The sequence below is a fragment of the Methylobacterium sp. 10 genome, assembly GCF_000519085.1.
Classification (GTDB): Bacteria; Pseudomonadota; Alphaproteobacteria; order Rhizobiales; family Beijerinckiaceae; genus Methylobacterium.
The window spans coordinates 3,050,929-3,093,059 of record NZ_KI912577.1 but is presented as its reverse complement, the minus strand read 5'-3'; the positions used below and the strand labels follow the sequence as shown (position 1 = coordinate 3,093,059).

Annotated in this window: 42 protein-coding genes and 2 pseudogenes (1 of these 44 running past the window's edge); 28 read left to right on the top strand and 16 right to left on the bottom strand. The window is 66.6% G+C overall.

Features of this window, described 5'->3' with window-relative positions:
- Window positions 1-276: 276 nt before the first annotated feature.
- From K368_RS0114370 to K368_RS0114350, 5 genes are all read right to left on the bottom strand, one after another.
- Window positions 277-882, bottom strand: a complete 606-nt coding sequence (locus tag K368_RS0114370) for a hypothetical protein (RefSeq protein WP_027172958.1) — start codon at window positions 880-882, stop codon at window positions 277-279.
- A gap of 153 nt (window positions 883-1,035) precedes the next feature.
- Entirely contained in the window at window positions 1,036-1,719 is a 684-nt protein-coding gene (locus tag K368_RS0114365; protein WP_027172957.1) for a class I SAM-dependent methyltransferase, read from the bottom strand.
- On the bottom strand, window positions 1,716-2,714 hold the full coding sequence (locus K368_RS0114360) for a glycosyltransferase family 2 protein (RefSeq protein ID WP_027172956.1): 999 nt from the start codon (window positions 2,712-2,714) through the stop codon (window positions 1,716-1,718). The genes K368_RS0114365 and K368_RS0114360 overlap by 4 nt, the downstream gene beginning before the upstream one ends.
- A gap of 97 nt (window positions 2,715-2,811) precedes the next feature.
- Complete coding sequence (locus K368_RS0114355; RefSeq protein ID WP_027172955.1) at window positions 2,812-3,504, bottom strand: NrsF family protein; 693 nt, start codon at window positions 3,502-3,504, stop codon at window positions 2,812-2,814.
- A complete protein-coding gene (locus tag K368_RS0114350; RefSeq protein ID WP_027172954.1) occupies window positions 3,497-4,072 on the bottom strand; it encodes a sigma-70 family RNA polymerase sigma factor in 576 nt (191 codons plus the stop codon). The genes K368_RS0114355 and K368_RS0114350 overlap by 8 nt, the downstream gene beginning before the upstream one ends.
- Window positions 4,073-4,725: 653 nt before the next feature.
- Here K368_RS0114350 and K368_RS0114345 point away from each other — a divergent pair.
- The 11 genes and pseudogenes from K368_RS0114345 to K368_RS26690 form a co-directional block, all read left to right on the top strand.
- The gene (locus K368_RS0114345) at window positions 4,726-6,183 is read left to right on the top strand and encodes a helix-turn-helix transcriptional regulator (RefSeq protein WP_027172953.1); all 1,458 of its coding nucleotides are present in this window, start codon (window positions 4,726-4,728) and stop codon (window positions 6,181-6,183) included.
- Window positions 6,184-6,297: 114 nt separating this feature from the next.
- Window positions 6,298-6,459 (top strand): CsbD family protein, encoded by a 162-nt coding sequence (locus tag K368_RS26695; RefSeq protein ID WP_155935146.1) that lies wholly within the window; start codon window positions 6,298-6,300, stop codon window positions 6,457-6,459.
- Window positions 6,460-6,521: 62 nt separating this feature from the next.
- The gene (locus tag K368_RS0114340; RefSeq protein ID WP_027172952.1) at window positions 6,522-7,031 is read left to right on the top strand and encodes a CsbD family protein; all 510 of its coding nucleotides are present in this window, start codon (window positions 6,522-6,524) and stop codon (window positions 7,029-7,031) included.
- Between the two features lie 90 nt (window positions 7,032-7,121).
- Window positions 7,122-8,039 (top strand): hypothetical protein, encoded by a 918-nt coding sequence (locus K368_RS0114335; protein WP_027172951.1) that lies wholly within the window; start codon window positions 7,122-7,124, stop codon window positions 8,037-8,039.
- 63 nt (window positions 8,040-8,102) lie between these two features.
- Entirely contained in the window at window positions 8,103-8,306 is a 204-nt protein-coding gene (locus tag K368_RS0114330) for a CsbD family protein (protein WP_027172950.1), read from the top strand.
- A gap of 59 nt (window positions 8,307-8,365) precedes the next feature.
- On the top strand, window positions 8,366-8,749 hold the full coding sequence (locus K368_RS0114325; RefSeq protein WP_027172949.1) for a CsbD family protein: 384 nt from the start codon (window positions 8,366-8,368) through the stop codon (window positions 8,747-8,749).
- A 300-nt stretch (window positions 8,750-9,049) separates the two neighbouring features.
- Window positions 9,050-10,459 carry a TAXI family TRAP transporter solute-binding subunit gene (locus K368_RS0114310; protein WP_027172948.1) on the top strand — a complete coding sequence of 470 codons (1,410 nt, stop codon included), beginning with the start codon at window positions 9,050-9,052 and terminating at the stop codon, window positions 10,457-10,459.
- 649 nt (window positions 10,460-11,108) lie between these two features.
- Window positions 11,109-13,073 (top strand): CTQ-dependent glycine oxidase GoxA, encoded by a 1,965-nt coding sequence (gene goxA / locus K368_RS0114305; RefSeq protein WP_027172947.1) that lies wholly within the window; start codon window positions 11,109-11,111, stop codon window positions 13,071-13,073.
- Window positions 13,074-13,084: 11 nt separating this feature from the next.
- Window positions 13,085-14,155, top strand: coding sequence for a lycopene cyclase family protein (locus tag K368_RS0114300; RefSeq protein ID WP_027172946.1), 1,071 nt, complete (start codon window positions 13,085-13,087; stop codon window positions 14,153-14,155).
- 16 nt (window positions 14,156-14,171) lie between these two features.
- Window positions 14,172-14,648 carry a RidA family protein gene (locus tag K368_RS0114295; RefSeq protein ID WP_027172945.1) on the top strand — a complete coding sequence of 159 codons (477 nt, stop codon included), beginning with the start codon at window positions 14,172-14,174 and terminating at the stop codon, window positions 14,646-14,648.
- A gap of 199 nt (window positions 14,649-14,847) precedes the next feature.
- Window positions 14,848-15,039: pseudogene (locus K368_RS26690) on the top strand (IS3 family transposase); the annotation flags it as partial.
- Window positions 15,040-15,192: 153 nt separating this feature from the next.
- On the opposite strand, the pseudogene K368_RS27350 reads toward K368_RS26690, so the two are convergent.
- Window positions 15,193-15,348, bottom strand: a pseudogene (locus tag K368_RS27350) (cadherin-like domain-containing protein); the annotation flags it as partial.
- 264 nt (window positions 15,349-15,612) lie between these two features.
- On the opposite strand from K368_RS27350, the gene K368_RS0114290 reads away from it, so the two are divergent.
- Complete coding sequence (locus tag K368_RS0114290; RefSeq protein ID WP_018044269.1) at window positions 15,613-17,181, top strand: integrase arm-type DNA-binding domain-containing protein; 1,569 nt, start codon at window positions 15,613-15,615, stop codon at window positions 17,179-17,181.
- On the opposite strand, the gene K368_RS0114285 is transcribed toward K368_RS0114290, so the two are convergent.
- Window positions 17,163-17,384 carry a hypothetical protein gene (locus K368_RS0114285; RefSeq protein ID WP_238206022.1) on the bottom strand — a complete coding sequence of 74 codons (222 nt, stop codon included), beginning with the start codon at window positions 17,382-17,384 and terminating at the stop codon, window positions 17,163-17,165. The two genes, K368_RS0114290 and K368_RS0114285, sit on opposite strands and share 19 nt — an antisense overlap.
- Before the next feature lie 234 nt (window positions 17,385-17,618).
- Between K368_RS0114285 and K368_RS0114280 the strand changes: the two genes are divergently transcribed.
- On the top strand, window positions 17,619-18,161 hold the full coding sequence (locus tag K368_RS0114280; RefSeq protein ID WP_018044271.1) for a metallophosphoesterase family protein: 543 nt from the start codon (window positions 17,619-17,621) through the stop codon (window positions 18,159-18,161).
- Window positions 18,162-18,164: 3 nt separating this feature from the next.
- Here the strand turns inward: K368_RS0114280 and K368_RS0114275 are convergent, their stop codons facing one another.
- From K368_RS0114275 to K368_RS27085, 4 genes are all read right to left on the bottom strand, one after another.
- Window positions 18,165-18,629, bottom strand: coding sequence for a hypothetical protein (locus tag K368_RS0114275; RefSeq protein ID WP_018044272.1), 465 nt, complete (start codon window positions 18,627-18,629; stop codon window positions 18,165-18,167).
- Between the two features lie 562 nt (window positions 18,630-19,191).
- On the bottom strand, window positions 19,192-19,821 hold the full coding sequence (locus K368_RS0114270; protein ID WP_018044273.1) for a hypothetical protein: 630 nt from the start codon (window positions 19,819-19,821) through the stop codon (window positions 19,192-19,194).
- 76 nt (window positions 19,822-19,897) lie between these two features.
- Window positions 19,898-20,311, bottom strand: coding sequence for a hypothetical protein (locus K368_RS0114265; RefSeq protein ID WP_018044274.1), 414 nt, complete (start codon window positions 20,309-20,311; stop codon window positions 19,898-19,900).
- Window positions 20,311-20,466 carry a hypothetical protein gene (locus tag K368_RS27085; protein WP_192216327.1) on the bottom strand — a complete coding sequence of 52 codons (156 nt, stop codon included), beginning with the start codon at window positions 20,464-20,466 and terminating at the stop codon, window positions 20,311-20,313. Before K368_RS27085 ends, K368_RS0114265 begins: the two co-directional genes overlap by 1 nt.
- 794 nt (window positions 20,467-21,260) lie before the next feature.
- Between K368_RS27085 and K368_RS0114250 the strand changes: the two genes are divergently transcribed.
- Both K368_RS0114250 and K368_RS0114245 read left to right on the top strand, forming a co-directional pair.
- Window positions 21,261-22,064, top strand: coding sequence for a hypothetical protein (locus K368_RS0114250; protein ID WP_019904512.1), 804 nt, complete (start codon window positions 21,261-21,263; stop codon window positions 22,062-22,064).
- A gap of 64 nt (window positions 22,065-22,128) precedes the next feature.
- On the top strand, window positions 22,129-22,728 hold the full coding sequence (locus K368_RS0114245) for a hypothetical protein (protein WP_019904513.1): 600 nt from the start codon (window positions 22,129-22,131) through the stop codon (window positions 22,726-22,728).
- 132 nt (window positions 22,729-22,860) lie between these two features.
- Here K368_RS0114245 and K368_RS0114240 read toward each other — a convergent pair whose 3' ends face one another.
- Window positions 22,861-23,115, bottom strand: coding sequence for a hypothetical protein (locus K368_RS0114240; protein WP_238254267.1), 255 nt, complete (start codon window positions 23,113-23,115; stop codon window positions 22,861-22,863).
- Between the two features lie 247 nt (window positions 23,116-23,362).
- Between K368_RS0114240 and K368_RS0114235 the strand changes: the two genes are divergently transcribed.
- Entirely contained in the window at window positions 23,363-23,959 is a 597-nt protein-coding gene (locus tag K368_RS0114235) for a hypothetical protein (protein ID WP_155911982.1), read from the top strand.
- Here the strand turns inward: K368_RS0114235 and K368_RS0114230 are convergent.
- From K368_RS0114230 to K368_RS0114215, 3 genes are all read right to left on the bottom strand, one after another.
- The gene (locus K368_RS0114230; protein WP_155911983.1) at window positions 23,956-24,357 is read right to left on the bottom strand and encodes a hypothetical protein; all 402 of its coding nucleotides are present in this window, start codon (window positions 24,355-24,357) and stop codon (window positions 23,956-23,958) included. The genes K368_RS0114235 and K368_RS0114230 overlap by 4 nt on opposite strands.
- Before the next feature lie 1,098 nt (window positions 24,358-25,455).
- Window positions 25,456-27,030 carry a hypothetical protein gene (locus K368_RS0114220; protein ID WP_238206020.1) on the bottom strand — a complete coding sequence of 525 codons (1,575 nt, stop codon included), beginning with the start codon at window positions 27,028-27,030 and terminating at the stop codon, window positions 25,456-25,458.
- A gap of 687 nt (window positions 27,031-27,717) precedes the next feature.
- Window positions 27,718-27,939: a hypothetical protein gene (locus K368_RS0114215; RefSeq protein ID WP_018044277.1), complete on the bottom strand. Its 222-nt coding sequence runs from the start codon at window positions 27,937-27,939 to the stop codon at window positions 27,718-27,720.
- 1,142 nt (window positions 27,940-29,081) lie between these two features.
- On the opposite strand from K368_RS0114215, the gene K368_RS27080 reads away from it, so the two are divergent.
- From K368_RS27080 to K368_RS0114165, 10 genes are all read left to right on the top strand, one after another.
- Window positions 29,082-29,255, top strand: coding sequence for a hypothetical protein (locus K368_RS27080; protein ID WP_018044278.1), 174 nt, complete (start codon window positions 29,082-29,084; stop codon window positions 29,253-29,255).
- Between the two features lie 46 nt (window positions 29,256-29,301).
- Window positions 29,302-30,270 carry a cation diffusion facilitator family transporter gene (locus K368_RS0114205; protein WP_018044279.1) on the top strand — a complete coding sequence of 323 codons (969 nt, stop codon included), beginning with the start codon at window positions 29,302-29,304 and terminating at the stop codon, window positions 30,268-30,270.
- A gap of 67 nt (window positions 30,271-30,337) precedes the next feature.
- A complete protein-coding gene (locus tag K368_RS0114200; protein ID WP_018044280.1) occupies window positions 30,338-31,087 on the top strand; it encodes a response regulator transcription factor in 750 nt (249 codons plus the stop codon).
- Window positions 31,084-32,412, top strand: coding sequence for an ATP-binding protein (locus K368_RS0114195; RefSeq protein ID WP_027172944.1), 1,329 nt, complete (start codon window positions 31,084-31,086; stop codon window positions 32,410-32,412). The genes K368_RS0114200 and K368_RS0114195 overlap by 4 nt, the downstream gene beginning before the upstream one ends.
- A gap of 99 nt (window positions 32,413-32,511) precedes the next feature.
- Complete coding sequence (locus K368_RS0114190; RefSeq protein ID WP_018044282.1) at window positions 32,512-32,769, top strand: hypothetical protein; 258 nt, start codon at window positions 32,512-32,514, stop codon at window positions 32,767-32,769.
- 429 nt (window positions 32,770-33,198) lie between these two features.
- Window positions 33,199-33,456: a hypothetical protein gene (locus K368_RS0114185; protein ID WP_018044283.1), complete on the top strand. Its 258-nt coding sequence runs from the start codon at window positions 33,199-33,201 to the stop codon at window positions 33,454-33,456.
- 138 nt (window positions 33,457-33,594) lie between these two features.
- Complete coding sequence (locus K368_RS27075; protein ID WP_192216543.1) at window positions 33,595-33,846, top strand: hypothetical protein; 252 nt, start codon at window positions 33,595-33,597, stop codon at window positions 33,844-33,846.
- A gap of 65 nt (window positions 33,847-33,911) precedes the next feature.
- The gene (locus K368_RS0114175; protein WP_238254234.1) at window positions 33,912-34,274 is read left to right on the top strand and encodes a hypothetical protein; all 363 of its coding nucleotides are present in this window, start codon (window positions 33,912-33,914) and stop codon (window positions 34,272-34,274) included.
- Window positions 34,275-34,418: 144 nt separating this feature from the next.
- Window positions 34,419-35,822: an efflux RND transporter periplasmic adaptor subunit gene (locus K368_RS0114170; RefSeq protein WP_018044286.1), complete on the top strand. Its 1,404-nt coding sequence runs from the start codon at window positions 34,419-34,421 to the stop codon at window positions 35,820-35,822.
- An 11-nt stretch (window positions 35,823-35,833) separates the two neighbouring features.
- The gene (locus K368_RS0114165; protein ID WP_018044287.1) at window positions 35,834-39,076 is read left to right on the top strand and encodes a CusA/CzcA family heavy metal efflux RND transporter; all 3,243 of its coding nucleotides are present in this window, start codon (window positions 35,834-35,836) and stop codon (window positions 39,074-39,076) included.
- Window positions 39,077-39,297: 221 nt separating this feature from the next.
- Here the strand turns inward: K368_RS0114165 and K368_RS0114160 are convergent, their stop codons facing one another.
- Window positions 39,298-39,699, bottom strand: coding sequence for a helix-turn-helix domain-containing protein (locus K368_RS0114160; protein ID WP_026176009.1), 402 nt, complete (start codon window positions 39,697-39,699; stop codon window positions 39,298-39,300).
- A 117-nt stretch (window positions 39,700-39,816) separates the two neighbouring features.
- Between K368_RS0114160 and K368_RS0114155 the strand changes: the two genes are divergently transcribed.
- Both K368_RS0114155 and lspA read left to right on the top strand, forming a co-directional pair.
- Window positions 39,817-41,982, top strand: a complete 2,166-nt coding sequence (locus K368_RS0114155; protein ID WP_027172943.1) for a heavy metal translocating P-type ATPase — start codon at window positions 39,817-39,819, stop codon at window positions 41,980-41,982.
- A gap of 4 nt (window positions 41,983-41,986) precedes the next feature.
- Window positions 41,987-42,131: the 5' portion of a signal peptidase II gene (lspA, locus tag K368_RS0114150; RefSeq protein WP_018044290.1), read on the top strand. The gene runs 383 nt beyond the window's last position; 145 of the gene's 528 nt are visible here — the first part of the coding sequence; it begins with the start codon at window positions 41,987-41,989; the stop codon falls past the right edge of the window.

Sequence of the window (42,131 nt, the reverse complement as noted above, 5' to 3'; positions counted from 1 at the left end):
GCTGCCGTCAGCGACGTCTTGCCGTGGTCGACGTGACCGATCGTGCCGATGTTGCAGTGCGGCTTGGTGCGGGCAAACTTCTCTTTGGCCATCGTCACATTCCTAAAACAAAGTCACATGAGCGGTCGCCCAGGGCGGCGCTCGAGGTGTCGAGCCGGGCGAAAGACGCCGCCCGGATAGAGGCTCGGCGTCAGATGATCAAGGGATGATGGCCGCGCGGGTCGAATCGAGTCAGGATCGAGGGCGGCTGCGAGGCAGGCCGACCGGGCGGGATCGTCAGTTTCGCAGGAGCCACGTGCCGTAACCCTCGATGTACCTGTCGGTCATGCGGATGGTGGGATCGACGGGTTCGACGGCCACGGCGATCACCGTCGAGAGGCCGCCGAAGAGCGGCATCGATTGGAACGGACCCTTGTAGCTCACCAGGATGTCTCCGGTCCGCTTGTCGACGAGATCGATGTCCATCTGGACCTTGACGTCCTGGTCGATGAAGATTCGCCGCGCCACCGATGGAACGTCGAACTGCTTCAGCTTGACGATGGCCTTGACCGGTCGTGTTCCCAGCAGCTTCGCCGAGACGTGCGTTGCGAATTCGGCCTTGAATCGTTCCGTGAGGACTTTCTGGAAATGGGCCCGCATTGCGGGGAACTTCGAGGCCGACTCGCTCTGCAGCCGGTTGATGGCGACCGCGTCGAAATTCTCCGCCTTGACGACGACGCCCTCCTCCGAGGGCCAGGATTGGATGACCTCGATCCCCTCGACGCTGACGTCGACGATATTGAACTGCTGAACGGTGGTGAGGCTGACCGAATGCGGCGGCGTCACGCAGGCACTCAGCAGAAGGGTGGAGAGCAGGGCGAGAGCGCGAAGAGCGGACAACATCGGAGGCGGGATCCTTGTGAGACCCCCGTGCCGCTAAAGCCGCCCAGCGACGTTCACAACGGACTTGGCGCAGGCCGATTGGTTTTCCATTGCGGTGTTGCCGAAATTACTCGCTCTCGTTGTGCCGCCCGCGATCGGCTGCGGCCAACATCGTCAAACCGTTCCACAAGCCAGGAACTGTGCGCCGAGGGGCAGCCGGCCGATCCGCGCCTCGACGTTCCGGACCCATCCCCGCCGGGACGGAAAAGCCAGGAAGTATCGGCTGCGGATCTCCCGCAACCCGTGTCCCGCCAGCAGCGTGCGGGTCTCGCGGGCACCCAGCAGCACGGCGTCGTGATCGAAGGGGCAGCGTGACACCGCCAGCCGCGTCAGCGGGTTCCATGGGTTGTGCTCGATGATCGTCACGAGGCCGCCCGGGCGGGTCACGCGCCGCATCTCCGCAAGGAGGCCGGAACGCTCGTCGAGGGGGACGTGATGGAAGACGCAGACCGCCAGCGTCGCGTCGAATGCCCGGCTTTCGAACGGCAATGTGCCGCCTTCCTGGAGGCGGTAGCGGTTGCCGGGATTCTCGCTTTCCGCACGGGCCACGGATTCGGGCGACGGGTCGGTGCCGGTCATCCCTGAGACGATGCCGGCGAGGCGGCGATGAAGCAGGCCGACGCCGCAGCCGACATCGAGGAGCGACGGGCGGGAGGTACCGAAGTGCCGGCCGAACACGTCCGCGAGCAGATCGGCCTTCGCGTCGAGGAAGAAGCCGTGTTCGAGCCCGGAGAAGGCGATCGAATCCTGGACGACCGCGTCGTAGCTCGTGCGATACGCGTCGAAGGCGCTGGTCATGCCGCGATCCTCGATGGTGCGGCCTGTCCATCCTCCGGGAAGCCCACCGCCCGGCCGACCACGTAGAGCGGGCGCTTCTTCACCTCGGTATGGATGCGCCCGACATAGAGGCCGACGATGCCGGTCATCAGCAGGTTCATGCCTGCGAGGAACGATACGAGGACGACGATGGAAGCCCAGCCGCTGACCAGGGCCGGGTCGTAGAGGGCGCGCACGGCGATGTAGAATCCGTATGCCAGCGCGGAGAGGGACACCGCCGTGCCGGCCCAGAGGGCGAAGCGGAGGGGGATGTCCGAGAAGCCGACGATGCCGTCGAAGGCGAGCCGCAGCATCTTCGACCAGCCGTACTTGGTCTGGCCCAGGGTCCGCGAGAGACGGTGGAACGGCACGGCGGTCTGGCGAAAGCCCATCCAGCTGAACATGCCGCGCACGAAGCGGTCGCGCTCCGGCATGCCGAGGAAGGCGTCGAGTGCCTTGCGGTCGACGAGGCGGAAATCGCCGACATCGGCCGGGATGTCGATGGCGGTGAGCGCCCGGATGAGGCGGTAGAACAGGCCGGCGGTCCAGCGCTTGAAGCGGCTCTCGCCCTCCCGGCTCAGACGCCTCGCATAGACGATCTCGTAGCCCTCGCGCCATTTGGCGGCGAGTTCGAGGACGACCTCCGGCGGGTCCTGAAGGTCGGCATCCATCACCACGACGGCGGCGCCGGAGGCGCGCTCCATCCCGGCGGTGATGGCGACCTGATGCCCGAAATTCCGCGACAGGGCGAGATAGCGGTAGCGCGGATCGTCCTTGGCGCGGCCGGCGGCGACGATGCCGGTCATGTCGGTGCTGCCGTCATCGACGATGATCACCTCCGCCGGTCCGTCTAGCTTGCCGAGAAGCTGATCGAGACGGTGCAGCAGCACCGGCAGCACGGCTTCCTCGTTGAAGACGGGAACGACGAGGCTGTAGGTCGGCGTGCCGATCTGTGCCGAGGGAGATGTCACGGTCATGCGTGTCGCCGGCGGACGGAAGGTCCGGTCTGCGCGACGCTAGCGCGGCATGATTAAGGCCCTTCTAATCGGCCGGCGCGAGACGCCGGCCGTTTGCCTACGGATCGGTATCCGCCGCCGTGGCGACGGAGCGTCGGCCGGTCGTTCCCTCGAGGAAGCGGCCGCCGAGGAGCCCGTTGAGGCCGACCACGATGAGGACGGCCGCGAGATGCACGGCGAGATCCGTCGCGGTGGCGTCGTGAGGATGGAACGGCACCAGAAGCGCCGCCGCCGCCGCCGCGACCGCGAGGCCTCCCAAGGCCGCCGTTAGGCTCGGGTTCAAAGGGCAGGCTCGCCGCAGCATCATGGCCAGCAGGACCGAGAGCGGCAGCGAGACGCCCATCAGAAAGACGAAGCAGCCGCGCATCTCCCCGGTTTCGGCGAGGTTGGAGGCCGGAGCGAGCCAGGCCCGCAGGCAGCCGAGCCCACTGACTCCGATCCACAGGACGAGGGGCGGGATCGGCAGAAGGGCCCAGGCCCGGCTGCGGCCCGGCACGCTGCTCTGAAAGGCCGCGAAGGCCGCAGCCAGGCTGGTCAGTATCGCTCCGAGCGCAGCATAACGAAGATCGGGAACGCCGAGACGCGCTTGCAAGGCAGCGGCGTCCGACAGGGGAAGAAGGAGAAGGCCCAGGGCGAGCACGGCGGATGACCAGACCAGGGCCCGCCATCCCGGCCCAGGCAGCCGGCGGATCGGCGCGAGCGACCGGGCCAGCTCCTCGACGAGACGCTCGTGGCTGGCGGGATCAGACATCCGAACCCTCCTTGCTGGATGAGAGGGAGGCACGCAGGGCCTTGAGAGCCCGATGGAAATTGACTTTCAGCGCCGTCTTGGTCCGCCCGGTGAGGAGCGAGGCCTCGTCGAGGGAGAGCTCGCGCAGGGCGATGTGCTCGATCGCCTCGCGCTGCCCCGGGGGAAGATGGGCGACGGCCTCCGCGACCATCCGGCGACGGTCGCGGACGTCCAGATCGTGCCCCGGCAGGGGCCCATCGTCGGCGCGTGCCTCGTAGGCGATCCGATCATGGACCTCTCGCGGACGACGGCTGGCGTGGCGCATGGCGTCGATGGCGCGCCGTTGAACGATGGCGCGGAGCCAGGGGAGGAAGGGCCGGGCGGGATCGTAGCTCGCCCGCGCCCGGTGGATCGTCAGCAGGGTATCCTGAACCACGTCGTCGATGCTGGGGCCCTGCACGCCCTTGGCCCTCGCCATCGCGGAAATGACGGGAACGCAGTCGCGCAGGAGCGTCCGGTAGGCTGCGGCATCGCCGTTCTGGGCCGCCTGCATCGCCGTCGATAGCGATCCCTCGCCGGACGATGCCATCGATCGGGCGGGCATGGTCGCGATGCTTCCGGTCTCCACGGACCGAGCCTGCAGGACGGACAGCCGGCCCGAATGCGCCGCCTGCGCCAGGCTCACCAAGGAGACCTTAATTCGTCGCCGGGGGCTTGGCCACACCGCCCTGCGCCTTCGGCTCCGCGCCCGTGGCGTTGGCGGCGAGGGACGACGGCGACGGTTCGGGGGAGCGTGCTCATGTGAGGCGGTCCTTCGTCGTGGCACCGGGGTCCGCGGTGGCCCTGAGAAGGATTTCGGTGATCGCCCGCCCTCGGTTACGCGTCTCGGACCGAAATCCGATCATTCGACCGGCGCACCTTTGAAATCCGACGGAAGCGATGGGTTTGTCCGGTCGGGGAAAGACGATGGGACGGCCTGTTCTCCGATGCCCATAGGCCGCCGCGTTTGTTCGACGAGAATACTTTGGTCCGAGGACAAGGATGTCGATCCTTGCAAGATTAGACATGCCCACAGGGTGCGAAGGGTACCTCTTGCCTGGGTACTTCCATCTCCCGGCCGATGACGGTTCTGTGGATCACTCAGATATACCAGGCTCTTCCCGAATGAACGCTGGAACTGACCGCCCATGCATCGGTTGTAGGCTGGGCCGTGGCCCGATCCGTAGAGCGATTGGAGCCACAGTGACACTCGGCGTCGACAGGTACGAGCTCCGGCAGATCATCGCCGGCCTCAGCGAGGGCGTCATCCTGGTCGAGCCGGACCAGACCATCGCCTACGCCAACGAGGCGGCCCTGGCGATGCATGGCGCGGAGTCGGTGAGCGAGCTCGGAGAGACCGTCGACGCCTATCGCGAACGTTTCTCCCTGCGCTACCGCAACAACCGCACGCCCAATCAATACCCGATCGAGCGCGTGGTGTCCGGTGAGACGTTCCACGACGTGATCGTGGAGGTGAGGCGCACCGACAAGCCGGACGTCACCTTCGTCCATTCCCTGCGCAGTCTCGTGGCCACCGATCGCGATGGCAATCCCAGTTGCCTGGCGCTGATCCTCAAGGACGTCTCGGATCAGTTCGAGGCCGAGGACCGTTTCGAGAAGACGTTCAACGCAAATCCTGCCCCGGCGGTGATCTGCCGGCTCGCGGACTTGCGACACGTCAAGGTGAATCTCGGCTTCCTCGAGATGACGGGTTACACTCGCGATGCCGTCATCGGCCGCAGCGTCTACGAGGTCGATGTCCTGGCAGGCGCCCGGAGCCGGGATCTGGCCATCTCGCGCCTGAACGAGGGCGGTACCATCCCGCAGATGGAAGCCTGTCTCGACTTGCCCGGCGGGGGCGAGCGCCACGTCATCGTCGCCGGCCAGCCGATGGAACTCGGTGAGGAGCCGTGCATGCTCTTCACCTTCGCCGATCTCGAATTGCGCCGGAAGGCCGAGATGGCCTTGCGTCAGAGCGAAGAGCGCTTCGCGAAGGCCTTCCGCCTCACCCCCGTGCCGACGGTGCTCGCCCGGGCGAATACCTTCGCCATCACCGGGGTGAACGAGGCCTTCACGCGGGTCTTCGGCCATTCCGCCGAGACGGTCGCCGGTCGCTCACCGGCGGAGCTCGGGCTCTGGGTCCACGATGCGGCCCGTGTGAAGTTCGAGAGTTCCGTGGCCATGACCGGCTACGTCCTCGGGCTCGAAGTCTGCCTGCAGCACGAGGACGGGACCAGCCTCGATTGCCTCGTCTCCGCCGAGCGGGTCGAGATCGGGGACGACATCTACGCACTTCTCGTCCTGCAGGACATCACTGAGCGCAAGAGTGGCGAGCGCGACCTGTTCGAGGCCATCGAGACCGTCATGGCCGACACCTCCTGGTTCAGCCGGGGGCTCATCGACAAGCTCGCCAACCTGCGTCGGCCGGGCGGCGAGCTCCAGGGCGCTGTCGCCCCGAATATGACGGTCCGCGAACGGCAGATCCTTGATCTCATCTGCTCGGGACTCGGTGACGATGCCATCGCCAAGCGTTTGACCCTGTCGCGCAACACGGTCCGGAATCATGCCGCTGCCCTCTACCGTAAGCTGGGCGTGCACAAGCGTTCCGAAGCCATCGTCTGGGGGCGCGACAACGGGTTTCCCGTGGGCTCGTCCGGTTAAATAAAGTCGCTCTACCGGTACGAATGCATCATTGATCGGTCGGCGGCAGGCGCCAATTGGGGTGCTGAGCCGCAAGAGATGCGGGTCCGGCCAACCAGGTACTCGGATCGATCGATGAGCGAGCCCAAATCCGCGATCACGGCTGAAACGCTCAAGGGCTCGGTAAAAGAAGCCATCGGAAAGCTGATCGGTGATCAAAATGTGGTGGACGAAGGAAGAGCTCAGCAGAAATTACCGAAGTCTGCAGTGAAACCAAAAAACGGTTCCGAGACTTAGGGTGAGCCTGACGGCGCCTGACATCGTCCAGTCGAGATTTTACAGATATAGGAGTGAAGATCATGGTCGATACCAATCGGATCACCGGGGCCGCGAAGGAACTCGGCGGCAAGATCCAGGGCGCGGTCGGCGACCTGACCGGTTCGAACCGCAACTCGGTCGAGGGCCGGGCGCGTGAAGTCCAGGGCACTGCCGAGAACCTCTATGGTCAGGCGAAGGACGCGGTCGGCGAGGCCGCAGAGCACGCCGCTGACGCTGCCCGCGACGCCGGTGGCCGCGTCCGCGACGCCGCCGACGATATTGCCGGGTCCGACGGACGCGAGATCAAGGCCCGTGCGCGCCAAGCTCAGGACGCCGCCGGGGACACCTACGAGCGTGCGGAGCGATCCGTCCGCAATGCCGGCCGCGAAGCTTACGACTACGCCGAGGACGCCTACGAGAACGGTGGCAATTATCTGCGCCAGGGCGGCCGCGAGGTGACCCACCAGGTCGCCGAGCACCCAGTCGCCGCTCTGCTCGTGGCCGGCCTCCTCGGCTACGGCATCGGTCTGCTGATCCACGGCCGCGACTGAACGTCCGCCGCGCCTAACCCCTTCCCTTCGTTTTTCTCTGCTCGGACGGCCGAATTCTTCGGACTGCCGACGACCCCGGAGCCTTGTCACGTGTCTTCTTCTTCTAGCATCCCGACGTCGCCGATCGTGGCCGGCGATACCCGTACCGTTCTCCTGAACCAAGTCTCGTGGGGCGCCATCTTCGCCGGCGCCGTGACGGCGCTGGTGACCCAGGTCATCCTCAACATGGTCGGCGTCGGCATCGGCCTGTCCAGCGTCGGTCCCGTCGCTGCCGACAATCCGGCCGCCTCGACCCTGTCGCTCAGCGCCGGTGTCTGGTTCATCGTCTCTGGCATCGTCGCCGCACTGGTGGGCGGCTTCATCGCCGGGCGCCTTTCGGGCAAGCCCGTGACGGGCGCCGCCGGCCTGCATGGCCTAGTCTCCTGGGCGGTGACCACCCTTGTCGTCCTGTACCTGATCACCTCCGCTGCGGGCGGCCTCATCGGGGGCGCCTTCTCGGGCGTGACCAGCACGCTGGGCGGCGCCGGCTCACTGGTCGGCGGTACCGTGCAGACCGCCGCGCAGGCCGCGGCCCCGTCGCTGTCCAAGATCAGCAACCCGCTGGACGGCATCGAGCAGAGCGTCCGTCAGCAGGCTGCCGGCCAGGACCCGCAGGCCGCCAAGGATGCGGCTGTGGCTGCCATCCGTGCTCTGTTCACCGGTGACCCGGCCCAGAAGGCCCAGGCCGAGAACCGTGCCGCCGATGCCCTTGCCAAGGCCCAGGGCATCCCGGTCGATCAGGCCAAGACCCAGATCCAGGACTACAAGAAGCAGTACGAAGAGACCGTCGCCACCGCCAAGCAGAAGGCCGAGGCCGCTGCCGTCGCGGCGAAGTCCGCCGCCACCCAGGGCGCTTTCTACGGCGCTCTCGCCCTGATCCTCGGCGCCCTTGCCGGGTTCTTCGGCGGTCGCCTCGGCGCCCCGGCTCTCGCCACCCTCACCGATCGCTACGACGCTCGCCGCGTCTGAGCCGTCACCTCGGCCGATCGTCCCGACCGGCCGAGTTTCCTTCCGTCACGAAGGGGTCACCCCATGAGCAGCACCACGGACAAGCTGAAGGGTCTCGCAAATGAGGCCGTCGGCAATCTCAAGGAAGGTGTCGGCAAGGTCACCGGCAACGACAGGCTCGTCGCCGAGGGCAAGGCCCAGGAACTGAAGGGCGAGGCCCAGCGCACCGTCGGCGAGGCCAAGGACGGCGTGGCGTCGGTCGTCGACAAGGTCACCGGAAAGCGGTGATCTCGCCTCTGAGGGGGAGCCCCGGCTCTCCCTCCAGCTATAAAATGTAGGAGACTTCCATGAATCGCGATCAGTTTCGCGGCGCATCCCGACATCTGAAGGGACGTGCCCAATCCGCCCTCGGCGGTGTCACCGGCGATCCGGCGCGTCAGGTTCGCGGCGCCGTCAACCAGGTGGCCGGCGGCGCGCAATACGCCTACGGCCGGGCCCGCGACCGTGCCGAGGAACTGGCCCATGATGGCCGCTATCTCGTCGGCGAAGTACGGGACCGGGCCGGCACGTTGATCGATGACGGTCGAGACGTTGCCCGCCATGCAGCCAAGCGCGGCACGACCTATGGCCGCCAGGCCGTCCGCTACGCCGACGACAACCGTACCTCCGCCTTCATCGGCCTTGCCGCCGTCGCCTTCGCGGTGGGCTGGCTCGCCCGTCCCAAGCGCTGATCCCCCGTCATCCGGAGACCTTCGATGATCCGCAAACTCCTGACCTTGTTCGTGCTTCCGAAAATCGTCGCCTATGTCGGACGCCGTCTCAGCGGCCGGGCTGCGACCCAACCGCGTCGGCCTCGCTGACAGCCGTCGTTCGGACCCTATCGCACCCCCTGTGCGGTGCGCCATTGCCATGGGAGTGTCCGTTATCGATGGGAACGGTGCCGACCATGCCTACTTCGGCAAGGGCATGATACCGCGTGCCGACACCGATAGGCTCGGTGTCGGGCATGGCGGAAAGCGGACGTTCGATCCATGAAGTTCGCCGGCCTCATCGTCCGCCGCGAGTTCGTCTTCCTCCTGCTTGCCGTTTTTCTCGGGCTCGGGGCCGCTACGGCCTACTGGATCTCGCGGGCGACCGTTCTGACGATCGCCGTTGCCCCGAAGGACGGGACCGAGCCGGCGCTGATCCAGGCCTACGCCGATGCTCTGGCACGGCGGCATAAGGAGATCCGCCTCAAGGTCATCGCCTTCGACGATGTGCGGGACAGCGCCGCGGCGCTTCAGGAAGGCCGCGCCGATCTCGCCGTGGTCCGCCCCGACGTCGACCTGCCCGACAATGGACTGACCCTGGCGATCCTTCGCGACCAGGCCATGATCATCGCCTCTCCCGAACCGTCCGGGTTGGCGAGTTTTCCCGAGCTCGACCGGAAACGTCTTGCGATCCTCGCGCATCGCGATGCCGATCAGGCGCTGATCAAGGCGATGGTCGGGCATTACGGCCTCACCCTTCTCGACAAGGATCCGGACGGGCCACTGCCGCCGCGCCACGTCGCCCTCGTGGAGATGTCCGAAGCCGAGCTTCCGGCAGCCCTTGCCAGGAAACGGGTCGATGCCGTTGTCTCGGTCATTTCACCGACCGCCCCCACGGCGCAGCGCATCGTCGGCATCGTCCAAGCGGCCAGCAAGATGCGAAAGGTCGCCTTCGTGACCGTCGAGAACGCCGACGCCATCGTCGCGAGGATGCCGCGCCTCCAATCCGTCACCATGCCGGCCGAGACGTTCGGCGGTAGTCCCAAGATCCCGGCCGAAGACGTCCACACCGTCGGGGCGTCCTATCGCCTGATGGCGCGGGCCGGCCTGTCCCGCCCCGTCGCGGCGGACGTGACCCAGCACCTGTTCGAGCTGCGCAGCGGCATGGCCAACGTCACCGCCGCCGCCGATTACATGCAGGCGCCGAGCTACGACAGCACGGCGGGGGCCACCAGCGCGCGGCTCCCGATCCACCCCGGTGCCGTCGATTTCTACGAGCGTGAGCAGCAGGGTTTCATCGAGCGCTACGAGACGTGGATCTATCTCGTCGCCTTCCTCGGCGGCGGCATCGGCTCGGGGGTGGCCTGGATCGGCCAGCGGCTGTCGCGGCTGCGGCGCGAGCGGATCGAAGAGGCAACCGACCGTCTCCTGCAGATCCGCCAGGAAGCGCAAGGCAGCGCCGATCCGCCCCGCCTGGAACATCTTGCCCGCGAAATCGACGATCTCGCCGGGGAGATCGCCAAGCACGCCTTGGAGCGGCCGACCGAGGCGAGGACCATGTCGGCCGCCGCCATCGCCATCGATGCCGCCCGGTCAACGGTCAAACGCACGATCGCGGCCGGGCAATACGCCGCCGACTCACCCGGATTGGCGGGACACACGACGTCGTCGGAGGCCGACGCGGCGGAGTGAAGAGTGTTTTGGCCCCGCCCGTCGACCGGCCCCGAGACCGGGTTATCCGCGTGCGTCGAGGCTGAACGACGTCGCCTTGCCGGGAACGCGGCGTCATCGAAGTGCTGCCCACGACTCCCTCGGTCTCGAAGGCATCCGCTCCCGGAAGGGCGTGACGGGAATGTCATGTGACATCCGGGTTCGCCTTCCGCGCTTGGATTGCGTTCCGGGTCGTTGACCGGGTCTTGCCGGCGCCGGTCGGTGCGGCGACACCGTGGATGGGCATGAGAGCGCGGGCCTCGTCCGGTTCTGCGGGGGGGCACGCCACCCGCGCGAGACGGGGAGGCCGCCGGAGGAATCATCGACCGTGGATCCGGCCCTCGTCGGTCGCGTCCGTCGCCTCGCGCCCTCCCAGCGCGATCCCGAGCACTTCCACGTGGATAAGAACGGGTTAGAGGAGGATCTTCGACAGGTGGCGCATCGGTCCATGTTTAAAAAATAGCAGCGCGACCTGATACTTGGACTACACAACTAAGACTCCGTAGCCTCATGTCACGCTGAGCTCAAAGACAAGCATAGGGAACTCAATCTTAACGGCGTTCGGGCTATGTCCGGCCGGGACACAGTCCGGTCGATGTGTGTTCGAACTTAGCATGAGCGAGATGCTGCCTTGAAACGTCGGGATTTCCTTATCGGGGCGTCTGCCCTTGGCTTGGCCTCCTCATCCTTTGCGAAGGCCGCCGTCTCCCCGCTCCAGGTGCCGGCGGCTGCGCCCGCAGGAGCCCGGATCACGCGGGTCGCCATACATCCGGCGATCGGCTTTTCCCGGGTCGGCAATTCCGACTCATGGTTTCCCGCGCCCGAGGTGCCGGGCCTCCTCGACGAGCCGGCGGGCGGCTTCAAGGATTCCGAAGGCCGCATCAAGAAGCAGGTCCAACGGTTCCGCCTCTACGGCTACGACGAGGAGGGCCGCGTGGTGCGCGAACTCGACGCGGCGAAGGGCGTCCGCTGGAGCGTCCACGTGGCCAACACCAAGGCGGCCTGGTACGGTTTCATCAACGCGCTCGATCAGGGGCCGGCGGCGCCCGGCATTCCCGGCACCCAGCGCAATCCCCTGGTCCTGGCCGACCGGCGGGACGATCTCCTGGTGATCGACCCCGGCATCGTCGAGATCGGCGGCATCTCCACCAATGCCGCGGGCAAGGATCCGGCCTGCCGCATGCAGGGTCGATTCTGGAATACCCTCGATGTCGACCTCGGCCACCTGCGCACCGACGACAACGGCCGCCTGTTGGTCTTTGCCGCAAACGGCATCTCGCGCACGGCCCTGCCGCAGAACCCGGTGCGCGATTTCACCAACAATGACGGCTGGCACGACGACTGGTGCGACGGCTGGGTACAGGCCAGGGTCGAGATCGACGGCACCGCCGTGCCCTGCGACCCGGCCTGGATCGTCTGCTGCGGTCCGAAATTCGCGCCCCAACTCGAACCCATCGTCACCCTCTACGACGCCGCCCGCGAAGCGATGGTCGAGCTCGGCCATCTGAAGGCCCCTTCCGATACCGTCTCCTTCCGACGCGACGTGCTGCCGATCCTGCGGCGGGCCGGCACCATGCAATGGGTGGCCGTCTCCTCGTTCCTCGGCGCGGCCTGGAACCAGATCGGCGATCTCTCCAGTCCGGCGGTCATCGCCAAGCTGGCTCGTCCCCATGAGGAGAGTCGTGCGACGCGGCAGAACGTTCTCCAGGCCTTCCGCCGTCCGGGAGGCGAGGACCAGCGAGCCGCCGCCATGCCGATCATGCTGGGCGACGGGGTGAATTATCCGGAAAGTCAGCGCACCTGGCTCACCCTCACGCCGACCCAGTACCGTCAGCTCGAACTCTGGGCGGATGGACAGTTCGCCGACGATTACGAAGACGAAGCCGCCGACTCCGTCACGCGCCTCGACGACCTGCCTCTCGCTCTCCGGCCGGAGGCCCTTACCCGCGCCGCGCTCGATGCCTGCTCGGGGGGAGCCTTCCACCCCGGGGTCGAGATCACCTGGCCGATCCGTCATGCTGCCCTGTATCGTGGCCGTGACGAGACGAGGCTGCCCTTCCGCATCAAGATCTCGGACCGACCGGGTCTGATCCAGGATCTGGGCCTGCAGCTCAATGCCACGAACGTGTTCGCGGGCAATCCCGCCAAGCCGCGTGAAGGAGCTCCCATCGGCCCGCAGGCTCCGGGCGACCTGACCCGCTGGATGGGTGTGCCATGGCAGGGCGACGCCTTCAGCTGTCAGGCTGTCCTGACTGCTTCGGGCTTCCCCACCCCGGTCTGGTGGCCAGCGCTGCTGCCGGTGGATGTCCTGCCGGAGACTTTCTACGAGCAGGTCATGCGTACCGATCTCAGCGACGAGGAGCGCCTGCGCTTCTACCATGCGCGGGTACCGTGGGCGCGGGGCGCGGCTGGTATCGGCCTTCACGTGGAGGCCGGCTATACCGACGGTTTGCGCCGCATGATCGAGCTGTGGACCCGCATGGGTGTCCTCGTCCGCCGCCCTGGCCCTAAGGGTCTGACCGGCGTGCCGGAGATGATCTACGTGGAGACCCAGCGCGGCTCCATGGACATCGCAGCACCGTTCCCCCGCCGCTGAGCGCGACGCGCGTGGACCGTATCGTGGTCATTGGGGCGGGAGTCGCCGGCCTGTCCGCCGCCCGGCGTCTCGCCCTCGCCGGACACTCTCCCGTCCTCGTCGCGCCGGATCGCGTCGTGCCCAGCCGGGGGGAAACGCTCTCCGCGACGGCAGTGTCGTTTCTGGATGGGCTCGGCTGGTCCGCCCTGATCGACGGTGACACTGCCATGGCCAGTCAAGGGCGCTTCTCGATCTGGGGCGACAGCGCCTTGCGCAGGGCGACCGGGCACGAGCACGGCGCCCATATCGACCGCTCTCTGCTCGAAGGACGGATGGCGGCTTCTCTGGCCGAAAGCGGGCTCGAGCGCTTCGCCGAAGCTGCAGTCGGCCTGGAGCATCTTCCCCGCGGCGTCCGCATCGGCTTGGCCGATGGGCGATGGCTGGATGCGGCGGCTGTGATCGATGCGAGCGGCAGGGCCGCGCTCTCGGGTGTACCAGCAGCCGACCGGCGGCGCCTCGACCGGCTCGTCTGCGCCTACCAAGTGCACGACGTACCCGATGATGCCGAGCTTGCCGCGGCGACCCTGGTCGAGGCGGTGGAGTTGGGCTGGTGGTACATGGCGCCGATGCCGGGCCGGCGCATGATGACCGGCCTGTTCACCGATTCCGATCTTCTGCCTGCAGGGGCGGCGAAGGATGGGGGGCTCTGGTCGGATGTGGCCAGGAAAACCATCGCCATCGCCGCCCGCCTGGACAGCCTCGGTCTCGACGCCGCCTGTAACGCGCTGTCTCCCCAGGTCGCGCCGGCAGCCTCGATCGTGCCGACACACTTGGTGGAGGGGCGTGTCCTGCGCTCCGGCGATGCGGCGGCCTCCCTCGATCCGCTTGGGGCCAACGGCCTGTCTACGGCGCTCTGGAGCGGCAGCCAGGCCGCCAAAGCCGCGCTGGCCCTGACCGCCGACGATCCGGCTCCGGCACGCGCTTACGAATGCGCCTTTCTCGAGGGTATTGCGCATCACCTCTCCGTGCAGCGGAGCCTCTACGCTGTCGAACGGCGCTTCACCGACGCTTCCTTCTGGTCCCGGCGTCATGCCTCCCCCTGAAACCAAGGATGACTTCATGAGACCCGGTTTCCGTTTCCTGCTCACTTCCCTTTTTGGGGTGTTCGTTCCCGTCGCGGCCTCCGCCGACGAGACGAGCCGCGTCGAGATCCTCGCTCCGAACGCAGAGACGATCGCCCCCAGCGGCACTTGGAGCATCGGCGCACGGGCGGGAGATTTCGTGTTCATCGGCGGGATGCGCGGGGTCGACCGGGCTACCGGAAAGCTCGTAGAGGGCGAGGAGGCTCGTATCCGCCGGATGTTCGACAACATGCTCGCCGCCGCCGCGGTGGCCGGTGCTACGAAATCCGACGCCGTTCGGCTGACCGTGTTCGTCACGGACGTCGCCCGGCTGCGTCCGATCGTCAACAAAGTGCAGAAAGACATCTGGGGCGATGGCCCATATCCACCGCGCACGGTGCTTGAGGTTCCCCGCCTCGACCAGAGTGACATCGCGGAGATCGACGGCACCTTCTACAGACCCGTCGTCAAATGAAGACAACCCGGTGGTTGTCGTAAAACGCGGTCATTCCTCTCGATAAAGCCCATGAAAAAGATCGCCGAGCGCGCGCCGGCGGAACAGAGTGAGATATCGCCGCCGACAGTTGTTCGGCTGGTCGTGATCCAGGTGGCGGCGTTGATACCAGGCCGCGAGGTTCTCCGTGTCGTGATCGCAATGGCCAATTGCCGGCGACGGCCTGTTCAAGGCCGAGGTGATTCATCGGCGTGGGCCATGGCGATCTGTCATAGCCGTCGAGTTCGCCACCCTCGAAAGGGTCGACGGGTTCGACACCCGCCGCCCGCGCGAACGGATCGGGAGTATCCCTCCCGCTGAAGCCGAAGCGCGAGACTATGCCAAGCCCGAGGTGCGCGCCTTGGCCGCTTGACCCAAACAAATGGCCTCCGCGAAACACGGCGCGGCTCAGTACCTTCGGCGAGCGTCGCTCAGGGTCGCGAACGCCGTGCTCAAGGTGGCGGGGATCGATGCAGCGCCGTCGCCGACGCTGTAGCTGATCGTGAGCGAGCTCGTTATGGTCGGCCGTCGGCGTGACGGTGTAGCCGCCCGCCCCGTTGCTCACGATCGTGCGGTGATCGACGCTGAGGCCGGAGAGGGCTAGGGCCGTGCCCTCGGGATCGGCGAAGCCCTGCAGCAGCTCGGCCTCTGTTTGGTATACACCGCCCAGGCAAACAACCATGGAGTATACCATACCCGTGCCCGACTGGGCTGTGGCTGTGTCCGTGATGCTTTTCAAGATGGGGGAGTGGAGCGGGTACCGGGAATCGAACCCGGGTATTCAGCTTGGAAGGACGATCCCCCGGGCTTTCCGCCTCGCCACCTCCCCGGCGCTTCCCGCGCAAACCGTTAATCCTGCATGGCTTTTCCCGGTGGACCGTTCCCGGGGACTCTTGCGGCCGCGTTTCGGACGTGCGGTATCCATGCGGTATCCACGGAGACGGACATGGCGGCATCGCGGGGGACATACGCACGGGAGCGGGCGCGGCTGACGGCGGAGCACCTGAAGAAGGCGCGCCGGATGATCGATAGCGGGACCGTCCCCGGCCGCGGGATCGACTTCTGCGACGACGCCTTCCCGGGGCTCGTGCTCCGCGTGACGCCGGCGGCCGGCAACTGGATCCTCAAGCTCCGCATGTCGACCCTCCGCCTCGGGGACATGGCTTCCGTCTCGGTCGCCGCGGCGCGTGAGGCGGCCGCCCGGGCCCGGCTGGACGTGAAGGATGGGCGGGACCCCCGGCAGGACGTCGCCGTCTACGCGCATGCCATGGTCACGACCGGCGGCGACCACGAGACCTCGGCGGACGCGGCTTGGCCGGTGGAGGTAGAACGGCAGAGCGACGAGGACCGGCGGCGGCACGGCCCGTGGGAATGGCGGGACCTCGTCGATCTGTTCCTTGAGGAGAAGCGGCCGGACCTCGACCCTGGGTACTTCCCCGCATACGCTTCGTACCTGCGCCACAAGGCATTCGACCGGATCGCCCGCCGCCCCGTCCGTGAGGTCACGGCCACCGACCTGCAGGGTATCCGGAACGAGATCATCGCCGCGAACTCGCGCAGCGCGGCCGCCCGGGCCGTACGCCAGGGACGGGAGATGCTCGACTGGGCCTGGTCGAACCATAGCGGCGTGTCCGGCATGGCGAAGGCGACTGAGAAGTGGCCGCTCTGGCGAGACCAGTGGACGATCCGATACAAGCCGAGCAAGCGCAGGCACGCGCCCGAGATCGACGAGCTCGCCCGGACCCTGGCCGTCGCGGAGAGATACCGGACACTCGGTCAGACGGAACACGCGACCGCGCCGGGCACTCTAGCGATGCTGTGGTTCACTGTCCTCACGGGCCAGCGCACGGGCGCCGTCGCGGAGACCGCACGGTTGGACGTTGCCCCCATCCCCGAGGACGCCGGCGTGCCGGGACCGGGTTGGCGCGCCGTGACATGGAGCGCCGGGGTCATGAAGGAAGATCGCCCGTTTGTGCTCCCCCTCCCCCCGGGCGCCTGGTACGTGATCGACCGGGTGCTTGCCGAGGATCCCGACCGTGAGACGAATCGCTGGCTTTTCCCGTCGATCCGGGGGGACGGCCATGTCGGCCAGGGTGCCCTGAACGCGCTCCTCTACCGGCTGCGGGGGAAGAAGGTGACGGGGTCGACGGTCACCGCGCGGCCGCTGGTCGATTATTTCGGGATCCACGGCATCCGGCCTTGGACGCTGCATGACGTCCGCCGGGCGATCACGACGTTCCTCTCGGACCATCGCCTGGGCGGGGCCGCGTCCGCGATCCTGGACCACGAGGCCGGAGTGACCGAGGACGAGCGCGACCGCCGCTCCGCCGTCACGCGCCTTCACTACGACCGGAGCCAACGGATACCCCTCAAGTCGGAGGGCATGGCCCTGTGGGTCGATGCGGTGCTGGAGGCCTACGAGAACGAGCGGGCCGCGCTGGCCGCGCTGCCGGCACCGGTCACGAGGGAACGCACGAAGCGAGGCCCCGGGAGGGCTCAGCCAACCGCCCCCTGACCCTGCCGGGCGCGTCGTTCAGGTCCCAGCTTGCGGGCGAGATCCGCTGGCTTGCCCGCCCGCACGAAACCCCGGCTGACCTGTCGGTCCACGGCCGCGAGCTCCTGGAGGGCATCGCCCAGGGCCCGGCGCAGGGCATCCCGCGCGTCACCGTCGCAGGCATCCAGATAGGCGCGTTCCATCTCGTCCACGACTGTCTCCATCGATTCGCTCATGAGAACGAATGAAGAACAAACGAGGCCGGGAGTCGATCCCAAATTGAGGCCAGGGATTTCTTTACCCTGCGCAAACGTCGCGCTTGCCCACCTCTCGGCGAGCTGCGATCGTCCAGATTCACCCCGCCCCCGAGGCCTCCCCCATGTCGCGAAAAACCCGGGCATTCGCCCCCCTTCCCGTCACCTGAGGAGGACCTGAGCGCGCGCGCCGGCCTCCATTTTATGGAGGCCGTCATGGCCAACTTCATCACTGCGGACACCCATTTCGGGCATGCCTCAATTCTTCATGGTCTGCGCCCTGGGTTCGCCAGTATAGAGGAGCACGATGCGATGCTCATCGAGGCCTGGAACTCGACCGTCCAGCCCGGGGACACGGTCTACCATCTCGGCGATTTCGCGCTCTCGACGCCCGAGTATGCCGGCAAGATTTTCCGGAGATTGAACGGCCGCAAGATCCTCATCGCCGGGAATCATGACCGCAAGAATCGCAAGCTCGGTTGGGCGGAGCAGCACGACGGGATCAGGGAGATCTCCGTCGAGGACCGCCACGTCGTGCTCTGCCACTACCCCATGCGTTCGTGGCCGCGTGCCTATCGGGGGTCGCTCCACCTCTTCGGGCACACGCATGGGCTCTTGCCCGGCACGACCCAGTCACAGGATGTCGGGGTCGACGTGTGGTCGTACCGCCCGGTGACCCTCAGCCAGATCCTCGAACGCATGGCCGCGAGTGACACGCAGCCGGAGGAACGCGTCCTCACACGGTGACAGCTACACACAGATGCCCTCTAGCCCCTCCAGGGCCTCCTCGTCCTCGGCGGTCAGGTCGAGGGGGGCTGGCTCGGGAGGGAGCCAGGCCAGGTGCCTGTCCGCTGGCGTCTTGCCATGCCAGGTGGGCACGACCACAGTCGCATCGTAGATCGCCCAAAATCGACGGAGCGCCACTTTCGCACTGCCGCCCTGCACGAGAAATTCGATTTCACCGCTCGGACCGGGCACGTATGACCAGGCAAACCAGCCCTCCGTCGGCGGCCGGTCGCGATGTCGTTTCGAGATCCAGGAACCCCTTGCGAGCCATACGCCGTCACTGCCCTCCTGGGGACCGACGGCCGACATCGGATAGATCGTGCTCGACGGCGGGGGGTGATGCAGGCCCCGGCGGACAATGACGGTAAGGAACCCCGGGCCGGGGACGATGCAAATGATGTCGGGCCACACACACGCGTCGCCGGGCATGTGATGCCTGCCGCTTTCAATGACGTACCGCAGAGGCCGGCCGAGCCATCTCGACAAACCGGGGAGTGCGAGCCTGCAAATTAAATTCAGGCGCCGCTCCGGCCCTTCCAGCGGGCGTGTCAGTGAATGCCGCTCCCGCCATGGACAGTTCTGTATACCATGGTAGAATGTCATAGGATACAAACGTACAAATTCACTTCTCAATGTAGTTATACGTACTCGCAGACGATTGAATCGATGTCTCAGGCGACCCTTGGTCCAAGAATCGTCTTTATCAGATAATATAAAAGCAGATGCACGGACGAACTCGCGGTCCGCGATATCGAGGCCCGAGAACGCGTTTCGGCAAGCGTTTTGCCACTCCGCTTTCTTCTGAACCCTTGGTGGCGTCCAATATCTGGAAATGTATTTTGTGTAACTCGGGTCGTAAACATACGGATACATATTAGTCTTGGGCATGTGCGTTTGCGTTCCGCTTCAGAGCATGCCAGTTTTACGATCAAGCTCTGAACCAAGGCGGCTCCCTGGGCGCTCAAATGCGAGCGCCCAGGGTCATAGATGACTAACCCTGGGCGGCGTTGATGGGCCGCTGCAGGTCGGGGTCGGCCTTGTAATCGTAGCGTGCCCGGGTGCGGTGACGGGCATCGTAGAGTGCCCAAACGTCCCCCTCCTCACCCGTCCGCCCGTCACCCCCCAGGGCCGCAGCGATGGCGACCGCGGACGTCTCACCGGCACGGATGAGAGCGAGCGCCTCGTGGTAGCCGCTGCGGGGACCCGATGCTTCGCCCTCCGACCAATCACTGAGGCACTGCTTGTACGTCTCGAACTCGCGGGTCGAGAGCCTTGCCCAGCTCTCCTGGGCAATAGCCTGGAGGATGCGCTTCTCGTTGAGCGTCATGACAGAGGCCTTGCGGCCGCCCGGCAGGGTGTGGACATCCCTGGGGGCAAGGGTTGGGGCCTCAGAAACGTCGTCGGGCTCCTCGAATACGACCACCTTCACGGGCATCGCCCCAAGAGAATTGAACGCAGCGGCCGCAGGCCTGGCTTTCGGGACGATCTCGAAGCCGGCTTCAAACAAGCCTTCCATGATGACGGCGGCCCGGTACTCGTTCGAGCGGTTGTCGAAGCAGCGGTCGAGCGAGCCGCGAATGATGGCCTGCACGGGCCGGTGGTCGAAGGTCTTGATACGCATGATGCGTGGTCCTGTCGGTGAAAGGGCTGCGGGAAATGCGCCCCTAGCCGGGCGCCCAGGCCTCGAAATGCGGCGTCTAGATTCTGGTGGGTGCGCCCCGGGCTCCCGGCGGAAGCGGCGGCGGCGGCAGAGGCCGAGGCATCCCGGACGCGACCGGATCGGGGGACGGGCCATCCTCGGCAAGGAGATCGTCGAGGATCCCCACGACCACCGCACGCTCCTCGGGTGACCTGTTTGCGTCCAGGTCAACGCGTTCCTCGACGGGCTCGCCCGCGGCCTCGATCTCGCCGGCGAGGTGGAACAGGATGTTGCGGGCCATGTCGAGCAGGCGGGCATCTGCGTCATCCAGCGCAACCGCGAGATGCTCGCGCCGGATCTCCGGGAGCGCCGGGTCGTCGATCAGGGCCTGCGCGGCGGCCCGTGCCTGGGTCAGGCGGGCCCGGACCTGGGCGATCCCGAGGTTCTGCAGGTTCTCGATGAGATCGCACATCAGACCCCCCCCTCCCGGCGGCGGAGCAGCGTCCGGCCGCGGCGGTCGCCGGGCAGACCAAGTTGGCCGGCGCGCCGGTAGAGCGTCTCGGGAGTGACGCCCAATTCCAGGGCGGCTTGCGAGAGCGGGGCGTGCGCGAGGATTACCCTTCTCATTGTCTCGTAGTCGAGACGTGAGGGACGCCGCGGGATCCTGGTGCCGTTCCGGTACGCGCAGATGTGCACGGCCTGGATCGTGACGCCCAGGCGGTCCGCGACTTCTCGGACAGTCTCCCGTCCCTCACGCGCGCTCTCGACGTCTAAGAGCGTGACAACTGGCTGGCGTGGCTGGGATGTGAGCCCGAGCCCCCTGCAGTGCACCGCAATCGTCTTCTCGTCCCACCCCTCGACGCGGGCGATCTCGCGATAGGTCAGACCGTCGTTGAGGTACTCCTCGCACCGGGCTCGGGGGATCCTGCAGTAGCGCTTGGGTCCCCGGCGGCCGTCTCGACGTACCGGACCCTGCGCGAGAGCCCCAGCGCTCTCAGGACCTGACCGGCCGGCTCCCTCCGTCCGAGCAGGACGTCCGAAACGTGCTGCGGGGACAGCCCCGTCTGGCGTGCCCAGGCGTCCTGCGACCCCGCCCGGCGGCATGCCCCGCGAAGCAACAGCCTGACCTCCGCTTCCGTTAATTCCACCATCCATTTTGTCCTCCGCGAATCCGCCGAGAACATTATATCGCAACCCATACGAGAATTTCCAGGTCCACGTAAATTATGCCTTTGATGTTATACAACCTGGGCGATAGCTTTAGGCTAGATGCCATTTGAACAACAGTTTCAACAACACCGTGTTGTTCAAATCGTTGTCGAAATCGTCGTGCGGTGTTGTCGAAAGAGCCTCGACGGTTTCTGTTGCGATCCGAAATACGATTGCTACATTACTCAGATCCGCAGATTCGAGGATCGCTCATGCCCCACACGACGCCGCCCCACCCCTATGTGCAGCCGCCCGCTTGGTGGGGACTGGAGTGGCAGTCCGGGCAGCTGCACTACACGCGTGGCGGCATGCGGTACCGCAGCCGAGCCGTCCGGACGCCCGAGTGCCAGGAGGCGATGGCCGCGGGCGTGACTGATTTCTCAGCTCTCGGCCTCACGTGTGAGGGGCGTGACCTTTTGTTCTGGCAGGCGCCCGATCACGACCTGGACGCCGTCCAAATCGCAATCGACGGCATCCCGGCCCGGGTCGCCGCCAGGGAGGCGACCCGGGCCGCAGCGGCGGCCGCGGAACGGCAGAGGATCGCTGACCTTATCGACCGGGCACGGGACGAGGCGACGCGGTCCCTAAAAGATCGAAGGTGGTCTTGGGCCCGCCGGGTCGACGTCGATGAGGCTCAGGGCCTCCTCCAGCGCCCGGACCTGGACGTCGCCGACGCGATGCGACTGCTGTCCCTCGTCGAACGCGCGGGCAAGAACGTCGCGCGGTCCGAGGTCAAGTTAGCAACCGTGCACGAGGGGGAGCGGGCCCTGGCCGAGCGTCCCGAAGTGAGGTCCCTGGCTCTTGAAGGGGTCCGTCTCATTACCCGAGAGGACGCGGACTGGGCGACGACGCGCAACGATATTGGATGGTCGAAATCGACAACAATCGACGGGCACGTCCTCGACGCACTGCCGGAGCTCGACGTCGCTCAGGCGAGTCACGCGCTCCGGCTGCTCCGTGTGCACCACAAGCAACTGCCCCGGACGATGGTCGAGAGCATCTTCGCCACGGTCTGATTTGTCGATTGCGAGGCGACCCGGACAATCGAGATCGTCACCCCCCAGCACAGGACCACCGCCCATGAGCTTCCTCGCCCGTATCGCCGCCCTCGCCGCAGCCGCCATCGCCACCGTCTTCGCCCTCATCTTCGAGAGTGGCCGCTGGGTCCTCCGTGCGGTCCGGTCCGCGACGGGTGTCACGACCCCCGTCCTGCCCGCTACGGACGCGGCCGCGGCGTACCTCGATGCGCCTGCCCCTGCGGTTGCACCGGCTCCCTATCAGGGCCCCGCTCCCCGCCACCAGGTTGGCGTGCCTCTCGTTTCCTACGCCCGGCACCTCGTCGCTGGGGGGCCGGCCGCGGACACGTCCACCCTCCCCGAGCCCGTCCTGGCCTGGGCCCGGGGCCTGTCTCATGCCGAGCTCGTGACGCTCGCGGCATCGCTGCCGCACGAGGCTGAGGCCCACGTGTCGGGCACCCTGATCGACGGCCTGCCGTCCCTCACGGGACCCGCCCCCCGTGAAGTGGCCCCGGCCGCGAATGCGGATACATCCGCACCGGCTGCGGACACATCCGCAGAATGGACGTGGACGCGTCCGCTCTCGGACGACCCGGAAGACGTCGCCATCGCCGAGCTCGTAAATCTCGCGATGGAGAGGGACCGCCGCCGCAAGGTGGCCTGACCCCTGCCCCCTCAATGCGAAGGGCCCGCCGGTCATCCCGGCGGGCCCTTTTTTCGTGGTCCGCAAATGGTCCGCAAATAGGCCGAATCTGGCCCGCAGGGGAAAGGCACAACCCCCCCCACGGAATATTTCTCACTGACGGCGGGCGAGACGCAGGGCGCGGATTTCCGCTTGAGCCGCGGCGAGATCACGTGCGAGTTCCGCTTCCCGACGACGGGATGCCATGAGGGCCTGGCCCAGGCGGTGGACGGCGCTCTCCGCATCTGCGTCTGCCTGCGCCCAAGCCTGCGCCTCACGACGCGCACGCTGGCCCGCGACGAGAGCCACGCCGACCGCCATCATGCCGCTGTGCATGCCGTTGTGGAAGTTGTCGGTCTGCCTGCTCATCGTGGTCTCCCCGTCCGCCCAGGAACCCATAGATTCAGCTCCAGATCGCCCTGGCAAGACGATCGTCACGCCAGGGTTACCGTTTCCCTGGGCGTTGGTTGCCTGGGACGTGTCCGAGGATTGCTCAGGCAATAGGGGGGCGACGTACCCGTTACTCCTAGGCAATGCATCGAAAATCCAAGTGGACGCGGGCACCCGGTTTCGCGGCAGGCTCGTCGGTTTCACGCGGCGGTCCGAGCATGCCGGCATGCTGCAGGTAACCATCAAAATCGACCCCCCAGAACGCGACGAGCTCGGTCCGGCGGACATCCGAGCGGCGCTCGTGGACAGCGTGAACGCCCTGGCGGAGGCCGCCCGGCTTCACGTGACCGAAGCACTGCCCATCCACCTCGACAAGCCAACCCCATTCACGATGAAAGCGATCGGGGTGAGGAAGGCCCGCCCGGGGGGCCGGGACGTCGAGGCCGAGGTTGACGTCCTCCCGCTTCAGGCGCGGTACCTCGCCCTTGAGATATTCGGTGGGGTCCGGAAAGCCGGCGATTACGCGACGACCAAGCTCGGACCGTTGATCCCCGGGAAAGACGCTCCCCGGAATGCGTACGGAAACCTGCCCCGCGGATACGTCCAGCGCGTCATGCAGCAGCCCGGCGTGAGATGGGTGAAGCTCCGGCCGGACAAGCCCCCGGCCCTTATCCGACGGCGCAACGGCAAGACGCAGATCCTGGCGCTCATAGTCGAGGAGGCCCGGTACAAGCCGCGGTTGCCATTCTACGACCTCGTGGAGGAGGCCCTGTCCGGGGCCCCCGGGATCGTCTCGCGTCGCCTCGATGGACTGGGGAGCTAGGTCGGGAAAAGGGGGTGCATCCCCGCCCAAGAGGACATCTGAACGTTGACTGGGGGGCCTGTCCCGGCCCCATTATTGACCGACGTCGAGAACCACGTCTCGCCCTCGTCGCGCGTGGCCACGAACAGATAGAGCGCGTTGTTGGAATTCGGGATGCCCAACAGATTGTCGTGCGCCAGGTATATGAGCGTCCGGACGTCCTGGCTGCCGTCAGTGAGGATGACCACGTCGTGCTCGTCCACAAGGAGAGGCTGCGTGAAACCGAAGCGCTCGATTGCGGCTCCGATCTGGGAGATCTGACTGTCCGAGTGCGTACGCGCGTTGCGGTCGTAGCCGCGCAAGGTACGCACGGGTGCGGACTGGATCTCTGCGTACCTAAGACGGACGTCGGTGCGCACCCGTAACCCTCTGATCATCCAGGCGGTATGCGGGGTGCGTACCCAAAAATTTCCGGTGTATGCCGGGCCAGCCTACGGACCCGCGACTCCTGCTTTCGCCTCCCCCCAGGAGGGACCCACTCCACCCCCCCTATCTCGCCCTTTGTCACCGGCTGTCCGGGAAGGGGATGCCCTCCCGTCGCCCCCCTAGGAGGGGTCAGGGAGGGCGACGCAGTACGGACCAGCGCACGGGAGGGATCCTGCCCCGGGGCCGTGCAACGGACGATCCCAGGCCCTCCGAGGCCTCCGGGTACGCAGGGCATCGAAACCGCCAACGGGCATGCCCCTGCATGAAATCGTGCAGGGGTGAGGGACGGAGTGCGGATCATCCCTTGGGCATAGGGATGCCCTTGGGCTACGCCCCTGACCCGTCTTGAGGGGGCGCGAGACGAGCCACCAAGGCCGCACGTATCGCCTCCGTCTGAAGGGGCACGCCACCGCTATCGCGTCCCCGGAGACCCCGTAGGGCGAGGCGGAGGACCTCCCTGGCATCCACGACGCTAGCCACCAGGGGCTCCCCCGGTCGGTTCCCGACCGAGTTGGCGCAGGCCAGGAGAACGTCCCGAAGGGCGTCGACGATAGCCGCATCGAGTTGGCGAGGGTCAGGCGCGCCTGCCTCGCGAAGGGCCTGACGGGCGGCGCGTTTCCTCGCCCGGTCCGCATCACGACGGGTCGCCTTCGAGGCAGGGAGGGATGGGTTCAAGGGGATGCCGGCGGACATGCTCATAGGGTGCGCTCGACCCTGGCAAGCCACAACGAGAAACCCCGTCCTCCGTGGTGCGGGGGACGGGGTTTCGGGGGTTGAGGTGCAACGCCCGTCCCATGCGGAGACAGCTAAAAGATAGCGAATTCAGACGAATTGTACAAGGGGAGAAGCGACGTAACCTACGGTCCTGACAAGGAAAATGTCATCTCGGTTGGCTACCCCCCTGACAGCTTGGGAAGCTCTCCTGAGGCCTCCGGCCCCCGCAAGGTATAGGGTGACCCTAGAGGCTACGCCCCTATCCTACGAGGCTCTCCTAAGGCCTCCGGCCCCTATCCCTGAGGCTATCCTGAAGGCTACGCCCTGACCTCACTGAGGCATCCCCGAGGCCTCCGGCCCCTGACCGTGGAACCAGCTTTCCTCGGGCTACGCCCCCGCTTGAGGGAGGCTGTCTTGGGACCGATACGGTCGGGGACGATGTGCGTCGGGAAGGCACGAATTCCGGCTTCGTTCTCGTACGCACATACCGATTTCGCGATTGCACGAGCGTTAGCCTCTCGCCGCTCCCATGCCTCGAAAATCCCCTCACACCGCTCCTCAGACATCAAGATCCTCTCGGTCTTGATCTGGTACGCGATCATCGCCTCAAGCCTCTCCGCCGGGTCCCAGCGCAAGGGCCGAGGGGTAGGAGAAGCCACGGGCGAGACAGGAACGGAGACCGCCTCAGTCTTGACGACCTCAGGAGACGCGGAGGCGGAAGAACCCACGCAACACCCGGAACCAACCGCCCGCGCACCCCGCGCTCCCATATGTGGGGTGAATCCCCTCTTTCTTGAGGTCTGACAGGGGTTTATCTCGGCGCACGTCGCATCCATGACGTCGGCCATGATGGCGGTCACTCGGGGCCCCTTCGAGGCCTGCGTCACGAAAGAATCGTGCACCGGCAGCGCCGGTATGTTCTCCTTCTCGGACTTCTTGAGGACCTCGACGCACATCTCGCTCTCGATGTGCATCAGGCGGACCCCCATGTCGGCCCCGAGGAAATGGGCGATGGGCTCGTGCCGGTGCGTGACCGCTTTCATCAAGCCCTTCGTGTAGTCGAGGGAGTGCGGCCACTCGCCTGGGCTGTCCTCTTCCCGCTTCATGAGAGACAGGATGCCGCCGTAGGTCGTCCTCGTGTTCATGACGGTGAGGAGCGCCGCTTTGACGTGCCTCGGGTCGTACCCGTCCACGTCGTAGATTTCGCCGACGGGGACTTTCCCGGCCATGGCGTAGAGGAGCCTAGGGTGACAGGCGCTCCAGTCTTCCTCGAACGCCACCTCGCCATTGATGAGGAGCTCGATGCGTCGGGCCTGGGGGAGCTGCTGCCACCAGCCGTACAGGCGCCCGTGCATGTCCCACCGGCCGCGGCCGTAGATCCGGACCATGATGGGCGCTGGCGTGGGGCGAAGGCCAACCCAGCCGCCGGTCTTCTCGGACCGGGCGCGGACGTGCCCCGGCGTGTGGAGCCATCCGTCGCCCTCGGGCATCTCGATGCGGATGGCGCTGGCGGCCTCGTTGCGGGCTTCCATGACCTTGCGCAGGCGCCGGGTGTTGTCCGTGTCAGTGTACGCCATGCGCTCGCCGTCGACGTCCCGGAGCTCGATGACCTCCCTTGGCCCGACATGCTCGAAAGGGCAGTCGTTGAAGGCGGCGATGAGCCGGTCGGTAGCCCGCATGCGTGACTGCCAGCCGTGCGAGGCGGGCCCGGGGAGCGCACGCTCTTCTTCGATCAAGCCGAGGTCCAGGAGCTCCTGCACCGCCGCCTTGACCCGGTCGTACGTGTACGCGGTCCCTTCGTACCGGGACAGGGGCTCGTAGAACCTTTTTGACCGCGAGTATGAGACCCAGCCGCCCTGGCCCGCGAGGGCGGCGCGGACGAGGCTCGTCATTATAGAGTTCCGGGCCTCAAGGGCCCGGGGGTGGCCTATCAGGCTGACGCCGGCGGCGGCGATGAAGGCAGGCTTGGTCCTCCAATGGAAGTCCAAGGGGAAGTCATGCCCCTGGGGGGGGCGATTGGTTCGGGGGGGCATTTTATCCGCATGGTGTCGACCGTGCGCGGCCCGGCACCTCTGCGAGCCCGCACATTCGAAACGTGCCCCCAGCTTAGGCATTTAACCAGTGTTCACAGGGGCCTAGCCTTAACGCCTGAGGTTAACGCGAGACTTACCCTACCTCCTCCCATGTCTTGCCCATACGAAGTCCGTTTTCTCCCATGACACGCCCATGAGTTTCAGTCTGCCTTCACTCTGAGACCCAGGGTGTTCGGGTATGCCCTGGCGGTCATCCAGGAGCCTTGGCGGGGTATGCAAATAAATATGGGATGATGCCATGATCCTTGAGGGCTCCCATGGGAGGTCCATCAATCTCCACGGCTTACCCATGAACACCATCGGGGAAATACGAATCGAGCAAGCCGCCCAAGGAAGGGACCCCAAGGGGGGGGTGATTTCGACAGCTCATAAACCGGCCGTTGAAGCGTTCGATGGTCGCTAAGTCGTGACAAGACAGGCGATGCCGCCGCCCTGCAGGCATGGAAAAAGCCCGGCGAGCTTTACAGCTTGCCGGGCTTGCTCTTTTCAGTCGGCCGCCGCCGCCGCCGCCGCCGCGAGGCGGATCAGACGATTGCGCGCGTAGACTTCGCGTGCACGCTCAAGCTTCCTAGCCTTTGCGGCCTGCCGGGCTGCCTCTTTCTCGGCTTTGATCTGTTCTTCGACATTGGCGTAACTTAGCCCGTCGGGGTTGAACAGGTCGTCGGTAAAGCGGTCGCGCGGCCGTTGCACTGCGGGCTCACTTCCCATGCCCAGGGGTCCTCCTGGCCCGAATTTGGGCCTAGTTATGCTTTTCCGGCGCCTCCATGACCTGGATGAAACTTCGCCCTATGTATCAGATGCATCTAAAGAGCTTATGTCAGGTAACGTGTAAAAATCTATTGTTTTCTTTATGAGGTGCTAACCTTGTCATCTAGTCGCAGGCGGCGGCGCCCTGGTGGGGGCACGTAGTTAGGTTGGCAAACAAGGGTTAGAACGGCTTGTCTCAATATGGTGGAAAAAGTGCAACTATAGACCGACATAACTTTAGATTAGCTCTGTTCCTCTTCTGATCTGGATAAAATTAATCGAGATGTAAATGATTGACACCGAATTATTTGGCGTTAAGCTATCTGAGGTCGTGTGAGGTTGATTTTTGTTATATTGGCGCCACCATTCGTCGATGCTTTCGCGCTAATCCGTCAACGACAGGAACCACTAGGCGTTCAGACATTCTCCCCGTGGGCGGCCGTTGAACAACTCGATATAGGCGGTGTCGGTTGGCTTGCTCGGTAGGGCGGTTGATCTCGAATCCCTTCAGGTGAGAAAGGTGATGTGCCTTCAACCTGCCTGCTGCTCCAAAGCGGTATCAGCGCGGACAGAATGGCGTCTCCGTGCTAAGTGATGCCGGCAGCGACGCTCTCCGCCATGCAGACACCGCAGGTTTGCGCTTCATCCAGCCAGTGATCGAACCCTGTGACATCTGATTTTATCGACGGCTGCTAGAAACAGTGGCTCGGGACGATCTGGCAGAACAAGCGGCTGAGATCGATGACCCTGGCTACATCAGTATGCGCCCAGGTCAGCCGCCGACGTCAATAAAGGGTGTATGTTGGCGTCGACAGGCGGTTCTGACGATTCCATAGTGTGGGCACACGGCTCTTTGAAACTGGCCCTTAACCGCCCCCGCCGAGGATGCAGCACCATACCCTTCCGCCATTCGTGCGGGCACATCCAGACGACTTACAGACCTCGGTCGCCGTCCCCCTTCACCATCATCACCAACTGCCGGCTGCGGCGATGCGACCGACGTTCCAAAAACGAGCCTCCTGCCCGCCACGTAGGAGCCTCCCCAAAATTCACGGCGCGCAAATCGAGTGCAAGCCTACCTAGCGGAGGGCGGACCTTTACTCATGATCGTCGTCGCGGCTCTAAGGTTAAAGGGTGCCGTCATGGCGTGGCCCGACCTGATCGTGGCGGCGGTGATGGCCGAGATCTTCGTGACTTCCTCAATCCAAATTCTTCAGCAGGCCTGGACCGAGCACCAGAGAGACGCCGTCGCGACGCTCCCCGCACCGGCCAAGTGAGCCCCGGTCAAACCCGTTGAATGTCGAAGACCGCTACAGGACGACCATGACGACGAACGACGCACACGCCGGTCACGACCACGGGTCGCATGACCATGAGGCCCATGCGACCCATGACCATCCCGGGCATTCCCACGCCCCGGCGAGCTTCGGGAAGGCGTTCGCAATTGGCATCGCCCTCAATGTGGGCTTCGTCGCCATCGAGGCCACTTATGGGGTGCTGGCGAACTCGATGGCCCTGCTGGCCGATGCCGGACACAACCTCTCGGACGTGCTCGGTCTCGTCGTGGCGTGGATCGCGACGGTGCTGGCCAAGCGCGCCCCGAGCGCGCGGTACACCTACGGGATGAAGGGCTCCTCGATCCTGGCGGCCCTGTTCAACGCGGTGTTCCTGCTGGTGGCCGTTGGCGCCATCGCCTGGGAGGCGATCCAGCGCTTCGGCGAGCCCGCCCCGGTCGCCGGCAAGACCGTGATGATCGTCGCGGCGGTCGGCATCCTGGTGAACGGCATCACCGCCTGGCTGTTCGCCTCTGGTGCCAAGGGGGACATCAACATCAAGGGCGCGTTCCTGCACATGGTCGCCGACGCCGCCGTCTCGGCCGGGGTGGTCATTGCCGGCCTCGTGATCCTCTACACCGGATGGACCTGGCTCGATCCCGTCGTCAGCCTCGCCATCGTCTTCATTATCGTCTGGAGCACCTGGGGCCTCCTGCGCGACAGCCTCACGCTATCCCTCGCCGCCGTCCCGCCGGGCATCGACCCCGACGCCGTCCGCAGCCACCTCGAAGGACTTCCGGGGGTCGCGTCACTCCACGACCTGCATATCTGGGCGATGAGCACCACGGAGACATGCCTTACCGCCCATCTCCTAATGCCTGGCGGCCGGCCCGACGACGAGTTCCTCATGAAAACGGCCGTCGGCATCAAGGAACGGTTCGGCATCGGCCACACCACCCTGCAGGTGGAGACCAGCAGCGACACCGCCTGCATCCTCGCACCCGCCCACGTCGTTTGACCGGCATCGGGTGTATGAATGCCCCCGCGGACGGAACGGTGACGCCCATTGCAGGACGGAGGAATCGTTGATCCACGAAAACGGGGGCAACGCGGGTTCCGATGGTTCGGAACACGTCCTCCTCGTCGAGGATGACGACGGCCTGCGTCTGCTGGTCACCCGCCTTCTCCGCGAGGCGGGCTATCGTGTCACCGGTTGCAGAAGCGCCATTGAATTCTGGCGCCTCCTGCCTGCCGGTGGCGTCGACCTCGTCCTGCTTGACGTGATGCTGCCCGGGGCCTCGGGCCTTGACCTGCTCCGGGCGTTGCGCGCGAGGAGCACGGTGCCGGTGATCATGGTCAGCGCCCGCAACGAGGAGGCCGACCGGGTGCTTGGGTTGGAACTTGGGGCCGACGACTACGTGGCCAAGCCCTTCGGCCGGCCCGAGCTCCTGGCCCGTGTCCGTGCCGTCTTGCGCCGCGCCTCCATGGCACCCTCGTCGCCCTCGTCCCCGGTATCCGAGGTGCTCTCCTTCTCAGGCTGGAGGCTCGACATGCGCAGCCGCTCGCTCGTCGATCCCGAGGGGGCGGCCGTCGACCTCTCCGGCGCCGAGTACGACCTCCTCCTCGTCTTCCTCGAACACCCGGGGCGCGTGCTGGGCCGGGAGATGATCCTCGAACTGTCCCGTGCCAGGCTCGGGTCCCCCACGGATCGCAGCGTCGACACCCTGGTGAGCCGCCTGCGGCGCAAGCTCGAACCGCCCGAGGGCCTGCCTCCGGTCATCAAGACCGTGCGCGGGGCCGGCTACATGCTCGCCTCGAAGGTTGAGCGCGCTTGAGACGCCTGGCACCCTTGGCCCGCAGCCTGGAAGCCCGAACGGTCGCAGTCCTGCTCCTGGCCATCCTCGCCGTCCACGGCGGGGCACTGCTTCTCTATCGGCAATCCGCGACCGCCGCGGCGGACGATGCGTTCGCGCGGCAGGTCGCCAACCAGCTTACCCTGGCGCGCGAGGCGGTGCTCCGCCGCCCACAGACCGAACGCGACGCCGAGGCGAAGGCCCTGTCGTCCGCGCATTTCGAGCTGGGATGGTCGTCGACCTCGACCCTGCTCCCTGACAGGGCCGGCGACCCGGCGATGTGGTCGCTCAGGTCCCGGATGATCGCGTCGGAGCCGAGCCTCGAACCCGGTCTCGCACTCGCGATGGACAGTGGCCACGAGGCCCTTCATCAGGAGGACCTGGGCGGTGCGCTCGCCCTGGCGGACGGGAGTTTTTTGACCTTCCGCTCGGCCCATGCACCCGGCCTCGCACGGCTCGGATCGTGGGCCTACCTCGCGACGGCGATGGCCATCCTCGTCGGTGTCGCCGCCGTCGTTCTGATGCACCGGATCGCGGGACCGTTGCGCGACCTCACCCGCGCTACGGCCGAAATCGGGCACGGAAAGGTGGTCCCCGTGAGGGAAGCCGGCCCCGACGAGACCCGCGATATCGCCCGGGCCCTCAACGCGATGCAGGACCGCATCCATCGGCTGGTGACGGAACGGACCCAGGCCCTGGCGGCCGTCTCCCACGACCTGCGCACCCCCATCGCGCGGCTTCGCCTCCGCCTCGACGGGCTGCCCGAGGGCGGCGAGATCCGGGCGATGGGCTCGGACCTCGACGACATGCAGGCGATGGTCGATTCGACCCTGGCGTACCTTCGGGGCGACGCGGACCCGGAGCCGCGCCAGGTTGCCAACGTCGCGAGCGTCCTCATGAGCATCGCCGACACGTCCTCGGACGCTGGCCGCGAGGTCGCCTATGCGGGCCCTGGCCGCGCACTCGCGACGGTGCGCCCAGTTGCGCTGCGACGCGCGCTCGACAACGTCGTCGACAACGCCGTGCGTTACGGGACCCGCGCCTTTATTTCGCTCGACGTGGAGCCGGAAGAGCTGGTGCTCACCGTCGAGGACGATGGTCCAGGCATCCCGCCTGAAGAGGTCGCCCGCGCCTTCGAGCCGTTCACCCGCCTCGAAGCGTCGCGGAACCGCAACACCGGCGGCACCGGCCTCGGCCTGACCATCGCGCGCCGGATCGTCGAGGCGGAGGGAGGCGGCATCGCCCTATCCAATCGGTCGGGAGGCGGCCTTCGGGTCCGGATCTCCCTGCCGCGCGCCGGTCGCTGACACACTTCGTCACGAACCAGGCGTCCGGGTGTAAAACAGGGTCGCTATCTCAGGTCTCGAAGCGGCCGCACCGGCTGCCGAACCCCAGGGATCAGAATTATGAAGCGTACCATCGCCGCCCTTCTCACCCTCGGCCTACTAGCAGGCCTCTCGGCTCCCGCCTACGCCGCCGAGGACGGGCATGGGAACGCGAACAATCCCGAGCGCTCCGTGCCGAACACCGGCGGCGTGGCCGGTGGCCCGGCCCATCGCGACGACCCGCGCGAGAGCGAGGCCCGCGAGGTCGGCAAGGACGGCAAGCCCGTCCATTCCGACAAGGATGGGCACGCCCACGGTCACTCCCACGGCAAGAAGTGAGCGGACGACGCTGACCTCGGAAGGCCGGGAGGATGCACCGATGCGTACGCTTCCCCTCCTGGTCGTCTTCGCCTTCCTTGCCGTCGGCATAGGCTACGCCCTTGGCGGGGGATGACCGGTCCGCTCCCGCCCGACGGCTTCACGGTACGGTAGTGCCCTCCTCGGTACCGTGAACCGCCCGCCTCGGCCTCGTGCCGGGGCGGGCACCCCTCCCGTGGTCCTTCCAGTCTCCGCCCGACCACGAAGAGCTGTTGCGCTTCCATGCCGTAACCCGCGTGGGTGCCGCCCTGCAGGATCGTCGTTTCGCGCACACGATCCCGCGTCGCACGAACTCCCTTGCCAAATATTCCCGAATTTCACCGGGAGCATTCGGATCGGTTTTCTCGATCCGTACGTTCCTGCGCAGTATTCGAGAGAGGGAGCCTCAACATGAAGACCAAGTTCGGAGCCATCGCCGCCATCGTGACCCTGGCCTTTTCGCCGGTCGCGGCCCTTGCGCAGCACATCGATGTCGGCCCGGGCGGCGTCAGGGTCCATGGCGACGGTCATGGTGAGCGCCACGGCGAGGGGCATCACGGGGACCGCCATGAACACCGCGAGGTCGTGCGCGAGCATCACCACCATGACGACCACCACGATGACCATCACGGCGGCGAGCGTCGCACGACGATCATCGAGCGTCACTGAGTTCTGCCGATCCGGGATCTCGTGAACCTGTTTCACGGCGTCCCGGATATCTTCATCCACGCTTCCATGAACGGCTGTTTCAGGCTTCGTTCAACTCGGCGCGCCCATCTTGAGGCATACCCCTTTGAGGAACGAGCCATGCGAGTTCGCATTCCAGCCTTGGTCGCCGTCGGCCTGATCCTGGCCCCGGCCGCCGCGTCCGCCCAATACTATGGCGGCGACTTCGACCGGCGCGGCGGGGACGTCCACGTCGACCGCTACCATCATGGCGACCACGATGATGTCGTCATCCACCGTCCGCATCGGGATTACGGCGACCGGGCGTTCTATGGGGAACGTCGGTACTACGGCGAGCGCCGGCACCACCACCATCACCACGACGACTATTAAGGTTCGACCCTGCCAAAGGGCCATCCGGCATGTACGGGTGGCCCTGAATCGTTCATAAGGCGACCATGACCACGGGACCTCGGATCAGGGCCTACGAGACGATGCGCGGCTGGTGGGCGACCACCGTGCGAGTGCTCTCGCTCGTCTTGGTCCTGGCGCTCGTCGTCCCGGGCGCGATCCATTCCGCCGAGGCCCACCGGTCCGTTGGTCACGAACTGTCCGTGTCCGCACCAACCCTGGCAGCCGCCGTCGATCACTCCGATGCCTGCCCCGCCTGCCATGCCACCTGCGGCTGCCATCAGGCACTCAGCGTCGACGGGACGCCGGCCCTACCGCCCCGCGGGACGGGGCGTGCCTCCTACGCGACCGTGACCACACCCATCGGATCGGTCTCGCCCGACCGCCAACCCAGGCCGCCTCGCGCCTGAGGCGACGCCGCCACGTCCGTGGCGCGTCCCGGCCGGCCCCACACGGGTCACGGCTGCCTCTAATTCGCGAAATACCCAGTACGGGACCGTTTCCCGCCGCCTAAGCGGCCGTGCGACGTCCCGGTCGGAACCCGGCCCATTCCCATGCGTGCATTCCTTTCCGTGGCTTTCCTGGCCATCGGCATCGTCATCGGCGGTGCCTTCCCCCGTGTGTCCGAGGTCGTGCAGGGCGCCCTCGCGGCCGCCGGCCTCACGAACGCCCGGGCGACGCCCCCAACCAATGCGGCCGTTACCAGGCCGGTGACACCCGCAGCCGACGATGGGCACGGTCACGGCGACCATGGCCACGAGCATGCCGACGGCGAGCCCAAGCCTTCCGGCGAGCACAAGCACTCCGAGGGAGAGGCCAAGCCCGAAGCCGGTGGCCACAAGCACGCCGAGGGCGAGGCGAACGGCCACGACGAGGAGGGCGAGGGCAAGATCAAGATGACGGCCGAGCAGGCCGCCGAGCAGGACATCGAGCTGGCGATGGTCGAGGGCGGGATTCTCTCGCGCCATTTGCTGGTGCCCGGCACCATCGCGCAGGACGCCGACCGGATCGCACGCGTTCCCGTGCGGGTCGTCGGCACCGTGTCCGAAATGCGCAAGCGCCTCGGCGAGGAGGTCGCCAAGGGCGAGGTCGTGGCCGTACTCGACAGCCGCGAGGTCGCCGAGGCCAAGAGCGACTTCCTCACCGCGACGGTCAAGGCTGACCTGGAGAAGACGAACTTCGACCGCCAGCAGGCCCTCTGGGACAAGCGGATCTCCGCGGAATCGGCATTCCTGAACGCGAAGGCCGCCTACTCGGAGGCGACGCTCAGGGTCGATCTCGCGCGCCAGAAGCTGTCGGCCCTTGGCCTGAACGCCGCCGAGGTGGCGACGTCCGCCAGGAAGGACGAGACCACGCCGAACCTGTCGAGCCTACGCCGCTACGAATTGAAGTCACCCCTCGCCGGGCGGGTGGTCGAGCGCAAGGTCGACGTCGGCACCGCCGTGGGCAAGGAAGGCGACCCGGCCGACGTCTACACGGTCGCCGACCTGTCCTCGGTGTGGATCGAGCTCGCGGTTCCGACCACCGAACTCTCGAAGGTCCGCGAGGGTGCCAAGGTGACCATCGTCGGCGACGCCGCCGCCCGCGGCGAGGGCAAGGTGGTGTTCGTCAGTCCCATCCTCAACCCGGAGACGCGCTCGGCTCGGGTCATCGTCGCCCTGCCGAACAAGGACATGGCCTGGCGGCCCGGCACCTTCGTCACCACCGAGGTCGAGATCGCCCAGGACAAGGTCAAGGTGCGGCTGCCCAAGTCCGCCATCCAGACCATCGGCGGCGAGAAGGTCGCCTTCGTGCGGACCCCGGAGGGCTTCGAGCGCCGGGACGTGACTCTCGGCAGGGCCGACGATGACGCCTTCGAGATCCTTACCGGCCTCAATCCCGGGGAAGAGGTCGCTGTGGCCAACTCCTTTGTCCTGAAGGCCGAGCTCGGCAAGGCCGAAGCCGACCACGCGCACTGAGGGCGGCCATCATGATCTCGAAGATCCTCGACTTCTCTGTCCACCAGCGCTGGCTCGTGGTGCTTCTGTCGCTGCTGGCGGCAGGGTTCGGTGTGTTCTCGCTGACCAAGCTCCCCATCGACGCGGTGCCAGACATCACCAACAACCAAGTCCAGATCAACACCACGGCGCCCTCGTTGTCGCCGGTCGATATCGAAAAAATCATCACGTATCAGGTCGAGACGGCACTCGCGGGCATCAAGGGGCTGGAATACACCCGCTCGCTCTCACGAAACGGGTTCTCCCAGGTCACTGCCGTCTTCTCCGAGACGACGGACATCTACTTCGCCCGCCAACAGGTTGCTGAGCGCCTTCAGGAGGCTGAGGCGGCGATGCCGTCCGGGGTTGAGCCGCGCATGGGGCCAATCTCGACCGGGCTCGGCGAGATCTACATGTGGTCGGTGCACTACGCGAAGCCCGGGGAGCGCAAGGTCTCGCCCGTCGGTAAGCCCGGCTGGCAGTCGGACGAAAGCTATCTTACCCCCGAGGGCCAGAGGCTGAGGACAGAGCTCGAACGCACAGCCTATCTGCGCACGGTCCAGGACTGGATCATCCGTCCCCAGGTGAAGACCGTGCGGGGCGTGGCCGGCGTCGACGGCATCGGCGGCTTCGAGAAGCAGTACCATGTCCAGCCCGATCCAATGAGGCTGACCGCCCTCGACCTGTCATTCGCCGACATCGGCCGTGCGCTGGAAGCCAACAACGCCAACCAGGGTGCGCGCTACCTGGAGGACAACGGCGAGGGCTACGTCGTGCGCGCCGCTGGCCGCCTGGAGACCATGGAGGACATCGGTTCGGTCGTCGTGACCACGCGCGGCGGCGTGCCGGTGCGTATCTCCGACATCGCTGAGGTCCGTATCGGGCGCGACCTGCGCACCGGCTCGGGCAGCGAGGACGGGCAGGAAGTTGTCATCGGCACCGCACTGATGCTCATCGGCGAGAACAGCCGCACCGTGGCCGCCGCCGTCGATGCACGCATGACCGAGATCCGGCGCACGCTCCCGCCGGGTATCGAGGTCCAGACGGTCCTCAATCGCACCGTCCTCGTCGAGGCCACCATCCGGACGGTGGCGAAGAACCTAGCCGAGGGCGCCGCCCTCGTCGTCGTCGTCCTGTTCCTATTGCTGGGCAACATCCGCGCAGCCATCGTCACGGCGCTGGTCATCCCGGTGGCGATGCTGATGACCATGACCGGCATGGTCCAGGGCCGCATCAGCGCTAACCTGATGAGCCTCGGTGCCCTCGACTTCGGCCTCATCGTCGATGGGGCCGTCATCATCACCGAGAACGCCCTGCGCCACCTCGCCGAGAGACAGGCGGAGCTCGGGCGCAAGCTCGAACTGGAGGAGCGCCTCGCTACCGTACGGGCCTCGGCCGAGGAGATGATCAAGCCGAGCCTCTACGGGCAGGCCATCATCATCCTCGTCTACGTGCCGCTCCTGACTTTCACCGGGGTCGAGGGCAAGATGTTCGAGCCGATGGCGCTCACCGTCATCATCGCTCTGGTCGCGGCCTTCGTCCTGTCGCTCACCTTCGTGCCGGCGATGATCGCCATCGTCATCACTGGCCGGGTCACCGAGACCGACAACCTCTTCGTCCGGGCGATCAAGGCTGCCTACCGTCCGGTCCTCGGGGCCGCCCTACGCGTGCCCATGCTGTTCGTCGCGGCCGCGCTCGTACTCCTTGTCGGCGCCGGCTTCCTGTTCAAGGGGCTGGGGCAGGAGTTCATTCCGCAACTTGACGAGAAGAGCATCGCGCTAAACGCCCAACGCATCCCGTCGACCTCCCTGACGCAGTCGCAGGCGATGCAGTTGAAGGTGGAGCAGGCCATCAGCCGATTCCCCCAGGTCGCCTACGTCTTCTCGAAGACCGGCACCGCGGAGGTCGCCTCTGACCCGATGCCGCCGAGCTCGTCCGACACCTTCGTCATCCTGAAGCCGCAGGAGGAATGGCCCGACCCGGACCTGTCCAAGGCCGAGTTGCAGGAGCAGATCGAAAAGGCCCTCGGGGCGCTCGCTGGCAACGTCTACGAGTTCTCCCAGCCGATCCAGCTTCGCTTCAATGAGCTGCTGGCCGGCACCCGCGGCGACCTTGCGGTTAAGGTGTTCGGCGAGGAGTTCGAGCCGATGCTCAAGGCCGCAAACCAGGTCGCTACGATCCTGCGCGGGACCGAGGGCGCCGACGACGTCAAGGTCGAGCAGACTGCTGGCTTGCCGTTCCTAGAAATCAAGATCAACAAGACCGAGGCCGCACGCCTCGGCCTGAGCACATCGGCCATCCAGGAGGTCGTCGGCGCGGCTATTGGCGGCCGCGAGGCCGGAATGGTGTTCGAGGGCGACCGGCGCTTCCCCATCGTGGTGCGCCTGAACGACAAGGTGCGAGAGGATCGTGAGGCCCTAGAGAACATCCCGATCCCGCTGCTTCCCGGGCTCAACGGTCGAGCATCCTCCGTACTGCTGAAGCAGGTCGCCAGCTTCTCGGTAACAGAGGGCCCCAACCAGATCTCGCGCGAGAACGGCCGGCGCCGAGTCGTAGTCACTGCCAACGTGCGCGGCCGCGACATCGGCTCGCTCGTGGCCGAGGCCCAGGCCAAGGTGGCGTCTGGGGTCTCGCTCCCGGCCGGCTACTACGTCACTTGGGGTGGCCAGTTTGAGAACCTGGCCTCGGCGCGCCAGCGCCTGATGGTGGTGGTGCCGGTCTGCTTCTTCCTGATCTTCCTGCTGCTGTTCTCGGCCCTGAACTCGGCCCGGGACGCTCTCCTGGTGTTCAGCGCCGTGCCCCTGGCGCTCACCGGTGGCATCGCGGCCCTATGGCTGCGGGGCATGCCGTTCTCGGTGCCCGCGGCCGTTGGCTTTATCGCCCTGTCCGGGGTGGCGGTGCTCAACGGCCTCGTGATGCTGACCTACATCAAGCAGCTCATCGCCGATGGGCGTCCGCAGCGTGAGGCTATCCTGGAGGGCGCCATGACCCGGCTTCGTCCGGTGGCAATGACCGCCCTAGTGGCGTCCCTCGGGTTCGTGCCGATGGCGCTGGCGACCGAGACCGGTGCCGAGATCCAGCGTCCGCTGGCGACCGTCGTCATCGGCGGCCTTATCTCGGCGACCCTGCTGACCCTCGTCGTCCTGCCGGCCCTCTACGCCAAGTTCGCAGGGAAGATCGTCGTAAGGAAGGATCGGCCCATGCCGGTCCAACCGCACCTCCGGGCCGCCGAGTAGGAGGGCCGGATGAGTAAGAAGTTAGGTCGAGCCACGGCTCACTGGGGCGCTAAGGGTGGGCGTCGCAGACGCCACGTCAGGACGCATGTCCGTAAAGCGGCCCGGCATACGTTCTGGCTCGTGATGCTGGGCGTCCCGGCCTGCGTGTACCTTCTTTACTGCCTCTGCCACATCGGTGGGGAGCCGCATTTCCACCTGACCCCAACGAACCTCAGGCATCCTTAGGACAGCTCCCCGTGGGGGGACAACGCCTCGATGATGCGGCAGTCGGCGACCGACCCGCATCCGCATTGACCAATAACGTCGCGCAGTTCGTGGGCAAGCCGGGTTAGGTCGGAGAGTTTGCGCTCGACCTCCGCCAGGTGCGCGCGGGCGATGGTATCGACTTCGGTGCAGGAACGCTTGCGGTCGTCGGCTAAAGCGAGAAGCTCCCTGACCTGGTCCAGCGTGAAGCCAAGGTCCCGTCCACGTCTGATGAAGCCCAGACGACGCAGGTGCTCGGTACCGTAGAGGCGGTAATTGCCCGCCGACCGCGCCGGCGCCGGCAAAAGGTTGACCTTCTCGTACCAGCGGATTGTCTCAACGCTGGTGTTCGTCGCCGCCGCCAAATCGCCGATGGTCATGGAGGATGTGTGCGCCATGGCCTTGACCCTGTAGTTGCTACAGGGCGCATGTAGGTTCTCCGACCCGTCGGCACGAGGCCCAGGTCGACGGAGCTTGCCATGTCAGGGCCAGGAACCATGGGTGCGGTCCCCGCCGGTACCGCACTGCGCTACCGCGTTAAGGGCATGGACTGCCCGAGCTGCGCGACCAAGATCGAGACGGCCGTGACGCGCCTGCCCGGCGTCGGGGGCGTGCGGGTTAACTACACGGCCCAGGTCCTCGACCTTGTGCTCGACGAGGCTGCCACACCCCGAGCGGACCTGGAGGAGCGGATCACTGGTCTCGGCTACGGCGTCGCCACCCTGCCCACGGCCGCCGACCTCGCCCGTGCGCACGTCACCGGAGCGGACATCCCCGCCATTGAGGACGAGGAGGCGGAGCCGTCCGTCTGGCGCAGTCGCAAGGGCCTGCTGGCTCTGGCCATCGCCGGCCTGTTCGCTGCCGGCTTCCTCCTCGATCAGGTCCAACCGGGCCTAGCCGGTGAGTACGCCTACTGGCCCGGCGCGCTCCTTGGGCTCGCCTTCTACGGACGCCGGGCCATCGCCGCCGCGCGCAACGGCTCGCCGTTCTCCATCGAGATGCTGATGTCGGTCGCGACCGTCGGAGCTCTGGCCATCCATGCCGCCGAGGAAGCCGCGGTCGTGGTCCTGCTGTTCACCGTCGGCGAGATGCTCGAAGGCTTCGCGGCCGGCCGATCCCGCGCCGGCATCAAGGCGCTCGTGGGCCTGGTGCCGAAGACGGCGCGTTTGATCGAGGAGGACGGCGTCGTGCGCGAGGTGCCGGCCGCCTCCCTGGTGATCGGCCAAACCGTGCTGGTGCGCCCGGGTGACCGCGTCCCTGCGGACGGCGAGGTCACGGACGGCACGTCGAGCCTTGACGAGTCCCCGATCACGGGGGAATCGGTGCCCCGGCCAAAGGAGGTCGGGGACGCCGTCTATGCCGGCAGCGTCAATGCGGACGGGGCCCTGCAGGTCAGGGTCACCCGGATGCCGTCGGACAACACCGTCGCCCGCATTCTGCACATGGTGGAGGAGGCGCAGGCTTCGAAGTCGCCGACCGCCCGGTTCATCGACCGCTTCAGCGCCGTCTACACCCCGGTCGCCTTCGCGGTCGCCGCGCTGGCGGCGCTTGGCCCGCCGCTGCTGCTCGGCGCCGACTGGGGCACCTGGATCTATCGCGGACTGGCGTTGCTCCTCATCGCCTGCCCCTGCGCCCTCGTGCTCTCGACCCCGGCCGCCATCGCCTCGGGTCTTGCCGCCGGAGCGCGGCGGGGACTGCTGGTGAAGGGCGGCGCCGCCCTGGAGACCATCGGACGGGTGCGTACCGTCGCGTTCGACAAGACGGGGACGCTCACGGCAGGGCGTCCAAGGGTCACCGACGTCCTCCCATTTGCCCCGGACATGACGGATCGCACCCTGCTCGGGCTCGCGGCGACGGTGGAGGCCGGATCGAGCCACCCCATCGCTCGTGCGATCCTCGAACGTACGGAGGCCGACGCCATCCCCCTGCGCCCCGTACGCGATGCCCGTGCGGTTCCCGGCAAGGCCGTCCAGGCCACGGTCGCCGGTCGCACGGTCGCGGTGGCATCCCCGCGCCACGCCGCGACGCTGGCCAGCCTCTCGCCGGAAGCGGAAGCGACGGTGCAGGCCGTTGAGGAAGCCGGCAAGACCGCCGTCGTCGTGGTTCGGGACGGAGAGGCGCTCGGCGTCGTGGCGGTCCGGGACGAGCCCAGACAGGATGCGGCCGCCGGCGTCGCGGCCCTGCGCCGGCTTGGGGTCGAATGCGTGATGCTGACCGGCGACAACCGGCGCACCGGCGAGGCCATCGCCAAGGGCCTGGGACTATCGGTCCGGGCCGACCTGCTGCCGGCCGACAAGCTCGCCGAGATCGGCGCGTTGAAGGAGGTCGGCCCGGTCGCTATGGTCGGCGACGGCATCAACGACGCCCCCGCGCTCGCCTCCGCCAGCGTCGGCATTGCCATGGGCGGCGGCACAGACGCGGCACTGGAGACGGCTGACGCGGCCATCCTCAACGACCGGGTATCGGACGTGGCCGCCCTCGTGGCGCTGTCCCGGGCGACGCTCGGCAACATCCACCAAAACGTGGCCATCTCGCTGGGGCTCAAGGCCGTGTTCCTGGTGACGACGCTCGCAGGCATCACTGGGCTATGGCCGGCCATCCTGGCGGATACCGGGGCGACCGTCCTGGTGACGGCCAACGCCCTTCGCCTGCTCCGGGCTTGAGCCGATGCGTCTCATACGGGAAAGGGCCGGGTTCGGCGCCCTCGTCGTAATCGCTGTGACCGCGGCGGGCACCGACCTGTGGACCAAGGCGCTGGCGGTCGACAGGCTTTCCGACGAAACCGTGCACGCGGTACTGCCGATGCTCGACC

What these genes read in the sequence shown, in the direction of transcription:
- K368_RS0114370 (WP_027172958.1), bottom strand. Translation starts at nt 882, where the DNA reads ATGTTGTCCGCTCTTCGCGCTCTCGCCCTGCTCTCCACCCTTCTGCTG.
- K368_RS0114365 (WP_027172957.1), bottom strand. Translation starts at nt 1,719, where the DNA reads ATGACCAGCGCCTTCGACGCGTATCGCACGAGCTACGACGCGGTCGTC.
- K368_RS0114360 (WP_027172956.1), bottom strand. Translation starts at nt 2,714, where the DNA reads ATGACCGTGACATCTCCCTCGGCACAGATCGGCACGCCGACCTACAGC.
- K368_RS0114355 (WP_027172955.1), bottom strand. Translation starts at nt 3,504, where the DNA reads ATGTCTGATCCCGCCAGCCACGAGCGTCTCGTCGAGGAGCTGGCCCGG.
- K368_RS0114350 (WP_027172954.1), bottom strand. Translation starts at nt 4,072, where the DNA reads ATGGCATCGTCCGGCGAGGGATCGCTATCGACGGCGATGCAGGCGGCC.
- K368_RS26695 (WP_155935146.1), top strand. Translation starts at nt 6,298, where the DNA reads ATGAGCGAGCCCAAATCCGCGATCACGGCTGAAACGCTCAAGGGCTCG.
- K368_RS0114340 (WP_027172952.1), top strand. Translation starts at nt 6,522, where the DNA reads ATGGTCGATACCAATCGGATCACCGGGGCCGCGAAGGAACTCGGCGGC.
- K368_RS0114330 (WP_027172950.1), top strand. Translation starts at nt 8,103, where the DNA reads ATGAGCAGCACCACGGACAAGCTGAAGGGTCTCGCAAATGAGGCCGTC.
- K368_RS0114325 (WP_027172949.1), top strand. Translation starts at nt 8,366, where the DNA reads ATGAATCGCGATCAGTTTCGCGGCGCATCCCGACATCTGAAGGGACGT.
- K368_RS0114310 (WP_027172948.1), top strand. Translation starts at nt 9,050, where the DNA reads ATGAAGTTCGCCGGCCTCATCGTCCGCCGCGAGTTCGTCTTCCTCCTG.
- K368_RS0114295 (WP_027172945.1), top strand. Translation starts at nt 14,172, where the DNA reads ATGAGACCCGGTTTCCGTTTCCTGCTCACTTCCCTTTTTGGGGTGTTC.
- K368_RS0114290 (WP_018044269.1), top strand. Translation starts at nt 15,613, where the DNA reads ATGGCGGCATCGCGGGGGACATACGCACGGGAGCGGGCGCGGCTGACG.
- K368_RS0114285 (WP_238206022.1), bottom strand. Translation starts at nt 17,384, where the DNA reads ATGGAGACAGTCGTGGACGAGATGGAACGCGCCTATCTGGATGCCTGC.
- K368_RS0114280 (WP_018044271.1), top strand. Translation starts at nt 17,619, where the DNA reads ATGGAGGCCGTCATGGCCAACTTCATCACTGCGGACACCCATTTCGGG.
- K368_RS0114275 (WP_018044272.1), bottom strand. Translation starts at nt 18,629, where the DNA reads ATGCCCGGCGACGCGTGTGTGTGGCCCGACATCATTTGCATCGTCCCC.
- K368_RS0114270 (WP_018044273.1), bottom strand. Translation starts at nt 19,821, where the DNA reads ATGCGTATCAAGACCTTCGACCACCGGCCCGTGCAGGCCATCATTCGC.
- K368_RS0114265 (WP_018044274.1), bottom strand. Translation starts at nt 20,311, where the DNA reads ATGTGCGATCTCATCGAGAACCTGCAGAACCTCGGGATCGCCCAGGTC.
- K368_RS27085 (WP_192216327.1), bottom strand. Translation starts at nt 20,466, where the DNA reads ATGAGAAGGGTAATCCTCGCGCACGCCCCGCTCTCGCAAGCCGCCCTG.
- K368_RS0114250 (WP_019904512.1), top strand. Translation starts at nt 21,261, where the DNA reads ATGCCCCACACGACGCCGCCCCACCCCTATGTGCAGCCGCCCGCTTGG.
- K368_RS0114245 (WP_019904513.1), top strand. Translation starts at nt 22,129, where the DNA reads ATGAGCTTCCTCGCCCGTATCGCCGCCCTCGCCGCAGCCGCCATCGCC.
- K368_RS0114240 (WP_238254267.1), bottom strand. Translation starts at nt 23,115, where the DNA reads ATGAGCAGGCAGACCGACAACTTCCACAACGGCATGCACAGCGGCATG.
- K368_RS0114235 (WP_155911982.1), top strand. Translation starts at nt 23,363, where the DNA reads ATGCTGCAGGTAACCATCAAAATCGACCCCCCAGAACGCGACGAGCTC.
- K368_RS0114220 (WP_238206020.1), bottom strand. Translation starts at nt 27,030, where the DNA reads ATGACGAGCCTCGTCCGCGCCGCCCTCGCGGGCCAGGGCGGCTGGGTC.
- K368_RS0114215 (WP_018044277.1), bottom strand. Translation starts at nt 27,939, where the DNA reads ATGGGAAGTGAGCCCGCAGTGCAACGGCCGCGCGACCGCTTTACCGAC.
- K368_RS27080 (WP_018044278.1), top strand. Translation starts at nt 29,082, where the DNA reads ATGATCGTCGTCGCGGCTCTAAGGTTAAAGGGTGCCGTCATGGCGTGG.
- K368_RS0114205 (WP_018044279.1), top strand. Translation starts at nt 29,302, where the DNA reads ATGACGACGAACGACGCACACGCCGGTCACGACCACGGGTCGCATGAC.
- K368_RS0114190 (WP_018044282.1), top strand. Translation starts at nt 32,512, where the DNA reads ATGAAGCGTACCATCGCCGCCCTTCTCACCCTCGGCCTACTAGCAGGC.
- K368_RS0114185 (WP_018044283.1), top strand. Translation starts at nt 33,199, where the DNA reads ATGAAGACCAAGTTCGGAGCCATCGCCGCCATCGTGACCCTGGCCTTT.
- K368_RS27075 (WP_192216543.1), top strand. Translation starts at nt 33,595, where the DNA reads ATGCGAGTTCGCATTCCAGCCTTGGTCGCCGTCGGCCTGATCCTGGCC.
- K368_RS0114175 (WP_238254234.1), top strand. Translation starts at nt 33,912, where the DNA reads ATGACCACGGGACCTCGGATCAGGGCCTACGAGACGATGCGCGGCTGG.
- K368_RS0114170 (WP_018044286.1), top strand. Translation starts at nt 34,419, where the DNA reads ATGCGTGCATTCCTTTCCGTGGCTTTCCTGGCCATCGGCATCGTCATC.
- K368_RS0114165 (WP_018044287.1), top strand. Translation starts at nt 35,834, where the DNA reads ATGATCTCGAAGATCCTCGACTTCTCTGTCCACCAGCGCTGGCTCGTG.
- K368_RS0114160 (WP_026176009.1), bottom strand. Translation starts at nt 39,699, where the DNA reads ATGACCATCGGCGATTTGGCGGCGGCGACGAACACCAGCGTTGAGACA.
- K368_RS0114155 (WP_027172943.1), top strand. Translation starts at nt 39,817, where the DNA reads ATGGGTGCGGTCCCCGCCGGTACCGCACTGCGCTACCGCGTTAAGGGC.